General features: G+C 68.1%; 50 protein-coding genes (2 of these 50 cut by a window edge). 29 read left to right on the top strand and 21 right to left on the bottom strand.

From position 1 onward, the window contains the following. Positions 1 to 462 carry the 3' portion of a DMT family transporter gene (locus BCO18175_RS10090; protein ID WP_254608019.1) on the top strand. The gene continues 444 nt to the left of window position 1, outside the view, so only the last 462 of its 906 coding nucleotides appear in the window; its start codon lies beyond the left edge, outside the window; its stop codon occupies positions 460 to 462. 31 nt (positions 463 to 493) lie between these two features. Here the strand turns inward: BCO18175_RS10090 and BCO18175_RS10085 are convergent, their stop codons facing one another. From BCO18175_RS10085 to BCO18175_RS10070, 4 genes are read right to left on the bottom strand one after another with little or no spacing between them, the layout of a single operon-like run. Next, complete coding sequence (locus BCO18175_RS10085) at positions 494 to 1708, bottom strand: pyridoxal phosphate-dependent aminotransferase (RefSeq protein WP_174980458.1); 1215 nt, start codon at positions 1706 to 1708, stop codon at positions 494 to 496. After that, the gene (locus BCO18175_RS10080; protein WP_174980457.1) at positions 1705 to 2355 is read right to left on the bottom strand and encodes an RraA family protein; all 651 of its coding nucleotides are present in this window, start codon (positions 2353 to 2355) and stop codon (positions 1705 to 1707) included. The genes BCO18175_RS10085 and BCO18175_RS10080 overlap by 4 nt, the downstream gene beginning before the upstream one ends. After that, complete coding sequence (locus tag BCO18175_RS10075) at positions 2352 to 3017, bottom strand: RraA family protein (RefSeq protein ID WP_174980456.1); 666 nt, start codon at positions 3015 to 3017, stop codon at positions 2352 to 2354. Before BCO18175_RS10075 ends, BCO18175_RS10080 begins: the two co-directional genes overlap by 4 nt. After that, positions 3014 to 3679: an RraA family protein gene (locus BCO18175_RS10070; RefSeq protein WP_174980455.1), complete on the bottom strand. Its 666-nt coding sequence runs from the start codon at positions 3677 to 3679 to the stop codon at positions 3014 to 3016. The genes BCO18175_RS10075 and BCO18175_RS10070 overlap by 4 nt, the downstream gene beginning before the upstream one ends. Positions 3680 to 3780: 101 nt before the next feature. On the opposite strand from BCO18175_RS10070, the gene BCO18175_RS10065 reads away from it, so the two are divergent. Then, positions 3781 to 4734 carry a LysR family transcriptional regulator gene (locus tag BCO18175_RS10065; protein WP_174980454.1) on the top strand — a complete coding sequence of 318 codons (954 nt, stop codon included), beginning with the start codon at positions 3781 to 3783 and terminating at the stop codon, positions 4732 to 4734. Here the strand turns inward: BCO18175_RS10065 and BCO18175_RS10060 are convergent. Then, a complete protein-coding gene (locus BCO18175_RS10060) occupies positions 4731 to 5540 on the bottom strand; it encodes an alpha/beta fold hydrolase (protein ID WP_174980453.1) in 810 nt (269 codons plus the stop codon). The two genes, BCO18175_RS10065 and BCO18175_RS10060, sit on opposite strands and share 4 nt — an antisense overlap. 236 nt (positions 5541 to 5776) lie before the next feature. After that, a complete protein-coding gene (locus BCO18175_RS10055) occupies positions 5777 to 6538 on the bottom strand; it encodes a 2-keto-4-pentenoate hydratase (protein WP_174980452.1) in 762 nt (253 codons plus the stop codon). A gap of 361 nt (positions 6539 to 6899) precedes the next feature. Here BCO18175_RS10055 and BCO18175_RS10050 point away from each other — a divergent pair, with 361 nt between their 5' ends. The 7 genes from BCO18175_RS10050 (at position 6900) to BCO18175_RS10020 (ending at position 13996) form a co-directional block, all read left to right on the top strand. Beyond that, a complete protein-coding gene (locus BCO18175_RS10050) occupies positions 6900 to 8135 on the top strand; it encodes an ABC transporter substrate-binding protein (protein ID WP_174980451.1) in 1236 nt (411 codons plus the stop codon). A 70-nt stretch (positions 8136 to 8205) separates the two neighbouring features. Beyond that, positions 8206 to 9075, top strand: coding sequence for a carbohydrate ABC transporter permease (locus BCO18175_RS10045; RefSeq protein WP_011349624.1), 870 nt, complete (start codon positions 8206 to 8208; stop codon positions 9073 to 9075). Next, positions 9072 to 9974 carry a carbohydrate ABC transporter permease gene (locus tag BCO18175_RS10040; protein WP_174980450.1) on the top strand — a complete coding sequence of 301 codons (903 nt, stop codon included), beginning with the start codon at positions 9072 to 9074 and terminating at the stop codon, positions 9972 to 9974. The genes BCO18175_RS10045 and BCO18175_RS10040 overlap by 4 nt, the downstream gene beginning before the upstream one ends. 4 nt (positions 9975 to 9978) lie before the next feature. Then, complete coding sequence (locus tag BCO18175_RS10035) at positions 9979 to 10764, top strand: SDR family NAD(P)-dependent oxidoreductase (protein WP_174980449.1); 786 nt, start codon at positions 9979 to 9981, stop codon at positions 10762 to 10764. Beyond that, positions 10761 to 11906, top strand: coding sequence for a galactonate dehydratase (gene dgoD / locus BCO18175_RS10030; protein WP_174980448.1), 1146 nt, complete (start codon positions 10761 to 10763; stop codon positions 11904 to 11906). The genes BCO18175_RS10035 and dgoD overlap by 4 nt, the downstream gene beginning before the upstream one ends. Before the next feature lie 31 nt (positions 11907 to 11937). Further along, complete coding sequence (locus BCO18175_RS10025; RefSeq protein ID WP_174980447.1) at positions 11938 to 13017, top strand: ABC transporter ATP-binding protein; 1080 nt, start codon at positions 11938 to 11940, stop codon at positions 13015 to 13017. 73 nt (positions 13018 to 13090) lie between these two features. Continuing rightward, positions 13091 to 13996, top strand: coding sequence for an SMP-30/gluconolactonase/LRE family protein (locus tag BCO18175_RS10020; protein WP_174980446.1), 906 nt, complete (start codon positions 13091 to 13093; stop codon positions 13994 to 13996). A 22-nt stretch (positions 13997 to 14018) separates the two neighbouring features. On the opposite strand, the gene BCO18175_RS10015 is transcribed toward BCO18175_RS10020, so the two are convergent. After that, on the bottom strand, positions 14019 to 15014 hold the full coding sequence (locus tag BCO18175_RS10015) for a LacI family DNA-binding transcriptional regulator (RefSeq protein WP_254608018.1): 996 nt from the start codon (positions 15012 to 15014) through the stop codon (positions 14019 to 14021). Between the two features lie 319 nt (positions 15015 to 15333). Between BCO18175_RS10015 and BCO18175_RS10010 the strand changes: the two genes are divergently transcribed. From BCO18175_RS10010 to BCO18175_RS09990, 5 genes are all read left to right on the top strand, one after another. Further along, on the top strand, positions 15334 to 16455 hold the full coding sequence (locus tag BCO18175_RS10010) for a porin (RefSeq protein ID WP_174980444.1): 1122 nt from the start codon (positions 15334 to 15336) through the stop codon (positions 16453 to 16455). A 49-nt stretch (positions 16456 to 16504) separates the two neighbouring features. After that, the gene (locus BCO18175_RS10005; RefSeq protein ID WP_174980443.1) at positions 16505 to 17635 is read left to right on the top strand and encodes a 2-dehydro-3-deoxygalactonokinase; all 1131 of its coding nucleotides are present in this window, start codon (positions 16505 to 16507) and stop codon (positions 17633 to 17635) included. Between the two features lie 2 nt (positions 17636 to 17637). Continuing rightward, positions 17638 to 19416 carry a right-handed parallel beta-helix repeat-containing protein gene (locus BCO18175_RS10000; RefSeq protein WP_174980442.1) on the top strand — a complete coding sequence of 593 codons (1779 nt, stop codon included), beginning with the start codon at positions 17638 to 17640 and terminating at the stop codon, positions 19414 to 19416. 162 nt (positions 19417 to 19578) lie between these two features. Then, on the top strand, positions 19579 to 20058 hold the full coding sequence (locus BCO18175_RS09995; RefSeq protein ID WP_174980441.1) for a universal stress protein: 480 nt from the start codon (positions 19579 to 19581) through the stop codon (positions 20056 to 20058). Between the two features lie 15 nt (positions 20059 to 20073). Further along, positions 20074 to 20265: a DUF2964 family protein gene (locus BCO18175_RS09990; protein ID WP_174980440.1), complete on the top strand. Its 192-nt coding sequence runs from the start codon at positions 20074 to 20076 to the stop codon at positions 20263 to 20265. Positions 20266 to 20368: 103 nt separating this feature from the next. Here BCO18175_RS09990 and BCO18175_RS09985 read toward each other — a convergent pair whose 3' ends face one another. Beyond that, a complete protein-coding gene (locus BCO18175_RS09985) occupies positions 20369 to 21553 on the bottom strand; it encodes a tetratricopeptide repeat protein (protein WP_174980439.1) in 1185 nt (394 codons plus the stop codon). 415 nt (positions 21554 to 21968) lie between these two features. Between BCO18175_RS09985 and BCO18175_RS09980 the strand changes: the two genes are divergently transcribed. The 7 genes from BCO18175_RS09980 (at position 21969) to BCO18175_RS09950 (ending at position 32611) form a co-directional block, all read left to right on the top strand. Then, a complete protein-coding gene (locus tag BCO18175_RS09980; protein WP_174980438.1) occupies positions 21969 to 25730 on the top strand; it encodes a nitrate reductase subunit alpha in 3762 nt (1253 codons plus the stop codon). Then, positions 25727 to 27256 carry a nitrate reductase subunit beta gene (gene narH / locus BCO18175_RS09975; protein WP_174980437.1) on the top strand — a complete coding sequence of 510 codons (1530 nt, stop codon included), beginning with the start codon at positions 25727 to 25729 and terminating at the stop codon, positions 27254 to 27256. Before BCO18175_RS09980 ends, narH begins: the two co-directional genes overlap by 4 nt. Then, positions 27256 to 27951 carry a nitrate reductase molybdenum cofactor assembly chaperone gene (gene narJ, locus BCO18175_RS09970; protein ID WP_174980576.1) on the top strand — a complete coding sequence of 232 codons (696 nt, stop codon included), beginning with the start codon at positions 27256 to 27258 and terminating at the stop codon, positions 27949 to 27951. Before narH ends, narJ begins: the two co-directional genes overlap by 1 nt. 26 nt (positions 27952 to 27977) lie before the next feature. Then, positions 27978 to 28661, top strand: a complete 684-nt coding sequence (gene narI, locus BCO18175_RS09965) for a respiratory nitrate reductase subunit gamma (protein WP_174980436.1) — start codon at positions 27978 to 27980, stop codon at positions 28659 to 28661. A gap of 9 nt (positions 28662 to 28670) precedes the next feature. After that, complete coding sequence (locus BCO18175_RS09960) at positions 28671 to 29459, top strand: peptidylprolyl isomerase (protein WP_174980435.1); 789 nt, start codon at positions 28671 to 28673, stop codon at positions 29457 to 29459. A gap of 15 nt (positions 29460 to 29474) precedes the next feature. Beyond that, entirely contained in the window at positions 29475 to 30743 is a 1269-nt protein-coding gene (locus BCO18175_RS09955) for an MFS transporter (RefSeq protein ID WP_174980434.1), read from the top strand. A 131-nt stretch (positions 30744 to 30874) separates the two neighbouring features. Beyond that, complete coding sequence (locus tag BCO18175_RS09950) at positions 30875 to 32611, top strand: site-specific integrase (RefSeq protein ID WP_174980433.1); 1737 nt, start codon at positions 30875 to 30877, stop codon at positions 32609 to 32611. Between the two features lie 36 nt (positions 32612 to 32647). Here BCO18175_RS09950 and BCO18175_RS09945 read toward each other — a convergent pair whose 3' ends face one another. Then, positions 32648 to 33364, bottom strand: coding sequence for a DJ-1/PfpI family protein (locus tag BCO18175_RS09945; RefSeq protein WP_174980432.1), 717 nt, complete (start codon positions 33362 to 33364; stop codon positions 32648 to 32650). 84 nt (positions 33365 to 33448) lie between these two features. Here BCO18175_RS09945 and BCO18175_RS09940 point away from each other — a divergent pair, with 84 nt between their 5' ends. Then, positions 33449 to 34381: a GlxA family transcriptional regulator gene (locus tag BCO18175_RS09940; protein WP_174980431.1), complete on the top strand. Its 933-nt coding sequence runs from the start codon at positions 33449 to 33451 to the stop codon at positions 34379 to 34381. 83 nt (positions 34382 to 34464) lie between these two features. Here BCO18175_RS09940 and BCO18175_RS09935 read toward each other — a convergent pair whose 3' ends face one another. After that, complete coding sequence (locus tag BCO18175_RS09935) at positions 34465 to 35007, bottom strand: SMI1/KNR4 family protein (protein ID WP_174980430.1); 543 nt, start codon at positions 35005 to 35007, stop codon at positions 34465 to 34467. A gap of 285 nt (positions 35008 to 35292) precedes the next feature. On the opposite strand from BCO18175_RS09935, the gene BCO18175_RS09930 reads away from it, so the two are divergent. Together BCO18175_RS09930 and BCO18175_RS09925 are read left to right on the top strand one after the other, a co-directional pair. Beyond that, positions 35293 to 35616: a TfoX/Sxy family protein gene (locus BCO18175_RS09930; RefSeq protein WP_174969692.1), complete on the top strand. Its 324-nt coding sequence runs from the start codon at positions 35293 to 35295 to the stop codon at positions 35614 to 35616. Positions 35617 to 35705: 89 nt separating this feature from the next. After that, a complete protein-coding gene (locus BCO18175_RS09925; RefSeq protein ID WP_174980429.1) occupies positions 35706 to 36617 on the top strand; it encodes a hypothetical protein in 912 nt (303 codons plus the stop codon). Between the two features lie 30 nt (positions 36618 to 36647). Here the strand turns inward: BCO18175_RS09925 and BCO18175_RS09920 are convergent, their stop codons facing one another. Next, a complete protein-coding gene (locus tag BCO18175_RS09920) occupies positions 36648 to 37799 on the bottom strand; it encodes a branched-chain amino acid ABC transporter substrate-binding protein (RefSeq protein ID WP_174969656.1) in 1152 nt (383 codons plus the stop codon). A 36-nt stretch (positions 37800 to 37835) separates the two neighbouring features. Then, on the bottom strand, positions 37836 to 39065 hold the full coding sequence (locus tag BCO18175_RS09915; protein WP_174980428.1) for an NAD(P)/FAD-dependent oxidoreductase: 1230 nt from the start codon (positions 39063 to 39065) through the stop codon (positions 37836 to 37838). A 230-nt stretch (positions 39066 to 39295) separates the two neighbouring features. Here BCO18175_RS09915 and BCO18175_RS09910 point away from each other — a divergent pair, with 230 nt between their 5' ends. Next, the gene (locus BCO18175_RS09910; protein WP_174969658.1) at positions 39296 to 40708 is read left to right on the top strand and encodes a PLP-dependent aminotransferase family protein; all 1413 of its coding nucleotides are present in this window, start codon (positions 39296 to 39298) and stop codon (positions 40706 to 40708) included. Between the two features lie 10 nt (positions 40709 to 40718). Here BCO18175_RS09910 and BCO18175_RS09905 read toward each other — a convergent pair whose 3' ends face one another. Further along, positions 40719 to 42896, bottom strand: coding sequence for a DUF4132 domain-containing protein (locus tag BCO18175_RS09905; RefSeq protein WP_174980427.1), 2178 nt, complete (start codon positions 42894 to 42896; stop codon positions 40719 to 40721). Between the two features lie 552 nt (positions 42897 to 43448). On the opposite strand from BCO18175_RS09905, the gene BCO18175_RS09900 reads away from it, so the two are divergent. Next, complete coding sequence (locus tag BCO18175_RS09900) at positions 43449 to 44873, top strand: PLP-dependent aminotransferase family protein (protein WP_174980426.1); 1425 nt, start codon at positions 43449 to 43451, stop codon at positions 44871 to 44873. Positions 44874 to 44926: 53 nt separating this feature from the next. Here the strand turns inward: BCO18175_RS09900 and BCO18175_RS09895 are convergent, their stop codons facing one another. The 3 genes from BCO18175_RS09895 to BCO18175_RS09885 all read right to left on the bottom strand — a co-directional run bounded on the left by BCO18175_RS09895 (position 44927) and on the right by BCO18175_RS09885 (position 48633). Continuing rightward, the gene (locus BCO18175_RS09895; protein ID WP_174980425.1) at positions 44927 to 46366 is read right to left on the bottom strand and encodes an MFS transporter; all 1440 of its coding nucleotides are present in this window, start codon (positions 46364 to 46366) and stop codon (positions 44927 to 44929) included. A 166-nt stretch (positions 46367 to 46532) separates the two neighbouring features. Next, on the bottom strand, positions 46533 to 47684 hold the full coding sequence (locus BCO18175_RS09890) for a CaiB/BaiF CoA transferase family protein (RefSeq protein ID WP_174980424.1): 1152 nt from the start codon (positions 47682 to 47684) through the stop codon (positions 46533 to 46535). Between the two features lie 7 nt (positions 47685 to 47691). Continuing rightward, complete coding sequence (locus BCO18175_RS09885; protein ID WP_174980423.1) at positions 47692 to 48633, bottom strand: hydroxymethylglutaryl-CoA lyase; 942 nt, start codon at positions 48631 to 48633, stop codon at positions 47692 to 47694. A gap of 147 nt (positions 48634 to 48780) precedes the next feature. Between BCO18175_RS09885 and BCO18175_RS09880 the strand changes: the two genes are divergently transcribed. After that, a complete protein-coding gene (locus BCO18175_RS09880; RefSeq protein ID WP_174980422.1) occupies positions 48781 to 49698 on the top strand; it encodes a LysR family transcriptional regulator in 918 nt (305 codons plus the stop codon). A gap of 74 nt (positions 49699 to 49772) precedes the next feature. On the opposite strand, the gene moaD is transcribed toward BCO18175_RS09880, so the two are convergent. From moaD to fdhD, 5 genes are all read right to left on the bottom strand, one after another. After that, complete coding sequence (moaD, locus tag BCO18175_RS09875; protein ID WP_174980421.1) at positions 49773 to 50030, bottom strand: molybdopterin converting factor subunit 1; 258 nt, start codon at positions 50028 to 50030, stop codon at positions 49773 to 49775. Positions 50031 to 50086: 56 nt separating this feature from the next. Further along, positions 50087 to 50656, bottom strand: a complete 570-nt coding sequence (locus BCO18175_RS09870) for a molybdenum cofactor biosynthesis protein MoaE (RefSeq protein ID WP_174980420.1) — start codon at positions 50654 to 50656, stop codon at positions 50087 to 50089. Between the two features lie 46 nt (positions 50657 to 50702). Beyond that, entirely contained in the window at positions 50703 to 51827 is a 1125-nt protein-coding gene (gene moaA / locus BCO18175_RS09865) for a GTP 3',8-cyclase MoaA (protein ID WP_174980575.1), read from the bottom strand. A 208-nt stretch (positions 51828 to 52035) separates the two neighbouring features. After that, entirely contained in the window at positions 52036 to 53250 is a 1215-nt protein-coding gene (locus tag BCO18175_RS09860; protein ID WP_174980419.1) for a molybdopterin molybdotransferase MoeA, read from the bottom strand. Continuing rightward, complete coding sequence (gene fdhD, locus BCO18175_RS09855; RefSeq protein ID WP_174980418.1) at positions 53250 to 54128, bottom strand: formate dehydrogenase accessory sulfurtransferase FdhD; 879 nt, start codon at positions 54126 to 54128, stop codon at positions 53250 to 53252. The genes BCO18175_RS09860 and fdhD overlap by 1 nt, the downstream gene beginning before the upstream one ends. 426 nt (positions 54129 to 54554) lie before the next feature. On the opposite strand from fdhD, the gene BCO18175_RS09850 reads away from it, so the two are divergent. Next, on the top strand, positions 54555 to 55955 hold the full coding sequence (locus BCO18175_RS09850) for a cytochrome ubiquinol oxidase subunit I (protein ID WP_174980417.1): 1401 nt from the start codon (positions 54555 to 54557) through the stop codon (positions 55953 to 55955). A gap of 3 nt (positions 55956 to 55958) precedes the next feature. After that, positions 55959 to 56760, top strand: the 5' portion of a protein-coding gene (gene cydB, locus BCO18175_RS09845; protein ID WP_174969668.1) for a cytochrome d ubiquinol oxidase subunit II. It continues 206 nt past the right edge of the window; the window shows 802 of its 1008 coding nt (coding positions 1–802); it begins with the start codon at positions 55959 to 55961; its stop codon lies off the right edge, out of view.

Here is a 56760-nt window from a genome sequence, read left to right as displayed (position 1 = left end):
GAAGGACTCGGGCGGCAGCTCGTGCCGCAACTGGCGATCGTCGCGGCGACCGTCTGCTACGCGGGCGCCGCGATTTACGGACGCGCCTTCAGCGGACTGTCGCCCGCGACGCCGGCCGCCGGCTCGCTGATTGTCGGCGCGCTCGTGCTGGTACCAGCCAGCATCGTTGTCGATCGCCCGTGGACGCTTCATCCGTCGCCGCAATCGCTGATCGCGTTGGCGGCGCTCGCGGTGTTTTCGACCGCACTCGCGCTCGTCATCTACTTCCGGCTCGTCCAGACGCTCGGCTCGGTGGGTACGACGGCGCAAGCCTATCTGCGCGTGCCGATCGGCGTCGGCATCGGCATGGCGCTGCTCGGGGAATCGCTGTCGGCATCGGCGTGGGTGGGACTCGGATGCGTCGTTGCCGGGGTGGCCGCGATGACGTTGCCGTCGCGGACGGCCCGGAAGGGGCGCGCGTGACGCGTCCCGACCCCGCCGCCCATCCGTGGGATCACCGGCACCCGTGCGCGAACCGCTCGATCGCGTCGCATGCCGTCGCGAGCGATGCGGTGTCCAGCGCATACGCGATGCGCAAATACCCGTCGAGCCCGAATGCGCTGCCCGGCACGATCGCGACGCCGGCTTCGTCGAGCAGCGCCATCGCTATCGCGTCGTCGGAGTCGAGCGCCGTACCGGCCGGCGACATCGTGCCGATCAATGCTTCGCACGACGCGAACGCATAGAACGCGCCCTGCGGCGTCGGGCAATGCATGCCGCGCACCGCATCGAGCCGCGCGACGACCAGGTCGCGACGGGCCTCGAAGACGCCGCGCGCATGCGCGATATGATCCTGCGGCCCGGTCAGCGCCGCGAGTGCCGCATGCTGCGAGATCGAACATGCGCCTGATGTCTGCTGGCCCTGCAGCGTTTCCATCGCGTCGATCAGCCAGCGCGGGCCAGTGCCGTACCCGATCCGCCATCCCGTCATCGCATAGGCCTTCGATACGCCGTTCATCGTCAGCGTTCGCGGCCGCAGGCGCGGCTCGACCTGAGCAATCGTGCGAAACGCCAGGCCGTCGAACACGAGGTGCTCGTAGATGTCGTCGGACAGCACGAGCACGTCGGGATGGGCGAGCAGGACGTCGGCCAGTGCGCGCAACTCGTTTTCTGAGTAGACCGCGCCGGTCGGGTTCGACGGCGAATTCAGCACGAGCCAACGCGTGCGCGACGTGATGGCCTGCGCGAGCGCGTCCGGCGTGAGCTTGAAGCCGCTCCCGGCCCCGCAGCGCACGGCAACGGGCGTGCCGCCGCACAGCAGGACCATCTCCGGATAGCTGACCCAGTACGGCGCCGGCACGACGACTTCGTCGCCGTCGTTCAAGGTTGCCGAAAATGCGTTGAAGATCACCTGCTTGCCGCCGCTGCACACGATCGTGTCCTGCCAGTCGACCTCGAGACCGTTCTCGCGGACGAATTTGCCTGCGATGGCCTCGCGCAGCGTGCGCAGTCCGGCAACCTGCGTGTAGCGCGTGTGGCCCGCGCGAATCGCGTCGATGGCGGCCGTGCGGACCGGTTCGGGTGTGTCGAAGTCGGGTTCGCCAGCACTGAGCGAAACGACCGCGTGCCCGGCCGCGCGGCGCGCGGCAACGCGGTCCATGATCCGGTAGGTCGCCGACGGCCGCGCGGTGGCCAGGCGAGCGTTCAACCGCGAAATCGATTGCGTCATGACGCGGTCCTCCAGTGTTCGAGATTCATCAGTTCGAGCGTGGTCGCGCCTTCAGCGAGCCGGCGCATCATGGCGGCCTCCTTGTCCGCGCGCGCCTCGCCGTTCGCGACGATCTGCGTGACACGGGCGGCCGGCAGGATCACGACACCGTCGTCGTCGCCGACGACGAGGTCGCCGGGCGCGACCGGCGCGCCCGAGAAATGCAGCGCGATGCCGACCGACGGTGCGCTGGCCTTGACCGTGCCGCGCACCGACACGCCGCACGTGAACACCGGGAACCGCCGTGCGCGCAGGGCCGCGACGTCGCGGACGCCGCCGTTGATCACGAGCCCAGCGAGGCCGGCCGCCTGCGCGGCGACCGTCAATACCTCGCCCCAGTAGCCGGCGAGGAAGCCGCCCGTGTCGACGACGAGCACGCTGCCGCGCGGTGCGCGTTCGAGCGCGATGTGGATCGCGAGGTTGTCGCCGGGCGAGCACGCGACGGGATAGGCCGGCGCGGCGACGAAGGCGCCGGGCCATAGCGCCCGGACTTGCGGATCGACCGAGCATGGCAGCCCGGACGCTTCGAACAGCGTCGCGGTGCCGAGCGTCCGTGCGCGGGCGTGGAGCGCGGCGATGCCGTCGGCGGACAGGTCGGGCGCGCTCATCGATCCCTCCGCTGCAACGTGTGATAGCCGAGCGCCGCGCGCGCGTCGGCGAGCGTCGCGCCGGCGGCGATCCGGTCGCGAATGTGCTGTTCGACGGCCTCGATACCACGGGCGATATCGGCAACTTCACGCACGCGCGCGCGTGGCACGACGACCACGCCGTTCGCGTCGGCCACGACGATGTCGCGGCTGCAGACGCGCGCGGTGCCGATCGACACGGGTGCATTGACCGCTTCGACCTGCACGCGGTCCTTGCCGGTTCGCATGAAGCGGCCTTTGGTGAACAGTGGATACCGGTCGGCGAGCGCACGGGCGACGTCGCGGCAGACGCCGTCGATCACGGTGCCCGCGATACCGCGCAGGCCCGCGTACTGCGTCATGATGTCTCCCCAGACGGTACAGTCGGTGCGACCGTCGTTGTCGATCACGACGACGTCGCCGGCGCGGACCTCGTCGACGAAATCGCCGACCGTGCCGGGAGGCGTGCCGGCCGTCGCGTACCGCACGGTGAATGCCGGCCCGATGACGACCTGCGCCGGATCGGCGAGCGGCATCACGCCGACGCATTGGCCGGCGATGCCGAGCGTATCGAGCGCGTCGGACACCGCGGGTGTGTCGAGCCCTGCCAGCAATGCGACGAGCGTTTGATCGTCGGTGCTCATGCGCGTTCCTCCCGGATGGCTTCGAATGCCGTGTCGTGCATCACGTCGGCGACGGAGCGTCCGCCGCGCACCGCGTGCACCATCCCGTCCTGGCGGCGCGCGATGCGCTCCGCGTATGCGAGTACGTCGTCGATTCTCGCGGCCGGCACGAACACGGTGCCGCAACGGTCGGCAATCACATAGTCATCCTGACTGACGATCACGCCGGCCATCGTCACGGGGTCGCCCGCTGCAACCTGGACGACGCGATTGCGTGCACTGACCATCGTGACGCCGCGGCCGTAGACGGGGTAGCCGATCGCTTCGCTGCCTTCGATGTCGCGGCTCATGCCGTCGATCACCGAGCCGCGGATGCGGCGGACCTGCGCGGCGTTCGCGAGGATGTCGCCCCAGCACGAGATGCCGTCGAGGCCGCCCGCGATCACGAGAATCCGGTCGTCGGCGTCGATCGCGGCGACGACGGGCGAAATCAGGTGCGCAGTCGGCGCGTCGCCGGTTTTCGCGGCGAGCTGCACGGTGCTCGCACGGCCGACGATTTTCGGGCACGCCCAGAGCGGGCGCAGGCCGACCGTCGCACCGGGCAGCGCGAGGAAGTCCAGCGCGTCCGATACGGTATTCGTATCGAAACGCGCGAGACGATCGAGTAGGGATGATTCGGGCATGGTGGGCTCCGTCTGCATGTCGAATCCGCACTATCGGCGCTCGCGTTCGATATGTATATTCCGAATTCAGGATTCAATTGATACGTCGAGGCTATCGAACCATGGTCAACTTTCGTTTGATTCGGCACCTGTGGCTGTTTCTCGCGGTGGCAGAGGAGGGGCATTTCGGACGAGCCGCGAAACGTTTGAACATGTCGCAACCGCCGCTGACCGAGCAGATCCAGGTGCTCGAGCAGGCGCTGAAGGTGCGGTTGTTCGAGCGCTCGCGGCGCGGTGCGCAACTGACGCCGGTCGGCGCGGCGATCCTGCCCGCGGTGCGCAAGTTCGTCGAACAGGTCGAGCGTCTGGAGCTCGCGGTGCGTGAGGCGGTGGACGGGCACAGCGGCGTGCTGACGATCGGTGCGATCACGTCCGCGATGGTGGACGTGCTGCCGCCGGTCATCGCGCGATTGAAGGCCGAGTATCCGAAGTTGACGGTATCGGTACGGGAAATCGACAGCGTCGAGGCCGTGCCGGCGCTGGAGGCCGGCGACGTCGATCTCGCGCTCGCGCGGCTGGAGGGTGGACTGGGCGATGCGATCGCGCTGGAGCCGCTACGGCAGGACCGTCTGGTCGCCGCGTTGCCGGATGGGCATCCGCTTGCGAAGCGCGCACGAATTCCGCTGGCCGATCTCGCGGACGAAAACTTCGTGATGTTCGCGCGGCAAGTGAGCCCCGTTCACTTCGACAGTCTGGTCGCCGCGTGCCGGACGAACGGTTTTTCGCCGCGCATCGTGCATCAGGTGCGTTCGGTGGCGTCGCAGGTCGCGTTCGTCGCGTGCGGGCAGGGCGTCGCGCTCGTGCCGGCATCGCTCGAAAAGCTCGCGCCCGAGAACGTCGCGTTCCGGCCGCTCAGGGAAGGCGTCAGCGTCGTCACCACGGCCGTCGCGTGGAATACGACGCGCGACAACCCGCTCGTCGCGGCGGTCGTCGACATGTTGAAGCACCCGCGGAAAAAAAGCGGCGGCGCGCGCGTGGGCGGCGCGCCGGATCAGACGGGAACGACGCGGGCCTAGGCGGCTTCGGCCGATGCGATGAATGAGGCGATCCGTTGCCACATCTCGGCCGGATTCGAATACATCGGGAAATGGCCCGACTGGCGGATGCGGGCCAGCGCGACACCTGCGTCCTGCAGGCGCGGCAGGTACGACAGCGTTGCATTCTGGTCGCCGTGCATGAACATCCGGCGGCACGGCAGGCCGAGGAACTTCGTCATCAGCCCGCCGTGGTCGGACAGTTCGACCATCGACGTGAAGATGCCGCGCACCGCGGCGGCGCGTACCTTGTGCCGCAGGCTCGCGGCATACAGCGCACTTGAATGGAACGGCGCATGCCACGCACGTTCGATGAACGCGTCGAGGAACGTATCGGGATCGTCGGCCGGGTAGTCGACGATCTGTCGGCTCAGGAAGCAGTCCTCGGGCGCCACGTTGCCTTCGATGTCGATAAAGCTCAGGACGCGCTCGCGCAGCACGTGCGTGAGCAGCAGCGCGGTCAGCCCGCCCATCGAATGGCCGACGAGGTGGAACCGCTCGATGCGATGGTGGTCGAGCACCGCGTGTGCGGTCTCGACGAGCAGCGGGATCGAGACGGCCGACAGGTCGTCGCAGGCGGTGGCGCCGCAACCGGGCGCGTCGTACGCGATGAACGGGCGGCCGTCGAACGCCGGGTAGCGCGCGATGTCGACGTAGTCTTCCTTCGTCGAACCGAATCCGTGCAGGAACACGATCGGGGCGGCATCGCCCGCGCGGCGCGCGAGCGACAGGTCGACGCGGACGCCGCGGATGCGAAGCGGCAGGCGTTCTTTCAGGACTTCAGGCATGAGGGATCCGGGCACGATGGCGGGTTGTCGCCGCAGAGGTTGCGGCCAACACCAGTGTCGTGCCCGGCGCTCGCCCGGTAAATTCCGAAGGACGGATCGTTTCGATATGCCGCGGCTATCGGACGGCACCGTACGCGGCGTGCGTCGTCACGCCGGAATCACGGCGTCGTGCGCGAGCGGGTGAGTGGGAACGGGAGCGGCGTGCGGGCATCGTTTCCGCATGCCGCCCGCGCGCATCACGCCGTCAACGTCACCGACAGGCTGCCGAGTTCGCCGAAGCGCACCGTCAGCGCATCGCCGAGCGGCACGTCGATCGCGCCCGCGTACGAACCGGTCGTCACGATCTGCCCGGCGCGCACGGCGTCGCCGCGCGAGGCGAGGAAATTGACGAGCCACACCAGCGGCTTCAGCGGATCGCCGTCCGGATGGCGGCCGTCGATCGCGCGGTTCAGCGCGCCTTCGAACGACAGTGCCAGCGTCTCGAGCGGCGCGTTCAGCCCGTCGGGTACGACCGGGCCGACGCACAGCCCCTGGTTGAATTGACCGTCGGCCAGCAGCTCGAACTTCGACGCGCGCGTGGGCTCCGCATAGCGGCAACCGAGCACTTCGAGCACGATGCGCACTTCGCGGATCGCGTCGCGCACGTCCTGTTCGTCGTACGGCTGTTCGCGTGCGGGCAGGTCGCGATCGAGCACGAACGCGATTTCCGGTTCGATCCGCACGATCGGGCCGCCGACGACGCGGTACGGCGCATCGGCTTCGCGGATCGTCGACGCGAAGATCGGCGCGAGGATCACGCGGTCGGGCGGCGGCAGCGCACATTTCCATCCGCCGACGGGTTCGCCGAGCAGGTCGGCCACACGCTGCTGGATTGCCAGTGCAGTCTCGACGTTCTCGGGACGCAGCGCATCGGGCAGCAGCGGGCCGGGCGAGCCGGCATGGCGGGCGGCGACGAGATGCTGGGCGGCGCCGTCCACGCGTTCGGTAGTCGTTGTCATGTCGGTTGAGCGAGTTGAAAGTGGGCCGGCAAATAAGGGCCGGACGAGAGTCGCACATTCGATGATAGCGCCTTCGGCACGATGACCGCTCGATCCGGTTGCGAACGGGCGGTTCGCCACCGCTGCGACACGCCCCCGGGATATCCCCTAGACGATCGGTTCGCCCCGGCGCTTGCACGCCGGGCAGGTTGTGCGACACAATAGGGAAAGCGCTTTCCCAAATGAATCGAACAACGGGGAAACGCGGGATTCCTGCGCGACGGATCGCGGCTGCATGCATGCCGCACGCCATTGGCCGTGCACCACTGGCCGTGCGCCACTCGCCGTGCGCAACGATTCAACAACAACGTGGAGACAGCAGATGTTCAACAGGCTTCGGGCGGCAACTTTCGCAGTCCTTTCAGTGCTGGCGGCGCACGTGTGCGCCGCGCCGGTCACGCTTGACGTGACGGGCTGGAAGGGCGGCGGTGCCGAGCCCGCCAACATGGCGGCGCTGATCGCAAAGTTCGAGAAGGAAAACCCCGACATCAAGGTCAAGTTCGAATACATGTCGCGCAACGACACGACGACGGTCGTGTCGTCGCGGCTGCAGGGCGGCAACGGGCCCGACGTGCTGATGGTCGACCGCGAGCTGATGCGGCAGTGGCAGGGCGCCCATCAGTTGCTGGACCTGAGCGGCGAGAAGTGGGCACCGACGATCTGGCGCGGCGTGCGCAACCACACGCAGATCGGCGGGAAGACCTACATGCTGCCGATGGAGCTGGTCGGCATCGGCCTGTTCGCGAACCTCGACCTGTTCAAGCGCGCGGGCGTCGCGACGGTGCCGACCGATGTCGACCAGCTGAAGGCCGCGTGCGGGAAGCTCGCCGCGGCCGGCATCACGCCGATGCTGCTGCCCGCGAAGGAAGGCTGGGCGCCCGCGGCGCTCGTGATCGCGTCCGGGCTGGCAGCCGGCGGCGGTGACGCGGATGCACGTGCCGAATCGTTCGTTGGCGCGGGCAGCGCGCGCTTCGCGGCCGATCCGTCGTTCAAGCAGTCGATGGCCGCGCTGAAAGTGCTGGCGGACGCGAAGTGCTTCGTGCCGCGCCTGAACAATGGCGTGAGCGCATGGAGTACGGGGTTGACCGAGTTCCAGGCCGGCCGCGTCGCGATGATGCCGCAGGGCGCATGGAACATCGCGAAGTTCAGCGCGACGAAGGGCCTGTCGTTCCAGTTCGCGCCGCTGCCGGCGCTCGTGCCCGGCAACGGGCCCGTCGCGCTCGACATGCTCGGCACCGCGTGGGCGATCAACGCGGCATCGCACCAGACCGATGCCGCGAAGAAGTGGCTCGCGTTCTGGGCGCGCCCCGACAACGACCGACAGTTCCTCGACGCGGAAGCCGGGTTCAGCCCGTTCGAGGGCGGCACCGACGCGATGCCGCCGCAGGCGCAGCCGTATGCGGCCGCGCAGAAGAACGGGCACGTCGTGCTGTATCCGAAGGGCGTGTGGACCGGCACGCTGTTCACGGCGATCTGGAATTCGATGTCCGCGTATTTCCTCGACATCGGGCAGGACCCGGCGAAGCTGCTGGCCCGTTGGGATGCGGCCGCGCGATGAACGGCCTGTCCGCTGACATTTCCGGTGCCGCGCGATCTCGCGCGGCGCGGTTCGACGAAGGAGGCGCGTGATGAAGCGCAACCGGACCTTGCTGTGGTGCGCCGTTCCGGCGCTTGCGCTGTACGCGCTGCTGAGCCTGTATCCGCTGTTCAAGGCCGCGCGGATGAGCCTGACGGATTTCTCCGGCGTGGGCGATGCGCACTGGATCGGGCTCGCGAACTACGCGGCGGCGTTTCGCGATCCCGCGAGCCTGCATACGCTCGTCGTCACGTTTGCGTACGCGGCGATCGTCGTGATCGTGCAGAACGGGCTCGGGCTGCTGTTCGCGGCGCTGCTGTTCTCGCTGCCGCGGCTGCGCGGCGCGTTGCGCGTCGGGCTGCTGGTGCCGAGCATGTTCTCGGCGGTGATCGCCGGGTTCGTGTGGGAGTACCTGTACTCGCCGCTCGGCGGCGGCATCAACGAATTGCTGCATCTCGTGCATCTCGACGCGCTGCAGCAGGTGTGGCTCGGCGATCCGTCGGTCACGCTGCCGGCCGTCACGGCCGTGCACGTATGGATGTACGTCGGCTATTCGACGGCGATCTTCCTGGCCGGCTACCTGAACATCCCGTCGGAACTGCACGACGCGGCGAAGCTCGACGGCGCGAACGCGTGGGTGCGCTTCACGCGCATCGACCTGCCGCTGCTCGCGCCGGCGTTCACCGTGAACATCACGCTGAGCACGATCGGCACGCTGAAGACTTTCGAACTGCCGCTCGTGCTGACCAACGGCGGGCCGGACGGCGCGACGACCACGCTCGGGCTGCAGATCTTCCACAGCCTGTTCAACGACTACAAGTTCGGCTTCGCGAGCGCGCTGTCGATGATCATGCTCGCGATCGTGGTGGTGGTCGCCACCACGCAGAACACGATCCTGCGCCGCCGGGAGGACAACCTGTGAACGTCATCCGTCAACGCTTTCATGCGGACCATCCGTCCGCCGGCACGTCGGGCGGCGGGCTGCGCACGGGCGCATTGCTGCGTCGTGTGCCGGGGTTCGCGCGGCTCGTCGCCGCGATCGCGATCGTCGCGATCGTGCTGCTGCCGACGATCTACATGGTGCTGATGTCGCTGCGCACCGGCGACGACATCATTGCGCGCCCGCTAGGGCTGCCCGATCACGTGTTCTTCGGCAACTACGCGGCCGTGTTCACGCAGATGAACTACTGGCGCAGCGTCGCGAACACGATCGGCATCACGCTCGCGGTCACGTTCCTCGTCGCGCTGCTGTCGTCGCTCGCGGCCTATCCGCTGGCACGCGTGAAGGGCCGGCTGTCGAACGCGGTCTACATCGTGCTGACGCTCGGCCTGACGATCCCGATGTTCGTCAGCTTGACGCCGCTGTACGTGCTGTTCCGCGACCTGCACCTGCTCAACACGTACCTCGGCGTCGTGCTCGCGTACACCGTGCAGAGCCTGCCGCTCGGCGTGTTCTTCTACACGAGCTTCCTGAAGCGGATTCCGCTCGAACTGGAAGAGGCCGCGGTGATGGACGGCTGCAGCCCGCTGCAGGTGTACTGGTACATCGTGCTGCCGCTGCTGCGGCCGATCACCGGCACGCTCGCGATGTTCGTCACGCTGTCGGTGTGGAACGACCTCGTCTATCCGCTGCTGTTCCTGACCGACTCGTCGAAGTTCACGATCACGGTCGCGGTGTTCCGCTTCATCGGCACCAACGACATCGATCCGACCAAGCTGTTCCCGGCAGCCGTGATGGGCACGCTGCCGCTGCTCGTGCTGTTCTTCCTGCTCCAGCGCAGGATCGTCGCGGGCATCACGGCCGGCGCGGTCAAGGGGTGAAACCATGAATCCATTTGAATCGCTCGACGGCCGCGTGGTCGTCGTCACCGGCGGCGGCGACGGCATCGGCCTCGGCATCGTCGAAGTGCTCGCGCAATGCGGGGTACGGGTCGTCGTCGCGGAGAAGAACGCCGCGCGCGCCGACGTGGTACGCGAACGGCTCGGCGGACGCGATGCACTGTTCGTCGAGACCGACGTCGCCGAGCCGGCGAGCGTCGCTGCACTGTTCGAGCGCGTCGATGCGCATTACGGCCGGCTCGACGGGCTCGTGAACAACGCGGGCATCACGCTGCACGGCCCGTTCGACGCATTCTCGCTCGACGACTGCGACCGCCTGTACCGCACCAACCTGCGTTCGATGTTCCAGTGCGCGCAGCTCGCGGCGCCGCGCATCGCGCGCTCAGGCGGCGGCGCGATCGTCAACATCGCATCGAACCATGCGGGCGCGAGCGTGCCGGGCTTCGAGATGTACGCGGCGACCAAGGGCGGCATCGTCGCGATGTCGCGTGCGATGGCGACGAGCCTCGCGCCGCAGCGCATCCGCGTGAACACGCTGAGCCCCGGCTTCACGCTGAACGCGCCGATCGGCGCCGCACTCGAGCGCGATCCCGCGCTGCTCGACGCGTATCGCGCGCTGCATCCCGCGCAGCGCATCAACGAACCGGCCGATATCGGCCGGATCGCCGCGTTCCTGCTGTCGGACGCGGCGGCCGGCATCGCCGGCGCGGATCTCGTCGCCGACAACGGCATGTCGGCGCTGCTGTTCAACCGGACCCGTTCCTCCACATGAAGATCACCGAAATCGAAACATTCGCGGTCGCGCCGCGCTGGCAGTTCGTGAAGGTCAGCACCGACGAGGGCCTGGCCGGCTGGGGCGAGCCGATCGTCGAAGGGCGCGCGGCCACCACGGCCGCCGCCGTGCACGAACTCGCCGACTACCTGATCGGCCGCGACCCGCGCCACATCGAGGATTTGTTCCAGGTCATGTATCGCGGCGGCTTCTATCGCGGCGGCCCGATCCTGACGAGCGCGATCTCGGGTATCGAGCAGGCGCTGTGGGACATCAAGGCGCGCGCGCTCGGCGTGCCCGTCTACGACCTGCTCGGCGGCCCCGTGCGCGACAAGGCGCGCGTCTATGCGCACGTGAAGGGCGACACGCCCGAGGACATGGCCGCGAACGCACGGCAGCTCGTCGAGGCCGGCTATACCGCGCTGAAGATGGGCGTGGTCAACGCGACCGACTGGATCGAGTCGCCGGCGGCGATCGACCGCGCGGTCGCGCGCTTCGGCACGGTGCGCGACGCGATCGGCAAGGAGGTCGGGCTCGGCATCGATTTCCACGGCCGTGTGCGCCGCCCGGTCGCGAAGGCGCTCGCGAAAGCACTCGCGCCGTTCGACCCGATGTTCTACGAGGAATTGCTGCTGCCCGAGCACAACGACGCGCTGCGCGAAGTTGCGCGCGACTGCGCGGTGCCGCTCGCGACCGGCGAGCGGCTGTTCACGCGCTGGCAGTTCAAGGAGCTGCTGCAGGAAGGTGTCGTCGACATCGTGCAGCCCGACGTGAGCCACACGGGCGGGATCTGGGAGCTGCGCAAGATCGCGGCGATGGCCGAGGCATACGACGTCGCGGTCGCACCGCATTGCCCGCTTGGGCCGCTGACGCTCGCGGCGTCGCTGCAGATCGATTTCTGCACGCCGAACGCGTTCATCCAGGAGCAGTCGACCAATGTGGCCTATCACGACGACAACGCGATGTACGCGTACACGCGCGGCATCCCGTTCGCGTTCGATGCGGGCTACGTCGCACGCCCGGATGCGCCGGGGCTCGGCGTCGAGATCGACGAGGTGAAGGTGAGGGAAGCCGCCGCGACCGGGCACCGCTGGCGCAACCCGGTGTGGCGTCGCGAGGACGGCTCGGTCGCCGAATGGTGAGCGGCAGCAACGGACGAGGAGAAAGGCAATCATGGCAAGTGTGTCGCTCAAGCAGATCCGCAAGCGCTACGACGACGGCGCGGACGTGATCAAGGACGTCAGCCTCGACATCGAGGATGGCGAATTCATGGTGTTCGTCGGCCCGTCGGGCTGCGGCAAGTCGACGATGTTGCGGATGCTGGCGGGGCTCGAGGAGATCACGTCGGGCGACCTGCTGATCGACGGCCGCCGCGTCAACGACGTGCCGGCCGCGAAGCGCGGGCTCGCGATGGTGTTCCAGAACTACGCGCTGTATCCGCACATGACGGTGTTCGAGAACATGGCGTTCGGGCTGAAGCTCGCGGGTGTCGATGCGGCCGAGACGCGCACGCGCGTCGGGCAGGCGGCCGAGGCGCTGCGGCTGTCGGCGCTGCTCGACCGCAAGCCGAAGGCGCTGTCGGGCGGCCAGCGGCAGCGCGTCGCGATCGGCCGCGCGATCGTGCGCAAGCCGGGCGTGTTCCTGTTCGACGAACCGTTGTCGAACCTCGACGCGGCGCTGCGCGGCGGGATGCGGCTCGAACTCACGCGGCTGCATCGCGAGCTGGGCAGCACGATGATCTACGTGACGCACGACCAGGTCGAGGCGATGACGCTCGGCGACCGGATCGCGGTGTTCAACGGCGGGCGCATCGAGCAGGTCGGCTCGCCGCTGGCGCTGTACGAGCAGCCGGCGAACCATTTCGTCGCGTCGTTCCTCGGTTCGCCGTCGATGAACTTCCTGCCGTGCCGCGCGCACGGCGGCGCCGACGCGCTGCGCTTCGACGTGCCGGGCGGCTCGCTTGCCGCGACGCCGGACGCCGCGCGCGCGTGGCCGTCGGGTTCGCTGCAGCTCGGCATCCGGCCCGAGAACCTCACGGTCGGCGCACCCGGCACGGGGCTCGACGGCCGCGTCACGCACGCCGAGCACCTCGGCGACGCGACGATCGTCTATGTCGAGCTCGCGGGTCACGACCGGCCGCTGTCGGTGCGGCAGAACCGCGACGCATACACGGTCGCGGCGGGGCAACCGGTCGGCGTGCGCTTCGACATGCGGCACGCGCACTTCTTCGACGACGCGGGCCGCGCGCTCTGAGTCCGGCCCGGCCGGCAGGTTCCGCCCGCCGCTCCGGCGGGCGGCCGAACGCATGCATAAAAACAGAATTTCGATGACGACAGTAAAACTGGTACAGGGCGCGAACGCGATCCTGGGAGAGGGCCCGCTCTGGTGCGAACGCTCGGCGTCGCTCTACTGGATCGACATCAAGCGCACCGCGCTCTATCGCTACACGCCCGGTCACGGGCAGACAGGCTTCTGGCTGTTGCCGGAGCTGGCGGGTTGCGTCGCGAGCGTCGACGACGGGCGGCTGCTCGTCGCGCTCAAGAGCGGCCTGCACCTGTTCGATCCCGCGCACGGCACGCTCGAACGGCTGGCCGACGCCGCGCATGCACGGCCGTCGCTGCGCTACAACGATGGCGCGGTGGATGCGCGCGGCCGCTTCTGGGTCGGCACGATGGCCGACGACGGTGACGGCCCCGGAGACCTGCATTGCTTCGAGCATGCGCGTGCGTCGCGCGTCGCGGTGGCGGGCTTCGCATGTGCGAACGGAATGGGCTGGAGCCCGGACGGTTCGACGATGTACGTGACCGATTCCGGCCGCCGCACGATCTTCGCGTACGACTTCGACGTCGATGCCGCACGGTTATCGAATGCGCGGCCGTTCGCGACGTTCGGCGACGCGCGCGGCGTGCCGGACGGGCTCGCGGTCGATGCGGAGGGCGGCGTGTGGTCGGCGATCTGGGATGGCTGGCGGCTGCATCGCTATGCGCCGGACGGCGCGCTCGACAAGGTCGTCGAGATGCCGGTGCAGCGGCCGACCAGCGTCGCGTTCGGCGGTGCCGATCGCGCGACGCTGTTCGTCACGTCCGCGTCGGTCAACGTGAGCACGGACGGATTGCTGCGCGGGCCGCTCGCGGGTAGCCTGTTCGAGACGCGCCCGGGCGTGGCCGGGCTCGAGCAGCATTGCGTCGCGCGCGCGTGGCTGGGTGACGCGGTCGCGGCCGCGCCGCGTTGATCAGGCAGTAAGCGGCGGGCGCTCAGCGGCGGCGCGCGTCGCGCGGCCGCACCGTCGATTCGCGCACGACGAGCCGCGCATCGAGCATCGTATGCGGATCGGGCGACTTGCCCGCGAGCGCGTCGAGCAGCGTCGTCATCGCGACTTCGCCCGCGCGCTCGGTTTCGGTGTCGATCGACGTCAGCGTGGGCGACGTGAGCTTGCCGAGTTCGAGGTTGTCGAAGCCGCACACGGCGACGTCATGCGGGATCGCGATGCCGAGCCGTTCGGCTTCCTTGATGAAGCCGGCCGCGATCATGTCGTTGTAGCAGATCACCGCATCGGGCGGCTCGGCCGACAGCATCACCGACGCGCATACGCGCTCGCCGTCGGCGACCGTCGCGCGCGGCACGCTGAAGGTACGCAGCGGCAGGCCGGCGCGCGCGAGCACCTGCTCGGCGCCGGCGCGGCGTTCGTCGTCGCCGCGCGCGTTGGGCAGGCTGATGTACGCGAAGCGCTGGTACTTCTCCATCAGCAGGTGCTGCGCGAGCATCTCGCCCGCGCGGACCGGATCCGAGTACAGCGTGAGCAGGCCGTCGCGCGGCGCGGAACCGACCGCGACCACCGGCTTGCCGAGGCTCGCGGTCCAGCGCAGGTCGTCGTCGGGCATGCTGGTGTTCAGGATCAGCCCGTCGACGCGCCGGCTGAGTTTCGTCAGCGCCGGCCGTTCGCCCTTGCGGTTCTCGTCGGCATCGACGATCAGGACGACGAAGTCGTTGCGCTGCGCGATCCGGTTCACGCCCTTCACCATCGCGGTGAAGTACGGGTTGAGAATGTCCTGGATCACCACGCCGACCGCGCCCGTCTGGCCGGTGGCCATCGAGCGCGCGAGCGGATTCGACTCGTAGCCGAGCTGCTCGATCGCTTCTGCAATGCGGCGCTCGACGTCGGGCGAGAAGCGCTTCGTCTTGTTGATGAACTTCGAGACGGTTCCGATGGAGACGCCTGCAGCGGCGGCGACTTCGTTGATCTTGGCCACGATGAAAGTGAGTGTCAGTGCATTTTGCCGGCGAGCATAGCATGCGCGCCGGCGGCGGCGACCGTGCGGCGGCATCGGAGGCGTGCCGCGCGATCGGACTCGGTAGTATCCCTTGGAGGGCCAGAATTTTCTTGAAAATGCGCAACTGCGCGTCGACAATGAAAGCGCTTTCCCTTTTTCGCGAGCATAGCACGCGCGCATTCCGTCGGAGATGTAACGGAAAACGACGCACGACAACCGCCGCGAAATTTTTTTGCCGTAGAGGGAAATCGTTTTCCCAATCAAGCGAGACGTGAACGAAAAGAAGGAGGAGATCTTGATGCGACAGTATGGGTGGATCGCGGCGCTGGCATTGGCGGTGCCGGCCGTGGCGCAGGCTCAATCGAGCGTCACCGTGTGGGGGCGTGTGGGCGGCGACGTGCAGTACCTGAGCGGCGTGCAGAATGGCCCGCATTCGACGGGATCGCGCTTCTCGGAAGGCAACGACTGGGGGACGAGCATCCTCGGCATCACCGGTAAGGAGGATCTCGGCGGCGGCAACCAGGCCGTGTTCTGGCTCGAATCGTCGATCAATGCGGCCAACGGCAACTACGGCGGCGGCGTGCTGTTCCAGCGCGGCGCGTGGGTCGGCTTCAGGAACGAGCGCTACGGCTTCCTGCGGCTCGGGCAGGGCTCGTTCATCAACAGCTATATCTGGTCGTACGATCCGCTGCTCGAGGAAAACTACTCGGTCGAGTCGCTGACGTCGTACCGGAACGGCCCGAAGCTGTCGAACGGGATCCGCTACGAATCGCCGAAGTTCGGCGGCTTCTCGTTCGCGCTGCAGGCGAACCTCGGCAACAGCTCGAACGGCTGGCTGCGCGGCTCGCCGAACAACGTGGGCGCGACGGGCCTGTCCGACGGCGCGACAGTCGCCTACACGCACGGCGACTTCGAGGTGCGTGCCATCTGGAACGAGATCCGCAACCAGTACGGCCGCGAAGACAACCTGTTCACTGCGTCGCAGGAAGCGTTCATCGGCGTGCGCGACCGCTTCGGCCCGGCGCTGGTGCAGCTCGGCTATACGCGCTACAGCGCGCCCGACACGCCGGCCGGCCTGTCGCGCACCGCGAACTACTACTGGGGCGGCGTGACGTACGACGCGACGCCGTTCCTGCATCTGCAGAGCGCCGTCTATTCGATGAAGATCGACGCGGGCCAGTGGACTGCCGACCACAGCGGCGAAGGGCGCTCGACGATCATCGGCCTCGGCGCGATGTACGACCTGTCGAAGCGCACGTTCCTGTATGCGACGGCCGCGCACGTGTTCAACAGCGCGGGGGCGAACCTGGGCGTGAACCCGCAGTCGCCGGGGCTCGGCAACGGCAACGGGCTCGGTGCGTCGCCGATGCCGGGGCACGGGCAGACGGGCGTCTACGCGGGTATCGAGACGCTCTTCTGATACCGGCCTGACGAAGCATCGAACCGCAACCGTCAAACAGAGGAATCCTATGCAAGATGCAATACCACGGCCTGGCGGCCACACGCCGGTGCCGCGCCTGATCGCACTCGACTGGGGCACCACGTCGCTGCGCGCGTACCTGATGGCGGATGCGCGGACGGTGCTCGACGAGCGGGCCGCACCGAAGGGCGTGATGCAGCTGGGCGGCGCCGGTGCCACGATCGCCGACGCGTGCGATGCGGCGTTCGACGACGTGTGCGGCGCGTGGCTCGATGCGTGGCCGGCACTGCCGGTTGTCGCGGCCGGCATGGTCGGCAGCACGCAGGGCTGGCGCGAGGCGCCGTATGCGAACGTGCCGATCGATGCGGCGCGGCTTGGCGCATCGCTGCAGACGGTGCGCGCGCGGCGTGGCGTGACCGTCCACATCGTGCCTGGGTTGATCCAGCGCGGCGAGCTGGCGAACGTGATGCGCGGCGAGGAGACGCAGATCGTCGGCGCGCTGCAGGCCGGCGACGCGACGCACGGTTCGGCGTCGGTCCGGTGGATCGGTCTGCCGGGCACGCATTCGAAGTGGGTCGCCGTGCGCGGCTCGCGCATCGAGCGCTTTCGCACGTTCATGACGGGCGAACTGTACGCGCTGCTGTGCACGCACAGCCTGCTCGGCCGAACGATGCGGCCGTCGGGCGGATTCGCGCGCGACGCATTCGAGCGTGGCGTGCGCGCCGCGCAGGCTGGCCATGCGACGGGGCTGCTCGCGACGATTTTCGGCAGCCGCGCACGGCTGCTGGCCGGCGATCTGGCGCCTGACGAACAGGCCGACTACCTGTCCGGCGTGCTGATCGGCCATGAACTTGCGGGGCTGGCGGCCGAAGACGGCGGCCCGGGCGGAGCGGCCCGTGACGACGCGCTGCGACCGATGTTGATCGGCGACGCCGCGCTATGCGCGCGTTACCAGCATGCGGCATTGCTGTTCGGCTGGCCGCCCGTCGACACGATCGACGGCGCGGCGGCAGCCGGCCTGTGGGTGCTGGCCGAGCGGGCGGGGCTGTTGCCCGCGGCAAGCGAGGAGGGGGCGCCGGTTCGTGTCGACGAACCGGCTGCCGGAATGAGCTGCCGGCACGCGGATCGACCTGCGGTCGACCCGGTGCCGGATCACGAATGCCCTATTTCGGGAGACTGACTTTGAAACACTGGAAGATTGTCGCAGCGCCGCTGATCGGCGCGCTCGCAGCATGCGGTGGCGGGGAATCGGCGGACGGCGTCGCGGCCGGGCAGCAGCTTGCCGCTGCGCCCGCGGCTGAAAAGGCGGCCGATGGGACGCCCGGCACGCTGCATGTCGACTGCTCGCTCGGCTCGAACGGAACGGGATCGCCCGCGACGCTCGGCTCCGCCGCGAATCCGATCCACGATCTCGCGACACTGAACCGGATCGTGCTCACGCCCGGCATGCACGTGCGCTTCAAGCGCGGCACGACCTGCGACGGCAGCTTCACGCCCGCGCCGGGCAGTACCGGCGCGGCCGGTGCACCGATCGTCGTCGACGCGTACGGCGACCCGAAGGCGCAGCGCCCCGTCATCGCGGCCGGCTGCGCCGATGCGACGGCCGACCCCGACCAGTCGATCACCGAGCAGCACAAGACGCCGAGCGGGTTCAGCGGCTATTACTCGCTGTGCAAGTCGGACAACCCGACCGTGAACCGCGCGGCCATCTATCTGTACAACACCCAGTACTGGGAAATCCGCTCGCTCGAGCTGACCAACGATGCGACGACGCCCGGCGGGCGCCTCGGGCTGTATGTGCGGCTCGAGGATTACGGCACGGGCAGCCACTATCACGTCGACGATGTGTACGTGCATCACGTGCGCGGCTATCTGAAAGACGTCGCCGGCAATACGGTCGGGTCGTACAAGACGACCGGCGGGATGCTGTTCGAGGTGACGCGCGACAACGAGGTCGTCGGCACGAAGGAGAAGCGCACCGGCTTCGACGACATCGCGGTCGAGAACAGCGAGATCTACGACGTCGACGCGGTCGCGCTGTCGACCCGGTCCGCGTGGATGTGCCGGGAGGGCGGCGCGCCGTGCGGCGACTATCCGCCGTACAAGGGCAATTCGGCCTACCTGACGAATCCGGCCACGCAGGCAGCGACGGACTATTTCCCGATGACGCGCGTCGTGTTCCGCAACAACCTGATCCACAACGTCGGCGGCGACGGCATCATCGTTCGCACGGCAACCGCGCCGCAGGTCGAGGCGAATCACCTGTATGACGTCTGGATGCGTGCGCCGGGCAACAGCGCCGGTGCGTGGGCGATCAATACGGACGATGCGCTGTTCCGCTACAACGAAGTCAACGGCGTGCGGCTGCAGAACAATATCGAGGCCGGCGACGGGATGGCGTTCGACGCCGATCTCGGCACGCGCAACACGCACGTGGCCGCGAACTTCAGCCACGACAACGACGGCGGGCTGATGCTGTTCTGCGGATGCGGTTCCGACGGGCTGGGCCACGTCGCGCAGGAGACGGGGGCGATCGTCGAGAACAACCTGAGCCTGAACGACAAGCGGCGGATCGTGTCCGCCGCGGGATCGGCCGATTCCGTCGTGCGCGACAACGTCGTGATCACGCGCACGCCGGGCCTGATCACGCCGATCGTCGAGAACCTCAGCTACGCGAACGCGTTCCAGGTGACGGGCAACCGCTTCTACAACGCATCGGACAGCGGCGCGATCTTCCGGACGAAGAATCCGCAAGGCAGTTACGCGAACATCGTGTGGAGCGGCAACACGTACTTCGGCTATGCGGCGGATCCGGAATTCACCGGGCCGAACTATCGTCACGGCGCCCAACCCGATACGGTGCTGCCGTTCGCGGGACAGGACGTGGACGCGGTCGCCAGCGCGTGGTCGCGGGACAGCGGGTTCGACGAGCACAAGTACCGCGCGCCGCACGCACGATGAAGTAGATGCCTCCGGCGCGGGGCGGCGCCCTGCGTCGGCTGGTCGCAGCTTGAATGCCGGCGCGACTTGATCGGCATCAACATTCGAACCCGTCATCCGCCGATGATGGTGACAGGGCCGCGCGCGATCAGACGTGCGGCCATTCACCCCAGCGAGGTTCGCATGTACAAGAAGATCATGGTGGCCGTCGACGGCAGCGCTTCATCGAAACAGGCGCTTGCCGAGGCAGTGAAGGTCGCGCTGGCAGGCGACGCGCACGTCAGCGTCGTGTACGTGGTGGACAAATCGGTGTTGTTCACCTACGCAGGCCGTTTCGACCCGCATGCACTGGTCGAGGAAATCCGCGACGACGGGCGCAAGGTGTTGCGCGAAGCCGAGCAGATCCTCGCGCTGGCCGGTGCGAAGGGCGAGGCCGAACTCGTCGAGACCGAAAGCATCGGCGAGGACATCGCGGAACGTCTGCAGCGCTATGTGAAGGAATGCGGGAGCGATCTCGCGGTGGTCGGCACGCACGGGCGGCGCGGGATCCGGCGCGTGTTGCTCGGCAGCGTCGCCGAGCGCTTCGTGCGCGGCTCGAAGTGCCCGGTGCTGCTGATTCGCGGCGACGATGACGACGTCGCGGCCGCCGCTGCAGCTGCTTAACGCGGCGGGCGCGCGATGATACGCCGCCAGTACCGGATCGTCGTCGCGGCGATCGCCGTGTTCGTGTCGCTCGCGGGAATGATGGCCGTCGTGTCGGGGCTGCTGTTCGACAGCACGACGGCGCTGCGCGGCGGCGCGATCGCGCTGGTCGTCGGCGTGGCCGGCTTCGTCGTGATGCTCAACCCGGGCGCGAAAGGCGAGGAGTGACGCGGGTGCGCCCGCACGGCTTCTTGCGTTCGACCGAGCCGGAGGCAGCCGGCAACCGCTTTCCGCAAGACTGGCGATAGCCGCTGCCGCGCCGCTGCTCCACTTACTCGCTGGCGGTACCCGGCGCGTTCGCGCCGTCCTGCCCGATCTGTATCGCCAGCCGCTTCAACGTTTCCGCCAGCTCCCCGTTCTTCGGCTGAACCTTCCGCGCCTGCGCGAACACATCGCGCGCTTCATCCTGGCGGCCCAGTTTCCACAGCACTTCGCCCTTGTGCGTCAGCCCGGTCGCATGGGCTTCGCTTGCGTCCTTGTCCGTGTCGCCGTCCTTCGCGAAGATCGCGATCGAGCGGTCGAACCACGTCAGCGCCTCGTCGTTGCGGCCGAGGCGATACAACGCCCATCCCTTGCTGTCGAGCGCATACGCATCGTTCGGCGATTCCGCGAGATGCGCGTCGATCATCGCGAGCCCGCGCTCGACCGCGACGCCGGCGTCGGCGAGCCGGTAGCCGATGTCGTTCAGGCGATCGTCGGGAATCCTGTCTAGATCGAGCGCGGCGGCCACGCGGCCCGCGTCGCGTTCGGCGATCGCGAGCGACAGCAGCTTGGCGACGATCTGCTGCCGCAACTCGCTGCTGATCCGGTCGCCGTTGGCGACCAGGCTGCCGAGGTATTGCGTGTACAGGTCGGGCGCACCCGGGGCGTTCGTGCTGTTCGCGATGGTCATGCCCGGGCCCGCGCACCAGTCGGTGTCGGCCCTCCCGGCCAGCGCGCCGGCGTAAAGATTGACGTTTCGCGGCGTGCGCGATTGCGCGTAGTAGGTGTAGCCGTTCGCATCGGAATAGCCGCACGCCAGATATTCGTTCTCCACGTCCAGCACGTACGGGAAATGGCCGATCGGTTCCGAGCCGCCCGGCTCGACCAGCTGGAACGATTCGCCCAGATCGCCGTCGCCGACGATCGGGTTGAACACCCACTGCTTCTCCGGATGCCATTTCGGCAGCCGGACCCGGACGGTGCGCCCGGCCGCGTCGGTCGTGCCGAAGATCACGCTGTCATGCTGCTCCGGCTTGACGGGCAGCCCCGCGATGACCTGACCGGGCAGGAACAGCCGATAGCGCGCATTCGGCAGCGGCTGGTGCGTGGCGGGGTCGCGCAGCACGAACTGGTGAACGTAGGCGCCTTTTCCGAACGACACGGTCGGCGCGACGTAGGTGCGCGCGTAGGCGGCGGGCAGGGCGGTACAGCTCAAGGCCGCGGCAACGAGCGCGGCGAGAAGGCGGGATGTCATGAATTGGCGGTTCTTGTTGGTAAAGGTGTTATTGACCGACGGCCGGAAATGCCCTGAACGAACCGCGCGACCTTCGATATCCCGATGCGAACACCGATACGGATGGCCGGATCGTCCAGCGCAATTCAATGCGGATCTCGCCCGCCGCAACGTGATGCGAGGAAGCGGCGAACGGATGACGCGGGAATGCAGTGCGCAGCATAGCAGGCTGCTCGCTCCCCATTTGGTTTCGTTGTTTCGTCCGGATCAACGATATCGTGATTTGTATCAAATCATGATATGTCGATCCACACGACAATCGATTCGAGCACGGTGAAAAGCGCGCAACGATCGCGATTCAGTCGACCTTTACATCCGCTATTTCACCTCCTTAAATAATCAGGGTCTGCCAAAAGACCGGAAAAACGAGATCCCCATGAGCCATTTCCTGGACAGATTGCGTTATTTCTCCACCACGAGGCCACGCTTCTCCGACGGACACGGTGCCGTCACGGAAGAAGACCGAAAATGGGAAGACGGCTACCGGATGCGCTGGCAGCACGACAAGATCGTCCGCTCGACCCATGGCGTGAACTGCACGGGCTCGTGCTCGTGGAAGGTCTATGTGAAAGGCGGGATCGTCACCTGGGAAACCCAGCAGACCGACTATCCGCGCACGCGCCCCGACATGCCGAACCACGAGCCGCGCGGCTGCTCGCGCGGTGCGTCGTACTCCTGGTATCTGTACAGCGCGAACCGCCTGAAGCATCCGATGGTGCGCAGCGCGCTAGTGAAGCTGTGGCGGGAGCGCCGTCGCACGCTAGGCCCGGTCGAAGCGTGGCGCTCGATCGTCGAGGACGACGAAGCACGCCGTTCGTACCAGAGCCGGCGCGGGCTCGGCGGCTTCGTGCGCGCGAGCTGGGACGAGGTCAACGAGATCGTCGCGGCGGCGAATGTCCACACTGTGAAGCAGCACGGCCCCGATCGCGTGGTCGGCTTCTCGCCGATTCCGGCGATGTCGATGGTGTCGTATGCGGCAGGTTCGCGCTACCTGTCGCTGATCGGCGGCGTGTGCCTGAGCTTCTACGACTGGTATTGCGACCTGCCTCCTGCGTCGCCGCAGACCTGGGGCGAGCAGACCGACGTGCCGGAATCGGCCGACTGGTACAACTCGACGTTCATCATGATGTGGGGCTCCAATGTCCCGCAGACGCGCACGCCCGACGCGCACTTCCTCGTCGAGGCGCGCTATCGCGGCACCAAGGTCGTGTCGGTGTTCCCCGACTACTCGGAAGGCGCGAAATTCGGCGACCTGTGGCTGCATCCGAAGCAGGGCACCGACGCGGCGCTCGCGCTCGCGATGGGGCACGTGATCATCAAGGAATTCCATCTGGCGGGGAAGAGCGACTACTTCGTCGACTACTGCAAGCGCTATACCGACATGCCGTGCCTCGTGCGCCTCGTGCCGCACGGCGACGGCTACGTACCCGAACGCCTCGTGCGCGCCTCCGACTTCGACGATGCGCTCGACGAGGCCGCGCATCCGGACTGGAAGACCGTGATGATCGACGACGCGAACGGCGAGTTCGTCGTGCCGGTCGGCTCGGTGGGGTTCCGCTGGGGGCAGCAGGACGACGCCGACAAGGGCAAGTGGAACCTGCGCGGCGAGACATCGAAGGGGGCGGCGCTCGCGCCGCGGCTGTCGTGCACGGCGGCGCACGACGAAGTCGTCGACGTGCTGTTCCCGTACTTCGGCAACCAGCCGCACGCGCATTTCAATTCGACGCGGCACACGTCCGAGTTGTCGCGCCGGATCGGCGTGCGGCGCATCGCGACGCGCAACGGCGACCTGCTCGTCGCCACCGTCTACGACCTGTTCGTCGCGAACTACGGGCTCGACCAGGGCCTCGGCGGTCGCGACGTGGCCGCGAGCTACGACGACGACCTGCCTTACACACCGGCCTGGCAGGAAGCGATCACCGGCGTGAAGCGTGCGGACGTGATCTCGGTCGCGCGGCAGTTCGCGGAGAACGCGCACAAGACGCAGGGCAAGTCGATGGTGATCATCGGCGCGGGGATCAATCACTGGTTCCACATGGACATGTCGTACCGCGCGATCATGAACATGCTGATCATGTGCGGCTGCGTCGGCAAGCCGGGCGGCGGCTGGTCGCACTACGTGGGCCAGGAGAAGCTGCGCCCGCAGACGGGCTGGACGGCGCTGTCGGGCGCGCTCGACTGGAGCCGGCCGCCGCGCCAGATGAATTCGACGTCGTTCTTCTACGCGCACACCGACCAGTGGCGCTACGACCCGATGGACCCGGCCACGCTGCTGTCGCCGCTCGCGGACAAGTCGAAGTTTCACGGCGCGCCGATCGACTACAACGTGCGCGCGGAACGGATGGGCTGGCTGCCGTCCGCGCCGCAGCTCGCGGTGAATCCGTTGAAGGTCGGCGCGGCGCTCGGCGATCCCGCGCACGCCGGTGCGGAGGTGGCTCAACAGCTGAAGGCGGGCACGCTGAAGATGGCGAGCGAGGACCCGGATGCGCCGGAGAACTTCCCGCGCAACCTGTTCGTGTTGCGCTCGAACCTGCTCGGCTCGTCGGGCAAGGGGCATGAATACTTCCTGAAGCACCTGCTCGGCACCACCCACGGCGTGCAGGGCGAGGATCTCGGCGCGACGGGCGGCAAGCGCCCCGAGGAAGTGACGTGGCATGACGACGCGCCGCGCGGCAAGCTCGACCTGCTCGTGACGCTCGACTTCCGGATGTCGACGACCTGCATGTACTCGGACGTCGTGCTGCCCACCGCGACGTGGTACGAGAAGGACGACATGAACACGTCCGACATGCACCCGTTCATTCACCCGCTGTCGGCGGCCGTCGATCCCGCGTGGGAATCGAAGAGCGACTGGGAGATCTTCAAGGGGATCGCGAAGCGCTTCTCCGAGCTGTGCGACGGGCATCTGGGTGTCGAACGCGACGTCGTGCTCGCACCGATCGCGCACGACACGCCGGGCGAGCTCGCGCAACCGTTCGACGTGCAGGACTGGAAGCGCGGCGAATGCGAGCCGGTGCCGGGCCGCACGATGCCGAATGTGACCGTCGTCGAGCGCGACTATCCGAACACCTACGCGCGCTTCACGTCGCTTGGGCCGCTGATGGACAAGCTCGGCAACGGCGGCAAGGGCATCGGCTGGGACACGAAGGATGAAGTGAAGCTGCTCGGCGACCTCAACTACAAGGTGGCCGACGGCGCGGCGCAAGGGCGCCCGCGCATCGACACGGCGCTCGACGCGGCCGAGGTGATCCTCGCGCTCGCGCCCGAGACCAACGGCGAAGTGGCGGTGAAGGCGTGGCGCGCGCTGTCCGGCATCACGGGCATCGACCATACGCACCTGGCCGCCGCGCGCGCGGACGAGAAGATCCGCTTCCGCGACATCCAGGCGCAGCCGCGCAAGATCATCTCGTCGCCGACGTGGAGCGGGATCGAATCCGAGCACGTGTCGTACAACGCCGGCTACGTGAATGTGCACGAGCTGGTGCCGTGGCGCACGATGACCGGCCGCCAGCAGCTCTATCAGGACCATGCGTGGATGCGCGCGTTCGGCGAATCGCTGTGCGCGTACAAGCCGCCGGTCGATACCGGCAGCTACACGCACATGGTCGGCACGCGCTCGAACGGCAACCCCGAGCGTGTGCTGAATTTCCTGACGCCGCACCAGAAGTGGGGGATCCACAGCACCTACACGGACAACCTGCTGATGCTGACGCTGTCGCGCGGCGGCCCGATCGTGTGGATGTCGGAGGACGATGCGAAGGCGATCGGCGCGGTCGATAACGACTGGATCGAGTGCTACAACTCGAACGGCGCGCTGTGCGCGCGGGCCGTGGTCAGCCAGCGGATCCCGTCCGGGATGGTGATGATGTACCACGCGCAGGAAAAGATCGTGAACACGCCGGGCTCCGAGATCACCGGCACGCGCGGCGGCATCCACAACTCGGTCACGCGCATCGCGCTGAAGCCGACCCACATGATCGGCGGCTACGCGCAGCTCGCGTACGGCTTCAACTACTACGGCACGGTCGGCTCGAATCGCGACGAGTTCCTGATCGTGCGCAGGATGAACAGGATCGACTGGCTCGACGGCGAAGACGCCACGGTGACACACGGTGCCCGCGAAGGAGAAACGTCATGAAGGTACGCGCACAGATCGCGATGGTGCTGAACCTCGACAAGTGCATCGGCTGCCATACCTGCTCGGTGACCTGCAAGAACGTGTGGACGAGCCGCGAGGGGATGGAATACGCGTGGTTCAACAACGTCGAGACGAAACCGGGCATCGGCTACCCGAAGGACTGGGAGAACCAGGACCGCTGGCGCGGCGGCTGGAAACGGCGCGCGGACGGCAAGATCGAACCGCGCCTCGGCAGCAAGTGGCGGCTGCTCGCGCAGATCTTCGCGAATCCGCACCTGCCCGAGATCGACGATTACTACGAGCCGTTCACGTTCGACTACGCGCACCTGCAGGAAGCCGGCAATACGCGCGCGATGCCGGTTGCGCGGCCGCGTTCCGTGATCAGCGGCCAGCGGCTCGAGAAGATCGAATGGGGGCCGAACTGGGAAGAAATCCTCGGCGGCGAGTTCGAGAAGCGCGCGAAGGACACCAACTTCGAAGGGGTGCAGAAGGAGATCTACGGGCAGTTCGAGAACACCTTCATGATGTACCTGCCGCGCCTGTGCGAGCACTGCCTGAACCCGGCGTGCGTCGCGTCGTGCCCGTCGGGCTCGATCTACAAGCGCGAGGAAGACGGCATCGTGCTGATCGACCAGGACAAGTGCCGCGGCTGGCGCATGTGCGTGTCGGGCTGCCCGTACAAGAAGATCTACTACAACTGGCAGAGCGGCAAGGCCGAGAAGTGCATCTTCTGCTATCCGCGCATCGAGGCCGGCCAGCCGACCGTGTGCTCGGAAACCTGCGTGGGCCGCATCCGCTATCTCGGCGTGCTGCTGTACGACGCCGACCGGATCAGCGAGGCGGCCAGCGCCGAGAACGAGCAGGATCTGTACGAAGCGCAACTGTCGCTGTTCCTCGATCCGGACGATCCGGCCGTGATCGCGCAGGCCGAACGCGACGGCGTGCCGGCCGCGTGGATCGACGCAGCTCGCCGTTCGCCGACCTACAAGATGGCGATCGACTGGAAGATCGCGTTCCCGCTGCATCCGGAATACCGGACGCTGCCGATGGTGTGGTACGTGCCGCCGCTGTCGCCGATCAACGCGGCCGCCAATAGCGGTGAGCTCGGGATGAACGGCTACCTGCCCGACGTCGAATCGCTGCGCATCCCGCTGCGCTACCTCGCGAACCTGCTGACGGCCGGCGACGAGGCGCCCGTGAAGCTCGCGCTCGAACGGCTGCTCGCGATGCGCGCGTTCATGCGTGCGCGTCACGTGGACGGTATCGACGCGCGCGGCGTGCTCGACCAGGTCGGGCTGTCGCTCGCGCAGGTCGAGGAGATGTACCGCTATCTCGCGATCGCGAACTACGAGGATCGCTTCGTGATCCCGACCACGCACCGCGAGTACGCGGAGAACGCCTACGACCTGCGCGCGTCGTGCGGCTTCTCGTTCGGCAACGGCTGTTCGGACGGCCGCTCCGAGGCGAGCCTGTTCAGCCCGAGGAAGGGCGGCAAGACGATTCCGATCCACGAGGCTTCCCGATGATGAGCACCGCACCCGATCCGACCTACGCGGCGCTCGCGGCGCTGCTCGACTATCCCGACGAGGCGCTCGTCGCCTCGCTCGACTCGATCGACGCGCACCTGCGCGAGCACGCGCGCCTGCCGAAAGCGGTGCGCGCGGGCCTCGACCGGTTCCTGGCGTACGTGCGCGAGCGCGACCTGCTGACGCTGCAGGAGAACTACGTCGGGCTGTTCGATCGCGGCCGCGCGACGTCGCTGTACCTGTTCGAGCACGTGCACGGCGAATCGCGCGACCGCGGGCAGGCGATGGTCGACCTGCTGCAGATGTACGAGCGAAACGGACTGATCTTGAACCAGGGCGAACTGCCCGACTACCTGCCCGTGTTCCTCGAATACCTGTCGCGGCTGCCGGCGCCCGATGCACGCAAGCTGCTCGCCGAAACCGGCGACATCCTGCGCGCGCTGGCCGGCCAGCTCGCACAGCGCGGCAGCCATTATGGCTTCGTCGTCGGTGCACTGCTGCCGATGGCCGGCCTCGCACCGGCCGGCGCACCGGATGCCATCGCGGACGACGTGGCCGCCGAGCGGCCGAGCGCCGCCGACTACCGCGCGCTCGACGCGTCGTATGCGGACGAGGCCGTGCGCTTCGTCGGCGCGGCCACGCCCGCGGAGGAACCGGTGCGCTTCTACGATCAACGGCCTGCGCCGCGCGCATAGGCGCGTCGGTCCAACAGGGGAAAGCCATGAACGATTACCTGCATCAATTCCTGTTCGGGATCTACCCGTACATCTGTCTCGCCGTGCTGCTGCTGGGCAGCCTGATCCGCTTCGACCGCGAGCAGTACACGTGGAAAAGCGATTCGTCGCAGCTGTTGCGCCACGGCATGCTGCGGCTCGGCAGCAACCTGTTCCACTGGGGCGTGCTGGTCGTGGTGCTCGGGCACTTCGGCGGCTTTCTCGCGCCGCACTGGCTCGTGTCGCCGTTCCTGTCGGCGTCCGGGCACCAGCTCGTCGCGATGGTGGCGGGCGGGGCGGCCGGCGTCGCGGCGATCATCGGGCTGACGATCCTGATCTGGCGGCGCCTGGGCGACCCGCGCATCCGTCGCAACAGCCGCCAGTCGGACATCCTGATCGTGCTGATGCTGTGGGTGCAGCTCGCGCTCGGGCTCGGCACCGTCGTGCTGTCGACGCGCCACATGGACGGCGCGATGTTCGAGCAGCTCACCGACTACGTGAAGGGCGTCGTCACGTTCCGGCCGGACATTGCGAGCCTGCTCGTCGGCGTGCCGCTGACGTACCGGCTGCATATCCTGCTCGGCTTCACGATCTTCCTCGTGTCGCCGTTCACGCGGATGGTGCACATCTGGAGCGGCATCGCGTCGGTTGCGTACCTGATCCGCCCGTACCAGCTCGTGCGCAAGCGCTGAGGAGGCACCATGAACGACGTTCTCTCCGAAGCACCGGCCGCGCTGCTGACGATCAACGGTGTTGTGATCGACGATGTGGCCATTGCGGCCGAAGCCGCGCATCACGGCGACGCGCCCGATCCGCTCGACGCCGCACGGCGCGCGCTCGCGGTGCGCGAACTGCTGCGGCAGCGCGCGGTGTCGCTCGCGCTGCTCGACGAAGGCGCGCCGCTCGACGATGCGGCCGTCGACGCGTTGCTCGACCGCGAGCTCACGCACGTGCCCGAACCCGATCGCGCGGATTGCGAGCGCTATTACGCGCAGCATCCGGCGCGCTTTCGCCGCAACGACATCGTCTATGCGAGCCACGTGCTGTTCGCGATGACGGACCGCGTGCCGCTCGCGCCGCTGCGGCAGCGCGCGGAAGCCGCACTCGCCGATGTGGTGGCTGCGCCCGATACGTTCGAAGCGGTCGCGCGCGCATCGTCGAACTGCCCGTCGGCGGAAGTCGGTGGCAGCCTCGGGCAACTGCTGCGCGGCGACACGGTGCCGGAATTCGAGACTGCGCTGTTCGACACCGACGGGCTCGGCGTGCTGCCGAAACTCGTCAATACGCGCTTCGGCTTTCACATCGTGCGCATCGAGCGCCGCGTACCGGGCGACGCAGTGCCGTTCGACGAAGCCGCCGCGCAGATCGCCGCGTACCTGTCGGAACGCGTGCGGGAGCGGGCGATGCGGCAGTACGTGGCGATTCTCGCGGGCGACGCGCGTGTCGAAGGCGTCGAATTCGACGGCGCGAACGGGCCGCTGGTCCAGTGAAACGGGGTCTGGTGTATGGCAACTCAACAACAAGGTAACGTGGTGCCGGCCGGCGGCGCGCCGGCGATTCCGCTGCGCGCGTGGTCGGTGCTGGCCGCGAGCACGCTCGCGTTCATGGTGTGCTTCGTCGTGTGGATGATGTTCGGCGTGCTCGGCGTGCAGCTGCGCACCGATCTCGGGCTGAACAGCACGGAATTCGGGCTGCTCACGTCGACGCCCGTGCTGACCGGCGCGCTGATGCGCTTGCCGCTCGGCACGTGGACCGACCGCTTCGGCGGCCGGATCGTGATGACGGTGCTGCTCGTCGTGTGCGCGGTGCCCGTCTATATCGTCAGCTACGCGACGCAGCTGTGGCAGTTCCTGCTGATCGGGCTGTTTCTCGGGTGCGTCGGCGCGTCGTTCGCGGTCGGCACGCCGTATGTCGCGCGTTTCTTCCCGCCGCAGCGGCGCGGGCTCGCGATGGGCGTGTTCGGCGCGGGCACCTGCGGCGCGGCCGTCAACCTGTTCGTCACGCCGCTGCTGCTCAACGCGTACGGCTGGCGCTTCGTGCCGCGCGTCTACGCGGTCGCGCTGCTCGTCACCGCCGCGATCTTCTGGTTCGCGTCGGCACCGGATCCGGGCGCCGGCAAGCGCGGCGGCTCGTGGCTCGATTCGTTCAAGGTGCTGCGCGACCCGCGCGTGTGGCGGCTTTGCCAGTACTACTCGATCACGTTCGGCGGCTTCACCGCGCTGTCGCTGTGGATTCCGCAGTACCTGAAGAGCGAATACGGGATGACGCTCGTGATGGCGTCCGCGTTCGCGGCTGGCTTCTCGCTGCCGGGCTCGGTGCTGCGCGCGCTCGGCGGTGCGCTGTCCGACCGCTTCGGCGCGCACGCGGTCACATGGTGGGGGCTGTGGGTCGCGTGGATCGCGCTGTTCCTGCTGTCGTATCCGGCGACCGACTTCGTGATCCACACGATCGACGGCACCGCGACGCTGAACGTCGCGATGCCGGTGGCCGGCTTCGTTGCGCTGACCTTCGTGCTCGGCGCGGTGTTCGCGCTCGGGATGGCGTCGACCTTCAAGTACGTCGCCGACGATTTCGCGGACAACATGGGGGTCGTCACGGGCATCGTCGGGCTCGCGGGCGGGCTCGGCGGCTTCCTGCTGCCGATCCTGTTCGGCGTGCTGCTCGACCTGCTGCGCGTGCGCACGACCTGCTTCATGTTCCTGTACGGGATCGTGTGGGTGTCGCTGATCCTGATCTACCTGTCGGAAGTGCGGCGCACGCCCGTCACGGGCTGACGGGTTTCGATCGATGCGATGTGCGTGGGCGCGATGCCGGAACGATCCGGTGTCGCGCATTGGCGCCCATCGCGCCCGGAACGCCGTGCGCGACGTATCCGGCCGCGCGCGCTTCTGTCAAACTGACGCGCATGAAACCGCGCCTCGCCTCACCGCCTTCCTCCGATTCCGCGCCTGCGCCCGCAGGTTTTCCCGACGCCGACGAACTGGCCGCGCTGCGCGCGTGGTACGCGGGCATGACCGTGCGCCAGGCCGTCGAGCGCTACCTGCCCGATCGTCTCGGCGAAGGGCGCTCGGCGCGCGGCGTGATCGGCGGCATCCGGCGCCGCCTTGTGCGCGTCGCGCGGCAGGTTGGCCGGCCCGATCTCGCGGAACGTCTCGGTCATTCCGACGGTGAGCGTTTACGGGAAGCGAGGGCTGCCGCCGAAGCGATCGGCCTGCTGCGTCATGCGCGCGCGCCAGTCCCGCAGATCAGCGACGACGTCGGCCTGTGGCTGCCCGCGCGTGCGGTCGTCGCGCTGCGGGCGCACAGGATCGCGACGCTGGCCGATCTCACGGTGCGGATTCCGCGCCGGCGCCAGTGGTGGCGTGCGATCGCGGGTCTCGGCGTGGCGAGTGCGCGGCACATCGAGGCGTTTTTCGCCGTGCATCCGGAGCTGACCGAACGGGCGCGCGCGCTGATCGCGGCGACGCCGCGCGGCAGCATCGTGCCGTGGGAGCAACTGAAGCTGCCGCATGAGGTCGACGGTTCGGCCGGCACGTTCCGCGCGCCGCGCGCGACCAGCACGCTCGATGCGGACAACGACTACGCGGCCGTGCACGCGTGGCTGTCGCTGCACGAATCGGCTGCGACGCGGCGTGCGTACCGGAAGGAGGCGGAGCGGCTGATCCTGTGGGCGATCGTCGAGCGCGGCCGCGCGCTGTCATCGCTGACGACCGAGGATGCGGTCGCGTATCGCGCGTTCGTGCGACGCCCGACGCCACACGAGCGCTGGGTCGGGCCCGTGCGCCCGCGCGGTGCGCCTGACTGGCGGCCGTTCTCGGGCGCGCTGTCCGCGCGCTCGGCCGCGTACACGCTGTCGGTGCTCGGCGCGCTGTTCCGCTGGCTGATCGAGCAGCGCTACCTGCTCGCGAACCCGTTCGCGGGCGTCAAGGTGCGCGACACGCGCGGCGCGAACGCACTCGACACGTCGCATGCGTTCACCGAAGGCGAGTGGCTGCTCGTGCGCACGATCGCCGACGGGCTCGAGTTCCGCAAGGGCACGATGGCCGGTGCGCCGCAGTCGGGCTGGACACCCGCCGCCGCGCAACGGCTGCGCTTCATTCTCGATTTCGGTTATGCGACCGGGCTGCGCGCGAGCGAGCTGGTCGGCGCGACGCTCGGCGACATCGAAACCGATCCGCACGGCGACGCGTGGCTGAAGGTGATCGGCAAGGGCAGCAAGGCCGCACGTGTCGCGCTGCCGCCGCTTGCGCGCACGGGCCTCGACCGCTTTCTGGTTGCACGCCGGCTGCCGGTCACGCCGTCGCGCTGGCGGCCCGACACGCCACTGATCCCGAGCCTCGCGGAAGACGGCGCCGCCGCGATCACGAGCGTGCGGCTGTGGAAGGTGATGCAGCGTTTCTTCGCGCAGACGGCCGATCAAGTCGATGCCGACAACCCGGCGCTCGCGCAGAAGCTGCGGCAGGCGAGCCCGCACTGGATGCGACATACGCATGCAACGCATGCGCTGGCGCGCGGTGCCGAGTTGACGACCGTGCGCGACAACCTGCGACATGCGTCGATCTCGACGACGTCGATTTACCTGCACGGCGACGATGTGAAGCGGGCGCGGCAGATGTCGAGCGCGTTTGCGGCCGACAAGTAACCGCGTCGTGCCGATCGGGCAGCGGCTGCCTGCACGTCAAGTCGCCTGCCGGCTCGTGTCCGGCTGCGGGAGGTTCTGCGCCGCACGCGCCACGACCGCATGACGATCGGGCCGCACGCGCTCGAACAGCGCGGACACCGACGCGAGTATGTCGGGCGCGGCCCGCTCCGGACGTCCGCAGTCGAACGGCGGCTCGGGCGCGTATTCGATGCCGAGCTGCACCGCTTGCGCGTAGGTCGGGCCGGCGATGTCGGCCATCACCGCGAGCGCCATGTCGATGCCGGCGGTGACGCCGCCGCCCGTGATGACCGGGCCGTCACGCACCACGCGGCCGTCGTCGACAATCGCGCCGAACGGCGCCAGCAGGTCACGCCACGCCCAATGGCAGGCGGCCCGGCGGCCTTGCAGTAACCCGGCCGCGCCGAGCACCAGCGACCCGCTGCACACGGAGGTAACATAGCGGGCGCCAAGCGCGAGCCGGCGCACCTCGCGGATGAACGCGTCGTCGGCGATCGCGTCGATCACGCCGAGTCCGCCCGGCACGCAGACGAGATCGGCGTGCGCGATGTCGGCGAGCCGCTCGACCTCCGCGATGGCCAGGCCGCTGTCCGCATGTATCGATCCACCGTGCACCGAGGCCCGCCGAATCCGCGCACCCGGAAGACGCCAGAACACTTCGTCCGGCCCGGTGAAATCGAGCTGCGTGACACGATCGAACAATGCGAATACGACGACGAACGGCGTGGTGGCCATCACGAGCTCCCGAAGACATGAACGGCCTGTAGCATCGGGCCGCGCGCCGTCCGTCGCAATGTCATTTCTCCCGCACTTTCTGCCATGACCCATCGCGTCGCCATGCTCGTGTATCCCGGCTTCCAGTTGCTCGATGCCGCCGGGCCCGTCTCCGCGTTCGAGATGGCCGACTACGCGCGCACGCCGTATTACTCGGTTCGCATCGTCGCGGCGCAGCCGGGGCTGGTCCGCAGTTCGTCGGGCGTGAGCTGGCACGCCGAGCCGTTGCCGGAGGCGGCGGACGTCGATACGTTGCTGGTCGCGGGCGGCGATGGCGTCGATGCAGCGATGGCCGACGAAGCGACGTGCGCGTTCGTCCGGCGCTGTGCGGCGCGCGGCATCCGCGTGGCGAGTGTGTGTTCGGGCAGCCTGCTGCTGGCCGCGGCCGGTGTGCTGGACGGCCGGCTCGCGACCACGCACTGGGGCTGCGGCGAGCGCTTCGCGCAGGCGTTTCCGCAGGTGCGGCTGGCGCTCGACCGCATCTACGTGAATGACGGGCCGTTCTGGACGAGCGCCGGCATCACGGCCGGCATCGACCTGACGCTCGCGCTGATCGGCGAGGATCGCGGCGAGCGGCTCGCGCGCGCGGTCGCGAAACGGCTGGTCGTGTACTACCGGCGCCCCGGCGGGCAGTCGCAATTCTCGGCGCTGATCGAACTCGACAGCGCGCAAGGGCGCTTCAAGCCGTTGCTCGACTACATTCGCCGCAATCTCGGCGCGCGCTTGCGCGTGAGCGACCTGGCCGAGCAGGCGTGCATGAGCCCGCGTCAGTTCGCGCGGGCGTTCCAGACGGAAACCGGCCTCACGCCGGCCAAGGCCGTCGAGAAACTGCGCGTGGAGGCCGCCCGCGCCGCGCTGGAAAGCGGTGCGCCGTCGCTGCAGCGCGTGGCGAACGAGTGCGGGTTCGGCGACACGGAGAACATGCGGCGCAGTTTTCACCGCTGGCTGGGCGTTGCGCCGTCGGTATTGCGTTCGTAGACGGGCGTGGCCGCGATCGGCGACGGAACGCGATGCGTTGTTCCGTGGTCGCCGGCCGCTCAGGCGCCGGCCGGATCGTCACGCTACGCAGCCACGCGGGCGAGCCATTCCGCAAAACTGGAGGCGACGTGTTCGCGCTGTTCGTCGTCATGCCAGACCCGGATCACTTGCCCGACCGTGCCGCCTTCCGCGGGATCGAGGTCGACGCACAGATGATTGCCGCTGCCGTCGTGCGTGAACGGAATCCACTTGAGGTTGTACCAGTCGTCGCGGATGCCGGCGGCGGGGTCGGACGTCATGTCGTCGAAGTCGCCGCCGGACACGAGCTTGTTCCAGATCGACCATTGCGCGAGGATTTCGTGCGCGCTCAGCAATGCGTCGATATCGGCGAAGACGGCGTCCGGATCGGCTTGTCCGTCGTGCAGCCGGAGGCTTTCCAGCAGGTCGTCCGGCAGCGTCGCGCCCAGCGCGGCGTGCAATGCGGCGATCGCGTGCTCCGGGGCTGGCCCGTTGAGTCCGCCGGGCAGGCGTGCCGGATCTGCGGCGATCCAGCTTTCGACGCGTTGCCAGGTTTCGCGAACGGCGGGGACGGTTGCGCCGGCAATGGATGTGTCGGATACGCTCATCGGGTTCCTTGCAGAGATGCTTCGAGGCGCGCCGCGATCCGGGCGGCTGGCCCGTGCCGCTCTCCCGGCACGTCGGCGAAGCACGATTTTCGTGAAGCGCTATTGGACGATTCACCGCGCCGTAATGCAACTGTCAGGGATGTCAGGAAGGGGCGGGCGATCGTGAGGGCACGTGCCTGAGTGCGCGCTCCACCGACCAACGGATGACGCACCGCAGCGTATCCGCAATCAGGCGGAACGGTCCGGAGCACGCCAGGGTCATAACTATTTTTCAGGGAGCAGCGAATGGCATCGAGCCAAAGCACAGTGGATTTCATCGTCGAGCAGATGGCGGCGGCCGGCACGGTATCGGCGCGCAAGATGTTCGGCGAATACGGTATTTATTGCGACGGCAAGATGGCCGCGCTCGTCTGCGACGATCGGCTGTTCGTCAAGCCGACGCCCGAAGGCCGCGCGTTTCTCGGTGACTGCGAAGAGGGGCCGCCGTATCCGGGCGCGAAGCCGCATCTCGTCATCTCCGGCGAGCGCTGGGACGATCGCGAGTGGCTGTCGGCACTGATCCGGATCACCGCCGCGCAGTTGCCGGTGCCGGTCAAGCGGAGCCGATAACGGCTCGCTCGCGTGCAATGTTGCGCTGCGGCCAGGCGTATTCTGTGACACATGTGCGCGACCCTCGCGCGCCAGGCGGGAGCACAAGAATGAAGACATCCGGACATCCGCGCGGCACGAGGCTTGCTCGCCGCGCCTGGCACGCGCTCGTCGCGGCCCTGTGCGTCGGCTGGAGCGCGCTGTCGTTCGGCGCGGACGATGCGGCGACGCTGCTCGAGCGTTACCGCAGCCTCGGCCCGCAACTGAAGGACAACGCGTTTCATCGGCCGCTGGTCCTCGAATCGGCGGAAGCGTCGTCGTCGCTGAAGGGCGACATCTATGCGGTGGTCGACTATCCGTACGCGGTCGTGAACGGCCAGCTCGACGATCCCGCGCAGGGCCCCGCGAACTGGTGCGCGGTGCTGATCCTGCACCTGAACACGAAGTATTGCCATGCGTCGACCGGCAGCAACGGCCCGGTGCTCGACGTGAACCTCGGACGCAAGATCCAGCAGAAGCTGCCGGACACCTATCGCGTGCAGTTCCGCTATCGCGTGGCGGCCGCGACGCCCGACTATTTCCAGGTCGACCTGACCGCCGACAGCGGCCCGATGGGCACGAAGGATTACCGGATCGCGCTGGAGGCCGTGCCGGTCGGCGGGTCGCGCACGTTCCTGCATCTCACGTATTCATATGGCTTCGGCACGGTGGGCCGTATGGCGATGAAGACTTACCTCGCGACCGTCGGCAGCGACAAGGTCGGCTTCACGACCGTCAGCGGCGGATCGGCCGCGCAGCCGCAGTACATCGGCGGCGTGCGCGGGCTGCTGGAGCGCAACACGATGCGCTACTACCTCGCGATCGACACGTATCTGGCGACGCTCGACAAGCCGCTCGACCAGCGCCTTGCGCGCTGGTTCGACGCGACCGAGCAGTATCCGCAGCAACTGCACGAGGTCGAGCGCGGCGCGTATATGCAGATGAAAGCGCAGGAGGTGCAGCGGCAGCAGGCGGCGCGGTGACGCCGCCTGCTGCCGACTGCTCGGCGTCGATCAGTTCGACGCGCCGCCGACCGTACGGATGCTGTGCCACTGTCCCTGTTCGACGCGAAACAGCGTGTACGGCGGCTTGATCAGGTCGCCGCGCTCGTCGAACGAGATCTTCCCGGTCACGCCGGTGACCGATACGCCGGGCAGGCTCGCGACGATCTTGGCGCGGTCGGTCGAATCGGCCTTGTGGATCGCCGCGATCATTGCGAGCGCCGCGTCGTACGCGAACGGCGCATACAGCTCGACGTCCTGGTTGAAGCGCGCCTTGTAGCGCTGCGCGAACGCGACGGCCGACGGCAGCTTGTCGAGCGCCGGCCCCGGTTCGAGATCCTGCGTGCCTTCGCCCGAGGTGCCGGCGATCTTCAGGAATGCATTGCTTTTCAGTGCGCCGGCGCCGAACAGTTGCGCGCGGATGCCGAGCGAGCGCATCTGCTTGACGAGCATCGCGCCTTGCTCGTCGAGTCCGCCGAAGAACAGCAGGTCGATGTTGTTGCTCTTCATCGTCGTCAGGATGCCGCGAAAATCGACGGCCTTGTCGTTCGTGTATTCGCGACCGACGACGCTGCCGTGCGCGTCCTTCACGCCTTTCTCGAACGCGTCCGCGAGCCCTTGCCCGAAGGCGGTGCGATCGTCGATGATGCCGATCCGCTTCGCCTTCAGCTGCTCGACCGCGAAGCGGCCGGCCACCACGCCGCCGACGCCGTCGTGCCCCATCGTGCGGAACACGTTCTTGAAGCCCTGCATCGTCAGCTGCGGATTGGTCGAGCCCGGCGTGATCATCGCGACGTTCGCCTGCCGGTAGACGGCCGATGCGGGAATGCTGCAGCCCGAGTTGTAGTGGCCGACCACGCCGACTACACCGTCGTCGACGAGCTTCTGCGCGACCTGGATCGCGATGCGCGGATCGGCCTGGTCGTCCTGCACGTCGAGCACGAAGCGTACGGGCTTGCCGCCCACGGTCGGATGTTTCGCGTTCTCTTCGTCGAGCGCGAGTTGCGCGCCGTATTGCAGATCCTTGCCGACGCGCGCGACGGGCCCCGTCAGCGGGCCGGCGAAGCCGATCTTGATGGTCTCCGGGTCCGCGGCCTGAGCGGATGCCGCGACCGTGCCGATCGAGCAGACGGCCAGCCATACCAGCCAGTTACGACGATTCATGATGCCTCCTTGCAGGGGTGGAAGTCGCGGCGCGCGTCAGAATCGCGCGGCCCGGTACGGTGTGAGGTCCAGCGGCGGCGCGCGCTGGGCGACGAGGTCGGCGACGATTTGCCCGGTGATGCCGGCGAGCGTCACGCCGAGATGCTGATGACCGAATGCATGGATCACCCGCGCGCTGCGCCGCGCGCGGCCGATGACGGGCACGCCGTCCGGCAGCGTCGGCCGGAAGCCGAGCCAGCTGCGCGTCGGAGTGCCGAGCGCCGGCACGGCTTCGCGTGCGGAACGCGTGAGCAGCGCGATGAGCGACGGATTCATCGGCGCGTCGAAGCCGCCGAGTTCGACGGTGCCGGCCGCGCGCAGCCCTTCGTCGAGCGGCGTCATGTAGAAACCGCGCTCGGCCCAGCCGACCGGTCGCGTGACGATCGACTCATGCGCGCCGAACTGCACGTGATAGCCGCGCTCGGTATCGAGCGGCACCGTGTCGCCGCACGCGGCCGCGAAGGCGCGCGAACGGGCGCCGGCGGCGATGACGGCGTGATCGAACGCGCGCACGGTACCGCCCGCATGCACGTTCACGCTGTCGCCGGCGGGCTCGATCCGTTCGACCCGCACGCGTTCGAGCGTCGCGCCGCCGGTGGCGAGGTGCGCGAACAGTTCGCCGAGAAACCCGCACGGATCGGAGAAATTCCAGCTGCCGACGAACAGCACGCCGCGCGTGAAGATCGGCGCGAGCGCGGGCTCGAGCTGGCGGATCGCGCTCGCGTCGAGCGTCTCGAACGGCACGCCGAGCCGGCGCCGCAGCGCGAGCGACGGCTGCGCGGCGTCGAACGACGCCTGCCGCGCATACAGGTACAGGCATTCGCGCGGCCGCACGAACGCCGCGAGCCGCGAGGCGCCCAGCAGCGGCGCATAGCCGTCGGCGGCGCGCGACAGCAGCGCGGCCAGCGCGGTCGCGCTGCGTGCGTGGTGAGCGGGTGTCGACGCGAGCAGGAACCGCGCGAGCCACGGCGCGCCGTGCAGCAGGTACGGCCAGCGGATGCGCAGCGGGCTGTCGGCGGCGAACAGGAAGTGGGGCATGTCGCGGAACACCGACGGGCCGTTCACCGGCACGCAGCCGTACGGCGCGAACGTCGCGGCATTGCCGAACGACGCGCCCTGGCCGACGCCGTCCGGATCGAACAGCGTCACGCGATGCCCGTCGCGCTGCAGCCATGCCGCCGCGCCGAGCCCGATGAAGCCTGCACCCACGATGGCGACATTCGCCATGACGCGCCCCTCCGGTCCACATGATTCACACAAAGTTGAGATAAAGAATCACACAGTAATTTTTTGTGTGCAATCAAAATGAGATTGTGTGGCGCCAGTGTTTACCCGATTCCAACCGACTGATTCAACAGACATTTCTGCTGACGTTTGACGGGGAGGGGATGTCGGCTACAATCGCTGGACAGGTCAAAATGGCAGACAAACGCTTTTTGTGTGGTCACATGCGACAAATGGCATCAGACAAACTTTCCGGCGAGCGCGATAGCAGCCTGCCGGCGCAGGCGAAGCGGCCGACTTATGTCGAGGTATCGAGCTCGATCGAGGAGGAAATCCGCAACGGAACGTATCCGCCGGGCAGCCGCCTGCCGCCGCAGCGCCAGCTCGCGACCGAGCTCGGCATCAATGTGTCGACCGTGTCCCGTGCGTACAAGGAATTGCAGCTGCGCGGCCTCGTGATCGGCAGCAAACGCCGCGGCTCGCTCGTCACCGGCGGCGCGATGCCGAGCATCGAGCCGGCGCGCGCGTCGCTCGCGGCGGGCAACGGCGTGATCGACCTGACCGTGAACCGTCCCGCGACCGGCGAATTTCTCGCGAGCCTCGCGCAGACGTTCGGCACGCTGCCGAACGATCCGCGTTTCGCCGCGCTGCAGGAATACCAGCCGCCGCAGGGCCCCGACTGGGCGCGCGCGGCCGGCGCACAGTGGCTGGCCGCGCCGGGCTTCGCGCCGTCGCGCGACCAGGTGGTCGTCACGAGCGGCGCGCAGCACGGGCTGTACGCGGTGCTGAACAGCCTGATCGGCACCGACGGCGTGATCGTGGCCGATCGCCTCACGTATTACGGGCTCAAGGCGCTCGCGCCGGTGTTCCAGTTCGAGATCGTCAGCGCGCCTGCCGACGACGACGGCCTGCTGCCCGACGAGATCGAGCGGATCTGCCAGCGCATGCCGGTCAAGGCGATCTTCGTCGTGCCGAACCTGCAGAACCCGACCGTGACGACGATGAGCCTCGCGCGCCGGATGGCGCTCGTCGACATCGCGCGGCGTCATCACGTGACGATCATCGAGGACGACGTGTACGGCCCGCTCGTGCGCGACCGGCTGCCGGCGATCGCGGGGCTGTGCCCGGAACTGACGTTCCATATCGGCGCGACGTCGAAGATCCTCGCGCCGGGGCTGCGCCTCGGCTACCTGAGCTGCCCGCGCGACAGCGTCGCCCTGTGCGCGGAGGCGGTGCGCACGACTGCATGGATGCCGGCCCCCACGTCGATGCTGATCGCGACGGTCTGGATCGAGGACGGCACCGCCGAGCGGATCATGGCCGCGCAACTCGCGGAGATCCGCGCACGGGTCGATCTCGCAAGGGAGCTGCTGCCGGCCGGCCAGCTGAAATCCGACCCGGCGTGCATGTTCGTGTGGCTGCGCCTGCCGCCGCCGTGGCGGGCTGACGACTTCGCCGCGAATGCGAAGGCGCGCGGCGTGATCGTGATGCCGTCGTCGACGTTCGCGGTCGATCGCGCGGAAATCGAGCACGGCGTGCGCATCAACCTCGCGTGCCCGGCCACCCGCGACGAACTCGTCAACGGGCTGCGGATTCTCGCCGGCACGCTGAAGGACCGGCCGCGCGCGCTGTTCGGTTCGATCTGAGCGCCGCTGCTCAATCGAGCAACCCCGCAACGACGTCGACGATCCGCTGCAGCAGCGCTTCGTCGTAAGGCAGCCACGGCACCGCGCGCAGCGGCGACGGCGGCGGCTCGATCGCGGGTTCGACGGGTTCGCCGTCGCGCATCACGCGCCCGGTCGCGCAATGTACCGACCACGCGCCGACGCGCACATGGCGTTCGTCGATCGTCATCTTCCCTTGCGCCAGCGGCCCGGCGAACACGAGCGACAGCACGTGCCGGCGATGCCGCGCCATCGTGCCCAGCGGCACATCCGACAACCGGTTCAGGCGCTGCCAGCGTTCCGCTTCGCGCTCACGCTGGCGCACCGGGTCGACCGTGAGTGCAGCGGCGGCCGCGCGTGTTGCGTCGTCGTCGAGCGCGAACGCGGCGACACTCACGAGCAGGTCAACGGCGCGCGCCACTTCCGAGAACACGACGCGATCGATCTCGCCGATCGGCAACGGCACCCAGCGCCGGTCGTGCCGGCGTTCGACGTGCAGCCGGCGCGACGTGCCGTGGCTTTCCGAGCCCGGATAGAGCCGCGCATCGACGAAGAAGGTCGCACGCACGTCGCCGAATTCGCGGACGAGCCCGTCGTCGTACGCGCGGATCGACCAGCCTTCGCGGCGCGCGACGCCGAGCAGCGGCCGGCTCGACAGCACGTGGCCTTCGAACATCGCGGAATCGCTGGCCGATGCATCGCCGTCGGCCGGCACGTAGTATTCGCGGAAGGCCTGCCTGACCGGTTGCCGCAGCGTGCGGCCGACGATCGCGCGTTGCCACGCGAGCCGTTCGTCCGCGTCGGCCAGCAGCGGGTGCCATAGCCGGATATCGCTGTCGCCGGCGAGGTCGATCGCATGCCCGGCCGCGTCGCGCAGCACGACCTTGCCCTTCGCGATGTCCGGCATGAACGACTGCGTCGAGCCATCGGGGCCGCGCGCGTGCCAGATCGTGCGCGCGGCGAACGCGGCGCCGGCCGGCGCATCGACGAGGCGCTCGCGCCATTCGGCATGGCCGAGCGTCATCGACTGCCAGAAGCCGGCTTCCATGCACGTGGCAAGCATCGCGAGCTGCTTCTTGTCGGGCTTCGCGTCGAGCGTCATGCGCAGCGCGGTGTGCGGCCGCTCGCCGAGCGCGCGCTCGGCCGGTTTCAGGTTGCGCGCGAGTTTCTTCTGCACGCCGGCATGACGCACGGTGGCCAGCGCGTCGCGCAGCGCACGCACGCTCTCGGGCGTGGGGATCGTCTCGACCGCGTGGCCGAGCGCGATCGCGAGCGACTGCGACGGCGCGGTTTTCGCGGTTGTCGGCGCGACGCACACGCCGGTCAGCAGCGGCCCGATCAGCGGGCGCAGCCACGCTTCGTCGCGATAGGCGGCCACGCGTGCGGCGCGCGCGACGACCTGCGCGTCGTCGGTCGTGAACGCGCGATCGGCTTCGTATGGAACGGCGCCCGCATGGAGCGCCGCGACCTGTTGCGCGGCTTCGGTCAGCGCATCGCGCGCGAAGGCGACGTACGCGGCGTCTTCCGCGAGCGTGACGGCCGGATCGCTGAAGTCGAGCCACAGCCGCCTCGGCGCGAAGTAGCCATCGTTCGTCGCGGCCAGCGCGAGCAGCGCGGCCGGCCCGAGTTCGGGCAGCACGTCGAGTTCGCGCACGCGAAACGGCGAATCCGCCAGCGCTTGCGCATACGCGTCGCGTCGCACCGAGAAGTCGCGGCGGCCGGCGAACCGGTCGAGCGCATACACGCCGTAGGTGCTGGATCCCGAGCGCACGTCGCCTTCCTCCGGTTCGCCCGCAATGCGCGCGAGTTCGACTTGCAGCGCCGGCGACGGCAGGGTGTCGAGGCAGGGCAACTCCTCCAGCGCGCGTTTCCACCCGCCGGCCGGGATGTCGCGGAACAGTTCGAGCGCGGCATCGGCGCCGACGAGCGGCACGAGTCCGAGCGCATCGATCTGCCCGTGCAGCCAGCGCGCGAATTCGGCGCGCGGATCGTCGAATGCGTGGTCGCGCAGCATGATCTCGTGCTCGACACGGCGCAGTGCCGGCCACACGGCGCCGAGCGCGTGCGCGTCGAGCGTCGACAGGTCGATCGGCGCGCCGGTGAAGCGCGGGTGGTCGGCGCGGCCGGTCAGCCGCGCGACGAGCTGGTCGACGAGGGCGCGATCAGTCATCCGCGGCCTCCTGGCCGGCCGCGTCGTTCCGGCGCCATTTCTGTACGTGCCGGGCGGCGCGGATCCTGCCGCCGAGGGCGGATGCCTGTTCGATCGTGTACTGCATGGTCTGACTCCGGCAGTGAAAACCGTGCGGACGCACAGTATTGCACCCCAATTGATGCAACCCCGCGAAAGGCCGTGCGGCGGGCGTTTCGGGCCGATCCGGCCACGCCGCGCAACGCTTCCGGCCGCCCGGCCATTTCATAAGACGTACAGTTCTCTCACCATGCGCGATTCGCGCCGAACTGTACTCTTGTTCGCGTGGCCGATGTGTGTACTCGCCGCCAACTGTTCTGCTCTTAAGATTTCATCATCAAGTGCACAGTGCCGCAGATCCAGTCGTTCCGGAACCCTGTTGGCGCATCTTCAAGAGAGAGCCAGTGCGATGGAAAAGGCAAAACCGGAGGGAAAGATCAGGAATCACGACGGCCCGGTCGGCGGGCGAAACACGTGCGTATCCGACGCAAACGGCAGGGCAGCACGGCTGCGCGGGCCGGCGGGAGGCGCGCGATGAAACTCTATGAAAAACTCGCGGACGACATCGAGCGCCTGATCCGCCAGGGCGTGTACCGGCATGGCGACCGGATTCCGTCGGTGCGGCAGGCGAGCCAGCAGCACCGGATCAGCATTACGACCGTGCTGCATGCGTATCTGCTGCTGGAAAGCCGCGGGCTGCTCGAAAGCCGTCCGCAGTCCGGCTATTTCGTGAACCTGCGGCGCGACGACAGCCATGCGCCGGTGCGCGAACTGCGACCGTCGAAGCCGATCGCGATCTCGTCGTCGGTCGACGTGAGCCGGCTCGTGCTGTCGACGCTGCGCTCGATCGGTACCGACGACGCTGTGCCGCTCGGCTCGCCGTATCCGGACCCGAGCCTGTTCCCGTTCGAGAAGCTGAACCGCTACGCGTATGCAGCCGGCCGCGACAAGTCGCTGTGGGGCGTGACGGACGGGCTGCCGCCCGGCCATCCGCGGCTGATCCGGCAGATCGCGCGCCGCTACCTGGAAAACGGGATGTCGGTGGACCCGAACGAGATCATCGTGACGGTCGGCGCGACGGAGGCGATCAACCTGTGCCTGCAGGCCGTTGCGAAGCCGGGCGACACGATCGCGGTGGAGTCGCCGACGTTCTACGCGATGCTGCACGCGATCGAACGGATGGGGATGAAGGCGATCGAGGTGGCGACGCATCCGGAATACGGGATCGACATCGCGGCGCTGGCCGCGATCGCGAAGTCGCAGCCGATCGCCGCGTGCATGGTGATGCCGAACTTCCAGAACCCGCTCGGCTTCCAGATGCCGGACGAGCGCAAGCGCGAGCTGGTCGAGTTCGCCACGAAGGCCGGGATGCCGCTGATCGAGAACGGCGTGTACAACGAACTGTATTTCGGCGATGCACATCCGAGTTCGCTGAAGTCCTATGACCGCAGCGGGATCGTGCTGCACTGCTCGTCGTTCTCGAAGAGCCTGACGGCGGCGTACCGGATCGGCTGGGCGCTGCCGGGCCGCTATCGCGACCAGGTCGAGAAGCTGAAATTCCTGAACACGCTCGCGACGCCGTCGCTACCGCAGCTCGCGATCGCGGAGTTTCTCGAACGCGACGGCTACGAGCATCACCTGCGGCGCCTGCGCAAGGCGTATGCGCAGCAGGCGAACCTGATGCGCGCGATGGTGTCGCGGTTTTTCCCGGAGGGCACGCGCATTTCCAGCCCGGCGGGCGGCTACGTGCTGTGGATCGAACTGCCCGCGCAGGTCGATGCGATGCGGCTGTACCAGCTCGCGCTGGAGCAGGGGATCACGATCGGGCCCGGCTACATGTTCTCGATCACGGACAGTTACCGGAACTTCATCCGGCTGAACTACAGCAGCCCGTGGTCGCCGGAGATCGAGCAGGCGGTGATCACGGTCGGGAAGCTGGCCGCGGCGTGCATGCGGTAGAAGGGTGGGTTCTTGCCTGGCGCCGTCCGGCGTAACCCGGACGGTTCCAGGCGTCAGCGATTGAGCTCCTCGAGCCGCACGCCGTTGGTCCTTGGGCCGAACGCGCCAATGACGACGACCACGACCAGCATGAATACGGTGATCCCGGTGAACACGCCGGGCACGCCGAAGTCCTTCAGCAGCGCCGCGATGATGAAGCCCGACATCATCGCGCCGGCGCGGCTGGCCGAATACGCGATGCCGCTTGCGCGGGAGCGCACCTCGGTCGGGAACAGCTCGCACTGGTATGCGTGATACGCGACGGAGATCGTCTGCCCGGCGAGGCTGATCAGCACGCCGAGCACGATGAGCGGCACGACGGTCCTGACCTGCGCGAACGCGAGCCCGCAGACGATCACGGCCAGCGCACCGCCGACGATCAGGTGCTTGCGCTGGATCCGGTCCGCATAGCGCATCGCGAGCAGCGGCCCGGCCGGCATCGCGAACGCGATGACGAACGCATACAGCAGGCTCTTCGTGACGGTGATGCCCTGGCCGATCAACAGTGTCGGCACCCAGTTCGCGAATCCGTAATAGCCGATGGCCTGGCAGAAGTTGAACGCGACGAGCATCAGCAGACGGGCACGATAGGGTGCGCGCCACAATGCCGCGAACGCCGCGCTGCGCACTTCAGGGGCTTCGCTCGCCGGTGCGGGCGGCGGCAGCGGCATGCCCGACTCGCGCTCGGCGATCGCTTCCATCCGGCTCACGATCCGCTCGCTTCGTTCTGCATCGCCGTGCGCGGCCAGCCACCGCGGGCTTTCGGGCACCGCGCGGCGGATGAACCAGACGATCACGGCGCCGGCCGAGCCGGCCAGTACCACGATGCGCCAGCCGTCGAGCCCGAACACCGTCGCGGGAACGAGCCACCACGACAGGATCGCCGCGACCGGTGCGGCGGCGAACATCACCAGCTGGTTGAACGCGATCGCGCGGCCGCGCATCTGCTGCGGCACGAGTTCGGTCACGTAGGTGTCGATCGTGACGATCTCCAGCCCGACGCCGATGCCGGTGATGAAGCGCCACAGCAGCACGCCTTCGGGCGTCGTCTGGAATGCCATGATGGCCGAGCCGATCGAGTACCACAGCAGCGAGTACGTGAAGACGGCGCGGCGCCCGTAGCGGTCCGGCATCCAGCCGAAGCCGAACGTGCCGACGAACAGCCCCGCGAAGGTCGCCGCGATGAAGGCGGCGATGCCGGTGAAGCCGAAGAATGCCTGCGTGGTGGTTTGCAACAGGCCGCTTTTGGCCATGCCCGGCGCGATATAGCCGGTAAAGATCAGGTCGTAGACTTCGAAGAAGCCGCCGAGGGAGATCAGCAGCACGAGCATCCACTGGTGCCGGGTGATCGGTAGCCGGTCCATGCGCGCGGAGATGTCCGCGCCGGCGCGGATGCCGGCGCGTACCTGCGGCGTATCGAGCGGGGCGCCGCCCGCGGTGACGGTCTGATGCATGGGTTGTCTCCTGATCCTCTGACGGGCGGCATGCTTCTTCGAGCTGCCTGCCTTTAAAACGGTTATAGGCGAGCGCGATGTGGACGGCGCGCCCAATTCATGGCGGCGCGCGACCGGGCCTGCATCGACGCCGGCCGACTGCTGCCGGACCGGCATCGGCTGCCGCTCATGCGACCGCGCGGCGTTTCAGCCGTGCCAGCACTTCCTGCGTGTGCTCGCCGACGCGCGCGAGCGCCTGACGCACGCCGGGCCGTCGTCCGCCCATCGTGATCGGCAGCAGCACGACATCGGTCGTGTGGCCGTCGTCGGTCTGCATCGGCACGAGTCCACCGCTCGCTTTCAGGTGCGGATCGTCGAGCAGTTGCTCGGGACGGACGATCGGCGCATACGGAATGCCGGCCGCTTCGAGTTTCGGCGACAGCTCGGCGGCGCGATGGTCCTTCAGGATCGCGCCGAGCCGTTCGAGCAACCGCGGCCGCACGGCGACCCGCTGCGCGTTGGTGGCGAACTCCGGTTCGGCGGCGAGCCCGGGGCACGCGAGCACGTCGCACAGCGTGACGAACTGCCGGTCGCTGACCGCGCCGATGAACAGCTGTTCGCCGTCCGCGAGCGTGAACACGTCGTAGACGCTCCACGCGGACACGCGCGCCGGCATCGGCGGCGGCGGTTCGTGCGTCATCGCGTACTGCTGCATGTGCTGCGCGCACAGAAACACGCAGTTCTCGAACAGCGCGCTCTGCACTTCCTGCCCGCGGCCCGTGCGATCGCGTTCGCGCAGCGCGGCGAGCACGCCGATCGCACCGAACATGCCGCCCATGATGTCGTTGACCGACGTGCCGGCGCGCAGCGGCCGGCCGACCGGCCCCGTCATGTACGACAACCCGCCCATCATCTGCACGACTTCGTCGAGCGCGAGGCGCCGGTCGTACGGGCCGGGCAGGAAGCCCTTGTGCGTCACGTAGACGAGCGCCGGGTAGCGGGCCGACAGCGTGTCGTAGTCGAGGCCGAGCGTCGCCATCAGGCCGGGCCGGAAATTCTCCAGCATCACGTCGCAGGTGCCGATCAGTTCGACCGCGGCCGCCTTGCCTTCGGGCGTATGGAGATCGAGCACGACGCTCTTCTTGTTGCGGTTGAACGAACGGAAGAAGCCGATGCCGAGGCCGGGCAGGTTGCGCGTCTTGTCTCCGCCGGGCGGCTCGATCTTGATCACTTCGGCGCCGAGATCGGCGAGGATCATCCCGCACGTCGGCCCCATGACCATGTGCGTGAATTCGATGACGCGAATGCCGTCGAGTGGAAGTCGGGTGTCGTGGTTCATGATGGATTCAGACGGTGGTGGTGGCCGCGGCGGCGTGGGTGGCCGGCAGGCCCGCGCGCCACAGCGCGCCGTGCAGTGTTTCGCCGTCGAGCCAGCGCGCGACCTTCGCGCGCAGCGTCAGCAGCGCGGCAATGTCGATGCCGGTTTCGATCCCCATGTCGGCGAGCATGAACGCGAGGTCTTCGCTCGACGCGTTGCCGCTCGCGCCGGGCGCATGCGGGCACCCGCCGATGCCGGCGAGCGTCGCGTCGAAGCGGGCGACACCCGTTTCGAGCGCCGCGTACACATTCGCGAGCGCGAGGCCGCGGGTGTCGTGAAAGTGGCCGCACCAGAAGCGCTCGCCCGCGGCGGCGCGCGCCTTGCCGAACAGTTCACCGACGGCGGCCGGCCCCGCGTAGCCGACCGTATCGGCGATGCTCACGCGATCGGCGCCGGCATCGAGCAACGCATGCAGGTAACGCAGCACCGCGGACTGCTCGACGCGGCCCTGGATCGTGCAGCCGAACGCGGTGCCGATGCCGCCTTCGATCAGCGTCTTCGAGCCGGCCGCATCGCGCGCGGCGCGGATGCGCGCCACCTCGGCGACGACTTCGTCGGGTGTCTTGCGCAGGTTCGCGATGCTATGCGCGCGGCTCGCCGAGAGCGGCACCAGCATCAGGTCGGCACCTGCGTCGAGCGCGTGCTCCGCGCCCTTGAGGTTCGGCACCAGCACCGACACGCACAGGCCGGGCAGCGTCTTCGCATACGACACGAGCTCGGCCGTATCGGCCAGTTGCGGGAGCAGGCGCGCGGGCACGAACGATCCGACCTCGATTTCGCGCTGACCGGCCGCGTACGCGTCGCCGATCCACTCGATCTTGTGTTTCGTCGGAAGAATGCGCGGGATGCTTTGCAGCCCGTCGCGCAAGCCCACTTCGCGTATGACTGCATGCTGGGGGAACGACCGCATGTCGCTTGTCTCCGTTGATTTCGCCCGTGTCGATGCACCGGCGTCGTGCTAACTTTAGACATTCCTGATGGACATTAAAGCGGTATTTCGGAACCGTCACGTTTCCGAAATGGAATGTCTGAATGCTTGATTGCCTGGAGACGGCGGATGCGCGACATCGACCTGAAAACGCTGCGGCTGCTGGTGGCCGTGTGCGATCACCGCAACATGGCGCGGGCGGCGGAGGCGGTTCATATCGAGCCGTCGGCGATCAGCAAGCGCATCGCGCAACTCGAAAGCGACCTCGGCGTGCGGCTGCTCACGCGCTCGCGGCGCGGCGTCGAGCCGACGGCCGCGGGCAATGCGTTGCTCGAGCACGCGCGCAGCGTGCTTTTCACGATGGAGCGCATCGCGAGCGATATCGCCGCGTTCGGCGGCGGGCTGAAGGGGCGCGTCAGCATCTGCGCATCGGCGTCTGCGATCGCGGAGGCACTGCTCGACGACATTTCGTCGTTCATGCGCGAACCGGCCAACGAGAACATCCGGGTCGACGTGGAAGAGCGGTTGTCGTCCGAACTCGTGCGGCAGTTGCGCGAAGGCGCGGCGAGCGTGGGCGTGTGCTGGGACAACGTCGATCTTCAGGGCCTGCAGCATCGGCCATATCGGCAGGACCGGCTGGCGCTGGCCGTGCATCGCGATCATCCGCTCGCGAACGCGCCGTCGCTGAGCTTCGAGCAGACGCTGGGCTACGAGCATGTCGGCCTGCTGCCGACGACTGCCGTCCACACGCTGCTGCAGCGCGCGGCCGCCGATGCCGGCACGACGGTGTCGTATCGCGTGATCGTGTCGGGTTTCGATGCCGCGTTTCGCGTCGTCGCGGCCGGGCTCGGGATCAGTGTCGTGCCGATGGAAGTGGCCGACACGTATCGGCCGGTGTTCGGCATCAAGGTGATCCCGCTCGTCGATGCGTGGGCGAAGCGCCGGTTCGTCGTCTGCTTCAGGAGCTTCGAGGCGCTGCAACCGGCCGCGCAACGGATGGTCGACTATCTGTCGAGCCGGGCCGCGATGCCGGCCGTGAGCGGCTGATACGCAACGCCAACGCGTGCGAACGGCGACGGGCGATCGATGTCATGCCGGATTCCTTCCGGCTCGTCGTGATGTCAGCCGCCCGTCACCGGCGGGAAAAACGCCACTTCGCTATCCTCCCGCACGACGAATTCCCCCGTCACCATCTCGAGATTCACGGCGGCCCGCACGGGCCGGCCCATCCGCAGTGCTTCCGCGCTGCGCGCGTCGCGTGCGGCCAGCGTGTCGCGCAGCGCGTCGACGGTGAGTTCGCGTGCATCGATCTCGACGATTTCCTCGTCGAGATCGAGTTGTTCGCGGATGCTTGCAAAGTATTTGATCGTCAGTTTCATCGCGATGTCTTGAAAGGAATCACTCGGCGGAATCGGAACACGCGCAGCGCATACGCTCAGCCCCAGCGCCGCATTGCCTGGTCGTCGTGCGCCTTCGCCTCGACCCAGCCGGATACACCGTCGTGGCGGATCTCCTTCTTCCAGAACGGTGCGTGGGTCTTCAGAAAGTCCATCAGGAATTCGCACGCATCGAACGCGGATCCGCGATGCGCGGCGGCCACCACGACCAGCACGACCGCCTGGCCGAGCGGAATGCGCCCGACGCGATGCACGATCTTGATCGCTTCGAGCTGCCAGCGCGCGCTGGCTTCCTCGACGATGCTCCACAGGGCCTGTTCGGTCATCGTCGGATAGTGCTCGACCTCGAGCGCGATCACATCGTCGACGTCGCCTTCGTTGCGCACGACACCGAGGAAATTCACGACCGCGCCGACATTCGGATTGCGAACGATCGGCGCGAGCTCGGCGCCTGCGTCGATCGATGCGTATTGCACGCGAACTTCGAAGCCGGCGGCAATCGACGGTGGCGGCTCGGGGTGCGGGTCGGTCGTGTTGTCGGGAGTGGCGCTGCCGGCGCGCAACGGATCGTCCGGCAGCCCGGCACGGGATTCGGTGAAAGTCGTCATGACGATTCTCCTGTAGGCGGTGCGTCCTGGGTCGCGCGGCGGCCCCTCAGCCGCCGACCAGCGACATGCGCACGGTCGGGTAGGTCTTGCCCGGCGCACGGGCAGGCCGTGCGGCCCGGCGCTCGGAATAGCGGTCGTCGCGGTGCGTCCAGCGATCGCGCACGGCGGCGGCGAGGTCGGCGCTCGACGCTGTGTCGTCGAGCCACGGCCGCAGGTCGGTGCCTTGCGTCGCGAACAGGCACGTGTAGAGCTGTCCGTCGGCCGACACACGGGCGCGAGAGCACGTGCCGCAGAACGGATGCGACACGCTCGCGATGAAGCCGACTTCGCCCGCGCCGTCGATGTGCGCGCAACGGATCGCGGTTGCGTCGTGCCCCGGCTCGCCGACGAGCACGAGCGGATAGTGTTCGTCGATCAGTTCGCGCATCCGTGCGGCCGGTACGACCTTGTCGCCGGACCAGAAGCTCGCGCCGCCGACGTCCATGTACTCGATGAAGCGCACGGCCACGCCGGTATGACGGAAGTGCCGCACGAGCGGCAGGATCTGGTCGTCGTTCGCGCCGCGTTCGATCACCGCGTTGACCTTGACCGGCGCGAGCCCGGCCGCCTGCGCGGCCTCGATGCCGTCCAGCACGCGCGACACGGGCGCGTCGGCATCGCTCATCCGGCGGAACACCGCGTCGTCGAGCGCATCGAGGCTGACGGTCACGCGCGACAGGCCCGCATCGCGCAGCGTGCGCGCCTTCGTGGCCAGCAGCGAGCCGTTCGTCGTCAGCGCGATTTCGACGGGCTTGCCGTCGACGGTCGTGAGCGTGGCGAGGCGTTCGATCAGTGCTTCGAGGTTGCGGCGCAGCAGCGGCTCGCCACCCGTGATGCGGATCTTTTCGACACCGAGCGACGTGAACGCGCGGGCGATTTTTTCGAGTTGCGCGAACGACAGGCGCTCGGACGACGGCATGAATGCGTAGTCGGTGCCGAAGCTTTCGCGCGGCATGCAGTAGCCGCAGCGGAAATTGCACTGGTCGATCACGGACAGGCGCAGGTCGCGCAGCGGGCGGCCGAGCGTGTCGGACGTGCGGGGGAAAGCGCCGGGCGATGCGCCGCCGGAAGGTGCGGCAGCGGCCGGCGCGGCGGAAGCGATGGCATTCACGATCGGTTCGTCGGCCTGCAAGAAGTAAGCGGTGGGGCGTCGCCGGTCGGCCGTGCGTGTGCGGATGTGCAGGCGCATGGCGCGTGACGAGCCTCTTCGTGAGGATAGTCCGCCGGGTTTTTCCGGCAGGGACACAATCGCGCCCGAATTGCAGGAATACAGTTCGCCGAGCGGCCGGCGTGGCCTGCGCGGCGAAGGGCGCGGATCGGGCGGGTGTCCGGCATCGCGTTCATGCGAGCCAGTGCGCGAATTCGTAATACGGTACCGCGTCGCCGCACGCGATGCGCTGCCCGGCCGGCAGCCGGGCCAGCCCGCTCGCCTGCACGAGCGATTGCAGCGTGCCGGCGCCTTGCTGACGCAGCGTGTCGAGGGCGGGCGTGCCGTCGAGGCCGACCGTGCAGTGCACACGCACGAAGCGCTCGCGCTGCGCATCCGGTTCGAAGTCGGCGTCGATCGGCAGCGACGGCACGATCGGCAGGCGTGCATTGCGCCCCTGGAGGCGGCGGATCAGCGGCGCGACGAACAGCGCGAACGCCGTCATTGCGGCGCCCGGATTGCCGGGCAGCAGCACCACCGGTTGCGTGTCGAGCCGTGCGAGTGCAACCGGCTTGCCCGGCTTCATGCGCACGCCGGCGACGATGAACGATGCGCCGAGCGCGTCCAGCGCGGGGCGCAGCAGATCCTTGTCGCCGACCGATGCGCCGCCGACGCAGATCACCAGGTCGCAGCCCGCGTGCAGGTCGCGCAGCGCACGATCGACGGCCGGCGCCGTGTCGGCCGCATGCAGGCTCATCGCGACTTCGGCGCCGGTTCCCGACACCAGCGCGGCGAGCATCGGCGCATTGCTGTTGTAGATCTGTTGCGGCGCACGCGGCTGGCCGCACGCGACGAGCTCGTCGCCGGTCGTCAGGATGCCGACGCGCAGCGCCGGGCGCACGTCGACGCACGCGAACCCTTGCGCGGCGGCCACGCCGACATGCATCGCGCTCATGCGTACGCCGGCCGCCACGAGCAGGTCGCCGGCGCGCACTTCCTCGCCCTGGCGGCGGATATGCGAGCCGCTGCGCTGCGGCGCGTCGAACGCGACCCAGCCGTCCTGCTCGCGTGCGTGCTCCTGCATCACGACGGTGTCCGCGCCGGGCGGAATCACGCTGCCGGTGAAGATGCGCGCGGCCGTCCGCGGGGCCAGCGGCATCGGCGTGTCGCCCGCATAGCAGCGCTGCGCGACGTGCAGCGGCTCGCCGTGCGCGAGATCCGCGTGACGCACGGCGTAGCCGTCCATCGCGCTCTGGTCGGCCGGCGGCTGGTCGAGCACGGCGGTGAGCGGCGCGGCCAGCACGTGGCCGGCGGCTTCCGCGACCGGGATGGACGTGGTGGCCGCAAGCGGCGCGAACGTGCTCGCGAAATGCTGCTGCGCGGTATCGAAATCGGTCAGGGGTTTCATCAGGAGAGAGCCGGATGCGCTGGCGCAAGCGCCGGTTGGTCGGGGTGACAGGGGTGAGCGGCGGCGGGCGACACGTACTCGACGAAGCCGTCGTTGCGGCAGAAGCCGACCAGCCGCACGCCGGCTTCGCGGGCGACGTCGATCGCGAGCGACGTCGGCGCCGAGATCGTTGCGATCATCGGGATGCCGACCCGCGCGGCCTTGCGCACCAGTTCGTAGCTTGCGCGGCTCGACAGGAACACGAAGCCTTCGTGCAGGTTCGCGCGGCGCCGCGCGAGCCGGCCGATCAGCTTGTCGAGCGCGTTGTGGCGGCCGACGTCCTCGAACACGTCGAGCACGGCGCCGTCGCGGTCGCACCAGGCGGCTGCGTGGATGCCGCCCGTCTCGCGCATCAGCGTCTGGTGGGCCGGCAACTCACGCGCGGCGCGTGCGATCGCTTCCGCGCCGATACCGGCGGCCGTGCCGGCGGCGGCGATGCGCGGCGGGTGCAGGTCGAGCTGCGCGATGCTTTCGATCCCGCATACGCCGCAGCCCGTGCGGCCGGCCAGTGCGCGCCGGTGCGCCTTCATCGCCATGAACGCCTGCTGCGACACGGTAAGCCGCACTTCGGCGCTGCCGGCCCGGCATTCGCTTTCGATGTCGAACACGTCCGACGCGCGCTCGACGATGCCTTCGCTGAGCGCGAAGCCGAGGCCGAACACGTCGAGGTCGATCGGGGTCGCCATCATGACCGTGTGCGCAATATCGTTGAACACGAGTGCAACCGGCGTTTCGTCGACGACGCGGTCGACGGTGTCGCGCGCGTCGCCGGCACGGTGGCGTGTCACATGACACGCGGTGCTGCCGGTCGGATCGTCGCGGCGGATGCAGGACTCCATGCGGTTTTCTCCAGTCGGATCGGCCGGCGGGCCGGCCGGGTCGAGCGCGTGCGCCGGACCAGGGGAATCGATGCTGCCGGGCGGGCGCGGCCGAGGGGGCGCGCCGTCGCCTCGGGCAGGCGTTTCATGGGATGTTAAGGGGGATGACAGGCGTACCGGATGCACAGCGCCGCAACGCGGAAAGCAGTACAGCTGACCATCCCGCAGGCACGAAATGTGTTTTCCGTACACACATCTCCGGCAGCGGAGGCAGCACAGTTTCAACGCACGTTCGAACGATTGCGAGTATCGTTGCAAACGCGATATCGTCATTCACGCTTCGATGCCATGCGAGTGACCGTTTGTGTTCGCATGTGTTGTCGCCAAGCCGTCGCGCGATTTCCTGCTTCGAGCGTACGTCCTCACAACCACGAGCAAATTACGGTCATGGAAATCTTCGATGCGTTCCATCTCGCCCGATTGCAATTCGCGTTCACGGTGTCGTTCCACATCGTGTTTCCCGCGATCAGCATCGGCATGGCGAGCTTCCTGGCGGTGCTGGAATGGCGCTACCTCGTCACCGGCGATGCCGCCTACAAATCCATGTTCCAGTTCTGGTCGAAGATCTTCGCGATCGGCTTCGGGATGGGCGTGGTCTCCGGCGTCGTGATGGCGTACGAGTTCGGCACCAACTGGGCCGGCTTCTCACGCGTCGCGGGCAACATCACGGGCCCGCTGCTCACGTATGAAGTGTTGACCGCGTTCTTCCTCGAAGCCGGCTTCCTCGGCGTGATGCTGTTCGGCTGGCAGCGCGTCAGCCCGCGCGCCCACTTCTTCGCGACGCTGATGGTCGCGGTCGGCACGCTGATCTCGACGTTCTGGATCCTCGCGTCGAACAGCTTCATGCAGACGCCGCAGGGCTACAAGATCGAGAACGGGCTCGTCGTGCCGGTCGACTGGTTCAAGATCATCTTCAATCCGTCGTTCCCGTATCGCCTCGTGCACATGACGATCGCGGCGTTCATCGTCGCGGGCTTCATCGTCGCCGCGTGCGGCGCGTGGCACCTGCTCAAGGGGCGCCGCGACGAGCCGGTGAAGCGCAGCTTCTCGATGGCGCTGTGGATGCTGCTGGTGCTCGCGCCGATCCAGATCGTCGTCGGTGACGCGCATGGGCTGAACACCCGCGAATACCAGCCGGCGAAGATCGCGGCGATCGAGGGGCTGTGGGAAACCGAGAAGGGCGGCACCGCGCTGAACCTCTTCGGGCTGCCCGACATGCAGGCGGAAACCACGCGCTATGCGATCCAGGTGCCGCACCTCGGCAGCCTGATCCTCACGCACAGCTGGGACGGCGAGATTCGCGGGCTGAAGGAATTCCCGCCGCAGGACCGCCCGTATTCGCCGATCGTGTTCTGGACGTTCCGGATCATGGCGGGCCTCGGGATGCTGATGCTGCTCACCGCGCTGCTCGGGCTGCTGCTGAGAAAGGGCGGGCGCCTGTATGAAACCCGCTGGTTCCAGTGGTTCGTGGTGGCGATGGGGCCGTCGGGCATCCTCGCGCTACTGGCCGGCTGGATCACGACCGAGGTCGGGCGGCAGCCGTGGACCGTCTACGGCGTGCTGCGCACCGTCGATTCCGTCGCGCCGGTCAGTGCGCAGCAGGTCGGCGTGTCGCTGCTGATCTTCGTGGTCGTGTATTTCCTGGTGTTCGGAACGGGTATCTACTACATGATGAAACTGATGAAGCGCGGGCCGGCTGCCCAGGCCGGGTATATCGAGCTGCACCGGCATCCGGGGCTGCGCAAGAGCGCGCTGTCCACGCCGCTGAACGTCACCGAAGCGGAGTAAGCCATGCAAATCGATCTTCCTGTCATTTGGGCCGCGATCATCGGCCTCGGCGTATTCATCTACGTGATGCTGGACGGCTTCGATCTCGGCATCGGCCTGCTGTTTCCGTTCTTCGATGCGAAGGCCGAGCGCCAGGTGATGCTCGACACCGTCGCGCCGGTGTGGGACGGCAACGAGACGTTCCTGGTGCTCGGCGGCGCGGGCCTCTATGGCGCATTCCCGGTCGTGTATTCGACGCTGCTGCCGGCGAACTACCTGCCGCTGGTGCTGATGCTGGTCGGGCTGATCTTCCGTGGGGCGGCGTTCGAGCTGCGCGCGAAGGCCACCCGCACGCAACACATGTGGGATCTCGCGTTCATCGGCGGCTCGGCACTCGCCGCGTTCTGCCAGGGGATCGTGCTCGGTTCGCTGCTGCAGGGCATCAAGATCGAGAACAACCAGTTCGCGGGCGGGCCGTTCGACTGGCTGTCGCCGTTCAGCCTGCTGTGCGGGATCGGCGTGCTCGTCACGTATGCGACGCTCGGCTGCGGCTGGCTGATCCTGAAGGTGGACGGCGAACTGCAGCGCAAGATGCGGCTCCTGATGAAGCCGCTCGCGGGCGTGCTGCTCGCGGTGATGGGCGTGGTGAGCCTGTGGACCGTGATCGGGCTGCCGGCCGTCGCGCACCGCTGGTTCGGCAGCGGCAACCTCGGTTGGTTCCTGCCGGTGCCTGTCCTCGTCGTCGCGTGCGTGTGGGGCATTTTCCACACGGTGAAGCGTGAGCACGAGGCCACACCGTTCCTGCTGACGCTCGCGCTCGTGTTCC

Origin of the sequence: Burkholderia lata (assembly GCF_902499335.1) — a bacterium.
Taxonomy (GTDB): Bacteria; Pseudomonadota; Gammaproteobacteria; order Burkholderiales; family Burkholderiaceae; genus Burkholderia; species Burkholderia lata_B.
This window is presented reverse-complemented; position numbering and strand designations above follow the sequence as displayed.

Bases quoted from the DNA above. Each gene is read 5' to 3' on its own strand.
- BCO18175_RS10085 (WP_174980458.1), bottom strand. From the start codon at position 1,708: ATGACGCAATCGATTTCGCGGTTGAACGCTCGCCTGGCCACCGCGCGG.
- BCO18175_RS10080 (WP_174980457.1), bottom strand. From the start codon at position 2,355: ATGAGCGCGCCCGACCTGTCCGCCGACGGCATCGCCGCGCTCCACGCC.
- BCO18175_RS10075 (WP_174980456.1), bottom strand. From the start codon at position 3,017: ATGAGCACCGACGATCAAACGCTCGTCGCATTGCTGGCAGGGCTCGAC.
- BCO18175_RS10070 (WP_174980455.1), bottom strand. From the start codon at position 3,679: ATGCCCGAATCATCCCTACTCGATCGTCTCGCGCGTTTCGATACGAAT.
- BCO18175_RS10065 (WP_174980454.1), top strand. From the start codon at position 3,781: ATGGTCAACTTTCGTTTGATTCGGCACCTGTGGCTGTTTCTCGCGGTG.
- BCO18175_RS10060 (WP_174980453.1), bottom strand. From the start codon at position 5,540: ATGCCTGAAGTCCTGAAAGAACGCCTGCCGCTTCGCATCCGCGGCGTC.
- BCO18175_RS10055 (WP_174980452.1), bottom strand. From the start codon at position 6,538: ATGACAACGACTACCGAACGCGTGGACGGCGCCGCCCAGCATCTCGTC.
- BCO18175_RS10050 (WP_174980451.1), top strand. From the start codon at position 6,900: ATGTTCAACAGGCTTCGGGCGGCAACTTTCGCAGTCCTTTCAGTGCTG.
- BCO18175_RS10045 (WP_011349624.1), top strand. From the start codon at position 8,206: ATGAAGCGCAACCGGACCTTGCTGTGGTGCGCCGTTCCGGCGCTTGCG.
- BCO18175_RS10035 (WP_174980449.1), top strand. From the start codon at position 9,979: ATGAATCCATTTGAATCGCTCGACGGCCGCGTGGTCGTCGTCACCGGC.
- dgoD (WP_174980448.1), top strand. From the start codon at position 10,761: ATGAAGATCACCGAAATCGAAACATTCGCGGTCGCGCCGCGCTGGCAG.
- BCO18175_RS10025 (WP_174980447.1), top strand. From the start codon at position 11,938: ATGGCAAGTGTGTCGCTCAAGCAGATCCGCAAGCGCTACGACGACGGC.
- BCO18175_RS10020 (WP_174980446.1), top strand. From the start codon at position 13,091: ATGACGACAGTAAAACTGGTACAGGGCGCGAACGCGATCCTGGGAGAG.
- BCO18175_RS10010 (WP_174980444.1), top strand. From the start codon at position 15,334: ATGCGACAGTATGGGTGGATCGCGGCGCTGGCATTGGCGGTGCCGGCC.
- BCO18175_RS10005 (WP_174980443.1), top strand. From the start codon at position 16,505: ATGCAAGATGCAATACCACGGCCTGGCGGCCACACGCCGGTGCCGCGC.
- BCO18175_RS09995 (WP_174980441.1), top strand. From the start codon at position 19,579: ATGTACAAGAAGATCATGGTGGCCGTCGACGGCAGCGCTTCATCGAAA.
- BCO18175_RS09990 (WP_174980440.1), top strand. From the start codon at position 20,074: ATGATACGCCGCCAGTACCGGATCGTCGTCGCGGCGATCGCCGTGTTC.
- BCO18175_RS09985 (WP_174980439.1), bottom strand. From the start codon at position 21,553: ATGACATCCCGCCTTCTCGCCGCGCTCGTTGCCGCGGCCTTGAGCTGT.
- BCO18175_RS09980 (WP_174980438.1), top strand. From the start codon at position 21,969: ATGAGCCATTTCCTGGACAGATTGCGTTATTTCTCCACCACGAGGCCA.
- narH (WP_174980437.1), top strand. From the start codon at position 25,727: ATGAAGGTACGCGCACAGATCGCGATGGTGCTGAACCTCGACAAGTGC.
- narJ (WP_174980576.1), top strand. From the start codon at position 27,256: ATGAGCACCGCACCCGATCCGACCTACGCGGCGCTCGCGGCGCTGCTC.
- narI (WP_174980436.1), top strand. From the start codon at position 27,978: ATGAACGATTACCTGCATCAATTCCTGTTCGGGATCTACCCGTACATC.
- BCO18175_RS09960 (WP_174980435.1), top strand. From the start codon at position 28,671: ATGAACGACGTTCTCTCCGAAGCACCGGCCGCGCTGCTGACGATCAAC.
- BCO18175_RS09955 (WP_174980434.1), top strand. From the start codon at position 29,475: ATGGCAACTCAACAACAAGGTAACGTGGTGCCGGCCGGCGGCGCGCCG.
- BCO18175_RS09950 (WP_174980433.1), top strand. From the start codon at position 30,875: ATGAAACCGCGCCTCGCCTCACCGCCTTCCTCCGATTCCGCGCCTGCG.
- BCO18175_RS09945 (WP_174980432.1), bottom strand. From the start codon at position 33,364: ATGGCCACCACGCCGTTCGTCGTCGTATTCGCATTGTTCGATCGTGTC.
- BCO18175_RS09940 (WP_174980431.1), top strand. From the start codon at position 33,449: ATGACCCATCGCGTCGCCATGCTCGTGTATCCCGGCTTCCAGTTGCTC.
- BCO18175_RS09935 (WP_174980430.1), bottom strand. From the start codon at position 35,007: ATGAGCGTATCCGACACATCCATTGCCGGCGCAACCGTCCCCGCCGTT.
- BCO18175_RS09930 (WP_174969692.1), top strand. From the start codon at position 35,293: ATGGCATCGAGCCAAAGCACAGTGGATTTCATCGTCGAGCAGATGGCG.
- BCO18175_RS09925 (WP_174980429.1), top strand. From the start codon at position 35,706: ATGAAGACATCCGGACATCCGCGCGGCACGAGGCTTGCTCGCCGCGCC.
- BCO18175_RS09920 (WP_174969656.1), bottom strand. From the start codon at position 37,799: ATGAATCGTCGTAACTGGCTGGTATGGCTGGCCGTCTGCTCGATCGGC.
- BCO18175_RS09915 (WP_174980428.1), bottom strand. From the start codon at position 39,065: ATGGCGAATGTCGCCATCGTGGGTGCAGGCTTCATCGGGCTCGGCGCG.
- BCO18175_RS09910 (WP_174969658.1), top strand. From the start codon at position 39,296: ATGGCATCAGACAAACTTTCCGGCGAGCGCGATAGCAGCCTGCCGGCG.
- BCO18175_RS09905 (WP_174980427.1), bottom strand. From the start codon at position 42,896: ATGACTGATCGCGCCCTCGTCGACCAGCTCGTCGCGCGGCTGACCGGC.
- BCO18175_RS09900 (WP_174980426.1), top strand. From the start codon at position 43,449: ATGAAACTCTATGAAAAACTCGCGGACGACATCGAGCGCCTGATCCGC.
- BCO18175_RS09895 (WP_174980425.1), bottom strand. From the start codon at position 46,366: ATGCATCAGACCGTCACCGCGGGCGGCGCCCCGCTCGATACGCCGCAG.
- BCO18175_RS09890 (WP_174980424.1), bottom strand. From the start codon at position 47,684: ATGAACCACGACACCCGACTTCCACTCGACGGCATTCGCGTCATCGAA.
- BCO18175_RS09885 (WP_174980423.1), bottom strand. From the start codon at position 48,633: ATGCGGTCGTTCCCCCAGCATGCAGTCATACGCGAAGTGGGCTTGCGC.
- BCO18175_RS09880 (WP_174980422.1), top strand. From the start codon at position 48,781: ATGCGCGACATCGACCTGAAAACGCTGCGGCTGCTGGTGGCCGTGTGC.
- moaD (WP_174980421.1), bottom strand. From the start codon at position 50,030: ATGAAACTGACGATCAAATACTTTGCAAGCATCCGCGAACAACTCGAT.
- BCO18175_RS09870 (WP_174980420.1), bottom strand. From the start codon at position 50,656: ATGACGACTTTCACCGAATCCCGTGCCGGGCTGCCGGACGATCCGTTG.
- BCO18175_RS09860 (WP_174980419.1), bottom strand. From the start codon at position 53,250: ATGAAACCCCTGACCGATTTCGATACCGCGCAGCAGCATTTCGCGAGC.
- fdhD (WP_174980418.1), bottom strand. From the start codon at position 54,128: ATGGAGTCCTGCATCCGCCGCGACGATCCGACCGGCAGCACCGCGTGT.
- BCO18175_RS09850 (WP_174980417.1), top strand. From the start codon at position 54,555: ATGGAAATCTTCGATGCGTTCCATCTCGCCCGATTGCAATTCGCGTTC.